The organism is Ruegeria sp. AG7 (assembly GCF_056541545.1).
The window spans coordinates 389,951-446,381 of sequence record NZ_JBQFYP010000001.1 but is presented as its reverse complement, the minus strand read 5'-3'; the positions used below and the strand labels follow the sequence as shown (position 1 = coordinate 446,381).

General features: G+C 56.4%; 52 protein-coding genes, 1 tRNA gene and 3 pseudogenes (2 of these 56 cut by a window edge). 28 read left to right on the top strand and 28 right to left on the bottom strand.

Features of this window, described 5'->3' with window-relative positions:
- Together ACR0BF_RS02330 and ACR0BF_RS02325 are read left to right on the top strand one after the other, a co-directional pair.
- A protein-coding gene (locus tag ACR0BF_RS02330; RefSeq protein ID WP_480624235.1) for a molybdopterin-dependent oxidoreductase crosses the window boundary here: on the top strand, nt 1-273 show its 3' portion. 2,388 nt of this gene lie to the left of the window's left edge; 273 of the gene's 2,661 nt are visible here — the last part of the coding sequence; the start codon falls outside the window, past its left edge; its stop codon occupies nt 271-273.
- A 452-nt stretch (nt 274-725) separates the two neighbouring features.
- Nucleotides 726-1,556 carry a class I SAM-dependent methyltransferase gene (locus ACR0BF_RS02325; RefSeq protein WP_480605777.1) on the top strand — a complete coding sequence of 277 codons (831 nt, stop codon included), beginning with the start codon at nt 726-728 and terminating at the stop codon, nt 1,554-1,556.
- Nucleotides 1,557-1,827: 271 nt separating this feature from the next.
- Here the strand turns inward: ACR0BF_RS02325 and ACR0BF_RS02320 are convergent, their stop codons facing one another.
- The 6 genes and pseudogenes from ACR0BF_RS02320 to ACR0BF_RS02295 form a co-directional block, all read right to left on the bottom strand.
- Entirely contained in the window at nt 1,828-2,436 is a 609-nt protein-coding gene (locus ACR0BF_RS02320) for an adenylate/guanylate cyclase domain-containing protein (protein ID WP_480606008.1), read from the bottom strand.
- A gap of 33 nt (nt 2,437-2,469) precedes the next feature.
- A pseudogene (locus ACR0BF_RS02315) lies at nt 2,470-2,727 on the bottom strand (GAF domain-containing protein); the annotation flags it as partial.
- Nucleotides 2,728-2,850: 123 nt separating this feature from the next.
- Nucleotides 2,851-3,467 (bottom strand): annotated as a pseudogene (locus ACR0BF_RS02310) (IS3 family transposase); the annotation flags it as partial.
- Between the two features lie 241 nt (nt 3,468-3,708).
- On the bottom strand, nt 3,709-5,535 hold the full coding sequence (locus ACR0BF_RS02305) for a caspase family protein (RefSeq protein WP_480624190.1): 1,827 nt from the start codon (nt 5,533-5,535) through the stop codon (nt 3,709-3,711).
- 41 nt (nt 5,536-5,576) lie between these two features.
- Entirely contained in the window at nt 5,577-6,257 is a 681-nt protein-coding gene (locus tag ACR0BF_RS02300; RefSeq protein WP_480624189.1) for a DUF928 domain-containing protein, read from the bottom strand.
- On the bottom strand, nt 6,257-8,164 hold the full coding sequence (locus tag ACR0BF_RS02295) for a CHASE2 domain-containing protein (RefSeq protein ID WP_480624188.1): 1,908 nt from the start codon (nt 8,162-8,164) through the stop codon (nt 6,257-6,259). Before ACR0BF_RS02295 ends, ACR0BF_RS02300 begins: the two co-directional genes overlap by 1 nt.
- Before the next feature lie 441 nt (nt 8,165-8,605).
- On the opposite strand from ACR0BF_RS02295, the gene ACR0BF_RS02290 reads away from it, so the two are divergent.
- Genes ACR0BF_RS02290 through ACR0BF_RS02280 form a run of 3 tightly spaced genes read left to right on the top strand, consistent with a single transcriptional unit; the run spans nt 8,606 to nt 13,407 of the window.
- Complete coding sequence (locus ACR0BF_RS02290; protein ID WP_480519323.1) at nt 8,606-9,601, top strand: HlyD family secretion protein; 996 nt, start codon at nt 8,606-8,608, stop codon at nt 9,599-9,601.
- The gene (gene rbbA / locus ACR0BF_RS02285) at nt 9,598-12,291 is read left to right on the top strand and encodes a ribosome-associated ATPase/putative transporter RbbA (RefSeq protein ID WP_480605785.1); all 2,694 of its coding nucleotides are present in this window, start codon (nt 9,598-9,600) and stop codon (nt 12,289-12,291) included. The genes ACR0BF_RS02290 and rbbA overlap by 4 nt, the downstream gene beginning before the upstream one ends.
- Nucleotides 12,292-13,407, top strand: a complete 1,116-nt coding sequence (locus tag ACR0BF_RS02280) for an ABC transporter permease (RefSeq protein WP_480624187.1) — start codon at nt 12,292-12,294, stop codon at nt 13,405-13,407.
- Between the two features lie 159 nt (nt 13,408-13,566).
- On the opposite strand, the gene ACR0BF_RS02275 is transcribed toward ACR0BF_RS02280, so the two are convergent.
- Nucleotides 13,567-14,481 (bottom strand): GlxA family transcriptional regulator, encoded by a 915-nt coding sequence (locus ACR0BF_RS02275; RefSeq protein WP_480519329.1) that lies wholly within the window; start codon nt 14,479-14,481, stop codon nt 13,567-13,569.
- Nucleotides 14,482-14,502: 21 nt separating this feature from the next.
- On the opposite strand from ACR0BF_RS02275, the pseudogene ACR0BF_RS02270 reads away from it, so the two are divergent.
- The 4 genes and pseudogenes from ACR0BF_RS02270 to ACR0BF_RS02255 form a co-directional block, all read left to right on the top strand.
- A pseudogene (locus ACR0BF_RS02270) lies at nt 14,503-15,687 on the top strand (CoA transferase); the annotation flags it as partial.
- 4 nt (nt 15,688-15,691) lie between these two features.
- Nucleotides 15,692-15,943 (top strand): hypothetical protein, encoded by a 252-nt coding sequence (locus ACR0BF_RS02265; RefSeq protein ID WP_480624186.1) that lies wholly within the window; start codon nt 15,692-15,694, stop codon nt 15,941-15,943.
- Nucleotides 15,944-15,972: 29 nt separating this feature from the next.
- The gene (locus tag ACR0BF_RS02260; RefSeq protein WP_480624185.1) at nt 15,973-17,319 is read left to right on the top strand and encodes a N,N-dimethylformamidase beta subunit family domain-containing protein; all 1,347 of its coding nucleotides are present in this window, start codon (nt 15,973-15,975) and stop codon (nt 17,317-17,319) included.
- A 230-nt stretch (nt 17,320-17,549) separates the two neighbouring features.
- A complete protein-coding gene (locus ACR0BF_RS02255) occupies nt 17,550-18,896 on the top strand; it encodes an adenylate/guanylate cyclase domain-containing protein (protein ID WP_480519333.1) in 1,347 nt (448 codons plus the stop codon).
- Nucleotides 18,897-19,046: 150 nt separating this feature from the next.
- Here the strand turns inward: ACR0BF_RS02255 and ACR0BF_RS02250 are convergent, their stop codons facing one another.
- The 6 genes from ACR0BF_RS02250 to ACR0BF_RS02225 all read right to left on the bottom strand — a co-directional run bounded on the left by ACR0BF_RS02250 (nt 19,047) and on the right by ACR0BF_RS02225 (nt 22,374).
- Complete coding sequence (locus ACR0BF_RS02250) at nt 19,047-19,706, bottom strand: DUF2461 domain-containing protein (protein ID WP_480554799.1); 660 nt, start codon at nt 19,704-19,706, stop codon at nt 19,047-19,049.
- A 12-nt stretch (nt 19,707-19,718) separates the two neighbouring features.
- Nucleotides 19,719-20,057 carry a TfoX/Sxy family protein gene (locus ACR0BF_RS02245; protein ID WP_480624184.1) on the bottom strand — a complete coding sequence of 113 codons (339 nt, stop codon included), beginning with the start codon at nt 20,055-20,057 and terminating at the stop codon, nt 19,719-19,721.
- A gap of 5 nt (nt 20,058-20,062) precedes the next feature.
- Complete coding sequence (locus ACR0BF_RS02240) at nt 20,063-20,284, bottom strand: MAPEG family protein (protein ID WP_480624183.1); 222 nt, start codon at nt 20,282-20,284, stop codon at nt 20,063-20,065.
- Nucleotides 20,285-20,308: 24 nt separating this feature from the next.
- On the bottom strand, nt 20,309-20,695 hold the full coding sequence (locus ACR0BF_RS02235; protein WP_480624182.1) for a VOC family protein: 387 nt from the start codon (nt 20,693-20,695) through the stop codon (nt 20,309-20,311).
- Between the two features lie 68 nt (nt 20,696-20,763).
- On the bottom strand, nt 20,764-21,999 hold the full coding sequence (locus tag ACR0BF_RS02230) for an RNA polymerase sigma factor (protein WP_480554794.1): 1,236 nt from the start codon (nt 21,997-21,999) through the stop codon (nt 20,764-20,766).
- A gap of 3 nt (nt 22,000-22,002) precedes the next feature.
- Complete coding sequence (locus ACR0BF_RS02225) at nt 22,003-22,374, bottom strand: YciI family protein (RefSeq protein ID WP_480519345.1); 372 nt, start codon at nt 22,372-22,374, stop codon at nt 22,003-22,005.
- A 228-nt stretch (nt 22,375-22,602) separates the two neighbouring features.
- Here ACR0BF_RS02225 and ACR0BF_RS02220 point away from each other — a divergent pair, with 228 nt between their 5' ends.
- Nucleotides 22,603-24,825 (top strand): HEAT repeat domain-containing protein, encoded by a 2,223-nt coding sequence (locus ACR0BF_RS02220; RefSeq protein WP_480624181.1) that lies wholly within the window; start codon nt 22,603-22,605, stop codon nt 24,823-24,825.
- A gap of 100 nt (nt 24,826-24,925) precedes the next feature.
- Here the strand turns inward: ACR0BF_RS02220 and ACR0BF_RS02215 are convergent, their stop codons facing one another.
- On the bottom strand, nt 24,926-25,831 hold the full coding sequence (locus tag ACR0BF_RS02215) for a LysR substrate-binding domain-containing protein (protein ID WP_480473983.1): 906 nt from the start codon (nt 25,829-25,831) through the stop codon (nt 24,926-24,928).
- 178 nt (nt 25,832-26,009) lie between these two features.
- On the opposite strand from ACR0BF_RS02215, the gene ugpB reads away from it, so the two are divergent.
- From ugpB to ACR0BF_RS02190, 5 genes are all read left to right on the top strand, one after another.
- Nucleotides 26,010-27,320 carry a sn-glycerol-3-phosphate ABC transporter substrate-binding protein UgpB gene (gene ugpB / locus ACR0BF_RS02210; protein ID WP_480605817.1) on the top strand — a complete coding sequence of 437 codons (1,311 nt, stop codon included), beginning with the start codon at nt 26,010-26,012 and terminating at the stop codon, nt 27,318-27,320.
- Nucleotides 27,321-27,383: 63 nt separating this feature from the next.
- Entirely contained in the window at nt 27,384-28,265 is an 882-nt protein-coding gene (gene ugpA, locus ACR0BF_RS02205) for a sn-glycerol-3-phosphate ABC transporter permease UgpA (protein WP_209505975.1), read from the top strand.
- A 20-nt stretch (nt 28,266-28,285) separates the two neighbouring features.
- Nucleotides 28,286-29,122, top strand: coding sequence for a sn-glycerol-3-phosphate ABC transporter permease UgpE (gene ugpE / locus ACR0BF_RS02200; protein WP_267365578.1), 837 nt, complete (start codon nt 28,286-28,288; stop codon nt 29,120-29,122).
- A 3-nt stretch (nt 29,123-29,125) separates the two neighbouring features.
- Complete coding sequence (gene ugpC, locus ACR0BF_RS02195; RefSeq protein WP_480624180.1) at nt 29,126-30,181, top strand: sn-glycerol-3-phosphate ABC transporter ATP-binding protein UgpC; 1,056 nt, start codon at nt 29,126-29,128, stop codon at nt 30,179-30,181.
- Nucleotides 30,181-31,116, top strand: a complete 936-nt coding sequence (locus ACR0BF_RS02190) for a glycerophosphodiester phosphodiesterase family protein (protein WP_480624179.1) — start codon at nt 30,181-30,183, stop codon at nt 31,114-31,116. Before ugpC ends, ACR0BF_RS02190 begins: the two co-directional genes overlap by 1 nt.
- Nucleotides 31,117-31,189: 73 nt before the next feature.
- On the opposite strand, the gene ACR0BF_RS02185 is transcribed toward ACR0BF_RS02190, so the two are convergent.
- Nucleotides 31,190-32,875: a tryptophan halogenase family protein gene (locus ACR0BF_RS02185; RefSeq protein ID WP_480473978.1), complete on the bottom strand. Its 1,686-nt coding sequence runs from the start codon at nt 32,873-32,875 to the stop codon at nt 31,190-31,192.
- Between the two features lie 65 nt (nt 32,876-32,940).
- The gene (locus tag ACR0BF_RS02180; RefSeq protein WP_480624178.1) at nt 32,941-34,467 is read right to left on the bottom strand and encodes a malonate--CoA ligase; all 1,527 of its coding nucleotides are present in this window, start codon (nt 34,465-34,467) and stop codon (nt 32,941-32,943) included.
- Between the two features lie 281 nt (nt 34,468-34,748).
- Between ACR0BF_RS02180 and ACR0BF_RS02175 the strand changes: the two genes are divergently transcribed.
- The 4 genes from ACR0BF_RS02175 to ACR0BF_RS02160 are packed head-to-tail and all read left to right on the top strand — an operon-like array spanning nt 34,749 to nt 39,091.
- Nucleotides 34,749-36,275 (top strand): DUF4153 domain-containing protein, encoded by a 1,527-nt coding sequence (locus ACR0BF_RS02175; protein ID WP_480624177.1) that lies wholly within the window; start codon nt 34,749-34,751, stop codon nt 36,273-36,275.
- Nucleotides 36,276-36,288: 13 nt separating this feature from the next.
- A complete protein-coding gene (locus ACR0BF_RS02170; RefSeq protein ID WP_480487262.1) occupies nt 36,289-36,981 on the top strand; it encodes a response regulator in 693 nt (230 codons plus the stop codon).
- Nucleotides 36,966-38,498 carry a sensor histidine kinase gene (locus ACR0BF_RS02165; RefSeq protein ID WP_480624176.1) on the top strand — a complete coding sequence of 511 codons (1,533 nt, stop codon included), beginning with the start codon at nt 36,966-36,968 and terminating at the stop codon, nt 38,496-38,498. Before ACR0BF_RS02170 ends, ACR0BF_RS02165 begins: the two co-directional genes overlap by 16 nt.
- 41 nt (nt 38,499-38,539) lie before the next feature.
- Nucleotides 38,540-39,091 carry a VOC family protein gene (locus ACR0BF_RS02160; RefSeq protein WP_480624175.1) on the top strand — a complete coding sequence of 184 codons (552 nt, stop codon included), beginning with the start codon at nt 38,540-38,542 and terminating at the stop codon, nt 39,089-39,091.
- A gap of 113 nt (nt 39,092-39,204) precedes the next feature.
- Here ACR0BF_RS02160 and ACR0BF_RS02155 read toward each other — a convergent pair whose 3' ends face one another.
- The gene (locus tag ACR0BF_RS02155; protein ID WP_480624174.1) at nt 39,205-39,702 is read right to left on the bottom strand and encodes a hypothetical protein; all 498 of its coding nucleotides are present in this window, start codon (nt 39,700-39,702) and stop codon (nt 39,205-39,207) included.
- Between the two features lie 290 nt (nt 39,703-39,992).
- Here ACR0BF_RS02155 and ACR0BF_RS02150 point away from each other — a divergent pair, with 290 nt between their 5' ends.
- Nucleotides 39,993-41,729, top strand: coding sequence for a caspase family protein (locus tag ACR0BF_RS02150; RefSeq protein WP_480624173.1), 1,737 nt, complete (start codon nt 39,993-39,995; stop codon nt 41,727-41,729).
- A 671-nt stretch (nt 41,730-42,400) separates the two neighbouring features.
- On the opposite strand, the gene ACR0BF_RS02145 is transcribed toward ACR0BF_RS02150, so the two are convergent.
- From ACR0BF_RS02145 to ACR0BF_RS02115, 7 genes are all read right to left on the bottom strand, one after another.
- Entirely contained in the window at nt 42,401-42,835 is a 435-nt protein-coding gene (locus ACR0BF_RS02145; RefSeq protein ID WP_480554780.1) for a c-type cytochrome, read from the bottom strand.
- Between the two features lie 11 nt (nt 42,836-42,846).
- The gene (locus ACR0BF_RS02140) at nt 42,847-43,713 is read right to left on the bottom strand and encodes a copper resistance D family protein (RefSeq protein ID WP_480554778.1); all 867 of its coding nucleotides are present in this window, start codon (nt 43,711-43,713) and stop codon (nt 42,847-42,849) included.
- Between the two features lie 2 nt (nt 43,714-43,715).
- Entirely contained in the window at nt 43,716-44,057 is a 342-nt protein-coding gene (locus ACR0BF_RS02135; protein ID WP_480494746.1) for a copper resistance CopC family protein, read from the bottom strand.
- A gap of 10 nt (nt 44,058-44,067) precedes the next feature.
- Nucleotides 44,068-44,499 carry a c-type cytochrome gene (locus ACR0BF_RS02130; protein ID WP_480473968.1) on the bottom strand — a complete coding sequence of 144 codons (432 nt, stop codon included), beginning with the start codon at nt 44,497-44,499 and terminating at the stop codon, nt 44,068-44,070.
- Nucleotides 44,500-44,595: 96 nt separating this feature from the next.
- Complete coding sequence (locus tag ACR0BF_RS02125) at nt 44,596-44,937, bottom strand: hypothetical protein (RefSeq protein ID WP_480473967.1); 342 nt, start codon at nt 44,935-44,937, stop codon at nt 44,596-44,598.
- Between the two features lie 797 nt (nt 44,938-45,734).
- Nucleotides 45,735-45,810: transfer RNA gene (locus ACR0BF_RS02120), tRNA-Ala, on the bottom strand.
- 144 nt (nt 45,811-45,954) lie between these two features.
- Entirely contained in the window at nt 45,955-46,281 is a 327-nt protein-coding gene (locus tag ACR0BF_RS02115; protein ID WP_480473966.1) for a TIGR02300 family protein, read from the bottom strand.
- A gap of 100 nt (nt 46,282-46,381) precedes the next feature.
- Here ACR0BF_RS02115 and ACR0BF_RS02110 point away from each other — a divergent pair, with 100 nt between their 5' ends.
- From ACR0BF_RS02110 to ACR0BF_RS02100, 3 genes are all read left to right on the top strand, one after another.
- Nucleotides 46,382-47,077 (top strand): M48 family metallopeptidase, encoded by a 696-nt coding sequence (locus tag ACR0BF_RS02110; protein ID WP_480624172.1) that lies wholly within the window; start codon nt 46,382-46,384, stop codon nt 47,075-47,077.
- 30 nt (nt 47,078-47,107) lie between these two features.
- On the top strand, nt 47,108-47,755 hold the full coding sequence (locus ACR0BF_RS02105; protein ID WP_480473964.1) for a GntR family transcriptional regulator: 648 nt from the start codon (nt 47,108-47,110) through the stop codon (nt 47,753-47,755).
- 113 nt (nt 47,756-47,868) lie between these two features.
- Complete coding sequence (locus ACR0BF_RS02100; RefSeq protein WP_480473963.1) at nt 47,869-48,999, top strand: lytic murein transglycosylase; 1,131 nt, start codon at nt 47,869-47,871, stop codon at nt 48,997-48,999.
- 3 nt (nt 49,000-49,002) lie between these two features.
- Here the strand turns inward: ACR0BF_RS02100 and ACR0BF_RS02095 are convergent, their stop codons facing one another.
- A complete protein-coding gene (locus tag ACR0BF_RS02095) occupies nt 49,003-49,965 on the bottom strand; it encodes an acetyl-CoA carboxylase carboxyltransferase subunit alpha (RefSeq protein WP_480605856.1) in 963 nt (320 codons plus the stop codon).
- Nucleotides 49,966-50,150: 185 nt separating this feature from the next.
- The gene (locus ACR0BF_RS02090) at nt 50,151-50,747 is read right to left on the bottom strand and encodes a LysE family translocator (RefSeq protein WP_480519374.1); all 597 of its coding nucleotides are present in this window, start codon (nt 50,745-50,747) and stop codon (nt 50,151-50,153) included.
- A gap of 73 nt (nt 50,748-50,820) precedes the next feature.
- On the opposite strand from ACR0BF_RS02090, the gene ACR0BF_RS02085 reads away from it, so the two are divergent.
- Both ACR0BF_RS02085 and ACR0BF_RS02080 read left to right on the top strand, forming a co-directional pair.
- On the top strand, nt 50,821-51,273 hold the full coding sequence (locus ACR0BF_RS02085; protein ID WP_480473960.1) for an Lrp/AsnC family transcriptional regulator: 453 nt from the start codon (nt 50,821-50,823) through the stop codon (nt 51,271-51,273).
- Nucleotides 51,274-51,392: 119 nt separating this feature from the next.
- Nucleotides 51,393-51,971, top strand: coding sequence for a PA14 domain-containing protein (locus ACR0BF_RS02080; RefSeq protein ID WP_480473959.1), 579 nt, complete (start codon nt 51,393-51,395; stop codon nt 51,969-51,971).
- Nucleotides 51,972-52,025: 54 nt separating this feature from the next.
- Here the strand turns inward: ACR0BF_RS02080 and ACR0BF_RS02075 are convergent, their stop codons facing one another.
- Nucleotides 52,026-52,988, bottom strand: coding sequence for an L-malyl-CoA/beta-methylmalyl-CoA lyase (locus ACR0BF_RS02075; protein ID WP_480473958.1), 963 nt, complete (start codon nt 52,986-52,988; stop codon nt 52,026-52,028).
- Between the two features lie 295 nt (nt 52,989-53,283).
- Between ACR0BF_RS02075 and dgcN the strand changes: the two genes are divergently transcribed.
- The 3 genes from dgcN (at nt 53,284) to ACR0BF_RS02060 (ending at nt 56,196) form a co-directional block, all read left to right on the top strand.
- A complete protein-coding gene (gene dgcN, locus ACR0BF_RS02070; protein WP_480473957.1) occupies nt 53,284-54,285 on the top strand; it encodes an N-acetyltransferase DgcN in 1,002 nt (333 codons plus the stop codon).
- A 74-nt stretch (nt 54,286-54,359) separates the two neighbouring features.
- Entirely contained in the window at nt 54,360-55,325 is a 966-nt protein-coding gene (gene dgcA, locus ACR0BF_RS02065; RefSeq protein ID WP_480494738.1) for an N-acetyl-D-Glu racemase DgcA, read from the top strand.
- Between the two features lie 10 nt (nt 55,326-55,335).
- Entirely contained in the window at nt 55,336-56,196 is an 861-nt protein-coding gene (locus ACR0BF_RS02060) for a D-amino-acid transaminase (RefSeq protein WP_480473955.1), read from the top strand.
- Nucleotides 56,197-56,239: 43 nt separating this feature from the next.
- Here the strand turns inward: ACR0BF_RS02060 and ACR0BF_RS02055 are convergent, their stop codons facing one another.
- On the bottom strand, nt 56,240-56,431 hold the 3' portion of the coding sequence (locus tag ACR0BF_RS02055) for a DUF1244 domain-containing protein (RefSeq protein WP_480624171.1). 123 nt of this gene lie beyond the right edge of the window; only the last 192 of its 315 coding nucleotides appear in the window; the start codon falls outside the window, past its right edge — the gene reads right to left on this strand; its stop codon occupies nt 56,240-56,242.

Genomic DNA, 56,431 nt, shown 5'->3' with positions numbered 1-56,431 from the left:
GAGGTTGCGCCCCAGCAAATTCTCTCTGGTCGGTCATCTGCTGATTCCGACGACTGCGGACCAATCGTCTGCTCGTGTTTCGAGGTCGGTCTAAACACCATCATCCGCGCTATACACGACAGGCGATTGACCGATGTTGATAGTGTCGGAGATGCTCTTCAGGCTGGAACGAATTGCGGGTCCTGCCGGCCAGAATTGGCTGATTTGGTCGCAAAACATTCGAAATTGATCCTCCACAAAACGAAGAACTGTCCGCAAGAACAAACAGCTTAGTCTCAGGATCGCATTGAACATGACTGCGGCCCGCGTTAGAGATCTAAACAGGTGTCCAAGTTTTGCGTTTCCCCGAATGTCTCATGTGATGTGTGCCACAACAGCTAGATTGACCGAAGCCGAATGACGGTTATCTGCCGTCCTTTTGCAGGCCAACGGCGGCAATCAGTGCTTCGAAGTCACTCGTGCAAGATGCAGAAAAGGCAGCTGAGGGCTCTCTGCGGACTTCGGATGCGATGCGGCATCCAAACCCTGAGTAACAATTAGCACTGCGAGTTCGGCCCAAAGGAGACATTTAGGGTACCGTTCGGATGCCGCATCGGCAGCCCGCATTGCCGCCATTCGCTGCAGGTGCGCAGTCAAAGGGAAATCGAACTGGTGGTCTGCGGGACAAACCTGACATTCGGAACTACTACGTGTACCCTATCGGCATCGATTAGGGAGGCTTCGAAATGACCAATCCCAATGAAGTCGCGCACCATTACCATTCTGGACACTTGCTCAAGAGGATTTCCGATGGTTGCGCAGCATTGGACTTGACCCCACCAATTTCCCACGACGCTTTGGCTCCGGTTGACGAGTTCCACATTGGCGGGCGCCTCGCGACCGAACCGTTTGTGAAGGCTCTCGGTCTTTCCCCCGACAGCCGGGTTGTCGATTTTGGATGCGGTCTCGGCGGTCCAGCACGATATGTCGCTGCTGCTACCGGGGCGCATGTAACTGGCGTCGATTTGACCGCTGAGTTTGTGGAAACAGGACGCGCGCTTACAGAATGGACAGGTTTGTCTGATCGGGTGCAACTCATCGAAGGCAGCGTACTTGAGCTGCCGCTAGAAGCTCAGTCAATGGACGCTGCATACATGATCCATGTTGGCATGAACATCGCGGACAAGGCCGGCATAGCGCGCGAGGCAAAACGGGTTCTAAAGCCAGGAGGCATCTTTGCAATCTACGATGTGATGCAAGTGGGAGAAGGGCAAATGGACTATCCTGCGCCTTGGGCGTCTTCATCAGATCAAAGCGCGCTTGCTCCACCTGAGACATATGAGGCTGCTCTGAAGTCTGTTGGTTTCGAGATCAGAGCCCAGATTGACCGCACTGCATTCGCTAAGCAGTTTTTTGCAGATCTGGCGGCTGCGCAAAGCCGTTCAGATGGCCCTCCAGCTTTGGGTCTTCATCTGATCATGGGCGACGACACTGCACTTAAGGTTCAATACATGGTTCGGAACATCGAACGTGGTTTGATTGCTCCAATTGAAATTCACGCGCGCTTGCCGGTTTAGAAGACCGTCCATTTGATAGTTGTACGGACTAGTCAAGCATTTCTGAACGGCAACCGTTCAATACTTAGTCGCCTAAATCAGAAATAACGGACTTTAGCCGACGGATGGCTTCCGCGGTTATACGATCCTGGTCCACAGTGAGGGTGTAGCCCTCATCCTCCTCGTGAATGATGCGGCTCTCTCGCGCCGCGGCTTCGTAGATTGCTGTTGCCGCGTAAGTGCGGATCGGATTCTGAAATCCTTTCACCTGAACCGGCTCACGCTCTTCAACCTAGAGCCAATCTTTCACCAAAGAATAGGTTTCCGCTGCCAGTAATATGCCTCCTGGATCGCACTCGGCCTCAAGCCTTGCAGCAAGGTTCACTTCTCGCCCAATCGCCGTGTAATCCATCCGATCATTGGAGCCGAAATTGCCTATTGTGCAGTAGCCCGTGTTAATGCCTATGCGGGCCTGAAATGCTCGATCAATCAAGCCTTTGCGCCGCCATCCAGTTTGCAGGTCGTTCAAGGCGCGTTGCATGTCGATCGCCATCCGAACGCAAGCGGCTGCATCTTCCTTTGCGCCCAGACTTTCGGGTTCGCCAAAATACAGCATCATCGCATCCCCAATGAACTTGTCGAAATAGGCGCCGTGTCTCTGGGCGATCTTGGACATTTCCGACAAATATTCATTCAGTAACGAGGTCAATTCCTCTGCTTCAAGCTGATCTGTAATCTCGGAAAAATCGACGATGTCGGAAAAGAAGATCGTGAGTTTGCGGCGGCGGCTCTCGATTGCCGCTTGCTGGTTACCAGCTATGATTGACCGATAAAGTTGAGGCGGCATGTACTTGGCAAGCTGTTTGGATACGTTCTCCAGGGTCTCATTCGCTTCACGCATTTGGTTCAGCAAATGCAAGTTATCCAGCGCGATGTTTGCCTGTGCTGCAAACGTCTTGAGAATATCGAATTGCTCTGTTTGCAGCTTGCCGATCGAATGCCGCAAGACGGCAAGAGCTCCAACTGTCTGCCCGCCTTGAGAAATTGGGACCATCGTTACGGCCCGAGCTCCAGACGCAAGGAAGTTGCCAGCACCAATTCGAAACTGATCTTGTGCCGCCGCGACGTCTGGCAAATCAATCGCCTTGCCATTCAAAATGACGTGGCCGTGAATAGTTTCTGGATGGAGAGGTGCTGGAAAGCGACGTCGCCAAGCCTCAACACCATTTTGGTAAAATCAGGGCTGATTTGCAGATCAGACGCCGACGGCGTCTGTTCCTGCTGATCTGCCACGTGACGAACGCGGATGGGGCGCGCCTCCCCATTTCCAATTGGGCTCGTATGCTGTGAAGTCCCGGTTCAACAGGTTCGGCGCGATATTGAAGGCGTTATTGCAGTCGGTCGTCACTTTGTATTACTTCGATCTCTCGACTCGTATGCCATTTTCACGCATCAACCGACCAACACGACGACGCCCGACGCTCAGACCAAGTTCCTTCAACTCGCCAGTCATTCGTGGACGGTCGTGGCTGCTCAGGCTGAGACGAGATCGCTCCAGGACATGAGTCAGCACGACCGCGTTGGTCCGCTGCCTTTGGCTGGCTGGGCGGCTGCAATAAGCGCGCAGGATACATGAGCTGACATTCAGAACTTGGCAAAGGCGGTTAACTGGGAATTCGCTTCCATGCTCTTAGATGAAACTAAACCTCATGGCTTCTGGCTCGCGAAGTAGGTTGTGGCCTTTTTTAGAATACCCCTCTCCTCATTGAGAACCCGGTTCTCCCGTCGAAGTCGCTCGTTTTCACGGGCGAGGTCCAGATCCTTGTCCGACACAACGCCGGCGTTACGATGCGCCGGTACCCACTTGTTCAGCGTCGAAAGGCCAATACCTAAGTCTAAAGCAACCCGCCGACGTGTCAGCCCGCTCGTCAGCGGAGTCTACACTGCATCAGCACGGAAATCGTCCGTCAGTTTCAGTCCCAAAGTCCGTCTCCGTTGCTGCAATAAGTGCCATCAAAGGAGCGGCATCAAACCGCGACACGTCCAGATCGGGCTTGAGAGCGATCGGATTTCGATTGCATTGCAAGTATTACTAGCCGGGATAGCCCCTGTCTGAATCTTTTATAGAGCTGAGCAATGCACCTGGGCTGCAATCCATTTGAACTTATCCCGGTTAGGGCAACCTGCCTTCCAGAACGACTGAACGTGCAAAGCGTCCCGACCCGTCGAACCATTGTGTCGGCACGATCTCACTCAGGTCTCGGCGTCCGTTTCGTTCATACTGAAACTGAGCGAAAGCCTTGTTGCCTTTCCCATGGGTCTTGTTCGGTTTCGATGGCAACCAATTTGTGAAATTGACCGGCTCTCCGGTGTACCACCGCCAACCTGTCACGGCATTTTCTTCCTTTGGGTCCTTCCGGAAGCCAAAATAGGGGCCAGCCTTGTAACTGGTGTTGGTTCGACTGTCATAGCCTTGTTCAAACAAGGCTGGATCATGGGCGATCATGCGCACCACGAATGCGTTCTCGTCAGCCGATGTCAGGGATGCAAGATCGATGCCACAGCTCTCGGCGAGGCGGCGTGCGTCGTCGATCGAGCCGGAATAAATCATGGCGATGTAGAAGCTGCCCCGGTACTTGCCATAGATGCTTTTCCGCAGCCCAAGGCACCTGAGCACTGTTATGATCTCTTCGTTTTCACCCAGCATTTCAAGGTCATCCGGCATTTGACGCGCGGCAAATGGATTGCTGACAAAACTATCGTCAGCCCCATCCTGCCATTCCATTCGCAAGCTTGCCAGAACGGCCGCATCGACATGGCCCGTCGGATCAAGCCCTCGGGCCTCCTGCAAAGCCTTTATTCCCGCCCGCGTCTTCAGTCCGAACGCGCCATCCGGCACGCCGACCTCGAAACCGGCGGTATTGAGCGCCTCTTGCAGACGCTGTTTCCGTTCGCGGTCCGGTAAAAGGAAATCCTCCATTGTGGACAGGTGGCCCTGTTTCTTCAGCCAATCCGGCGTAATCTCGGCCATGCGCCCCAGAATCTCGGGCTCGACGATGGTGGCCGCCCGGTACTTGCCGGCGACCAGCGACCAGCCACGCATGGTGTTCACTTTCATCGCGGCGCTGATTGCAGTGTCGCGGGTCGCAAGGGGGCGCACGGCGACGGGCTGGGTCGTCTGGTCTGCAGGTGCCAGCATTGCCACCTGTTCGACCTGTGGCACAAGGTAGATGTCTTCGCCAGGCAGTGAGCCATATGTAAATGGCTCCTGAAATCCATCCGTAAGCTCCACCACCCGATCGCGCACCCGGCGAAACATTTTCCCAAGCTCCAACCCCGGCTGTTCGATATGTTCCAAAAGTGCCGTCGCATAGGGGCTGTTCCGGCCGCCCCCGTCCTGCGCCAGCGTTCCACCACGCGCGGCATAGCCCACGACAACCCCACCAGGTTCCACTGCGGCCAGCCCACGCCCGATCGACCGAGTGGCCGACGCGCGCGACATCTGCGCAACGAAAGGATTGTTGCGGCAGGCATCGACCAGAATCAGCTTCAGCCCCGGCGTATCGGCAATCGAATTCACGATTGCATCCAGACGGATGGCCTCGAAGTCGACGTCGCGGTCGCTTTTCAGGGCCGCACTCACCGGGATCAGGTAGTTGGTGTTCTCGATCTCAATTCCGTGGCCCGCGAAATAGACAAGCGCCACATCGGCCCCTGCGGCGGTTTCGGTAAAGTCCCGAAGTGCGATGCGCATACCGTTGTAATCCAGGTCCAGACCCGTGGTGACCTCGAACCCTATACGTGCCAGCGATATCGAGATGTCCTGAGCATCATTGACCGGGTTCTCCAGACTCGAGACATGCTGATAAGCGGAATTGCCAATAACCAGAGCCACGCGTCTTTCCGTCGCCGCAGAGGCTGCCGCTGTCAGGGTGCAGATCAGCGCAAGGACCAGCAGAACGCAGCGCAGAGCCAGACCTGAAAAAGACCAGTTTATCATCAAGCGTCCCCCGCGTGTCGGCCGAGGGGCTGGAGCGTGTCCTATGGCAGCGAAATGCCAGCAGACCGGACAAGGCTCGCAAACCCCGCATTCCGGTTGACCCTTACTTTACCCGACAACTCGATTTCGACAAAGGGTCGCAGGGCATCGAACCATAATCCCTCGGCAGCCAAGACCGACACATCCTCTGCGGCGGGCTCTGGGGCGGTGACCCGTTCCACGTAAGTCGTTACCGTCGCGATAACGGTCCCCGCCTCAGGTTCCGCCAAAACGACTGTCCAGACATAGATACGCCCCGGCTCCAGCACGAGTTCCGAGCGCGACAGGTCAAGCGCGTAGAACCCTTTTCTGAACCGACCTTTGCCGGAAATACCGACCCCGTTCTGCGGCGCTCCGATCGGGGCCATCTGTGCGGTCATCTGACCTGAAAAGTTTTCAGCCAAGTGCCAGATCAGTGGGGGTTTACCTAATGTAGTCACACCGCCGCCAGCCGGTGCCAGCACGGCCAGCACACCAGCCTCTTGCCCGACATCGCGGGTGGCAGCACCGACGCGGTCCGCCGGGGCACCGATGGTGGGCGGAATGAAGATGACCTCGTCTGGATCAGCCTGCTGACTGCCTTCGCTTTCTTGCGCCGACAGGGCAATGGTCGAGCCCAGAAGCAGCAGCAAACCGGTTATCAAAGCGCCAAGAGTGTTTCCCGAACATGCCGGTGTCATCATTACGATGCCCCCTTCTGTGCAGATCCTGTGAGCAAGAATAACCCAACTTCCCGCGACTTGTCGTCGTGGATAAGGTGCCCGACCAACTGAAACGTGAAATAGCGTCCAACGAGTTCTCGAAGATCAGCGCTGGCACAGATCGTGGTTGCCGACGCGCGCCTAACTTGCAACGCTTTTCCGAATGCCTCGATACGGGCTGCGATGTTCACCGTGTCGCCCATGATGTTGTATTGAAGGCTGCCCGCGCTGCCCAACGTGCCGCCCAAAACCACACCACTATGGAGCCCGATCCGCAGGCCATAAGGTGCCAACAGACCACCTTTTGCATTCAGTCTGTCAATCCGGTCAGAAATTTGCAGTGCCGTCCGGCAGGCCGCGACAGCGTCCTTTTGGATGTCTTCTTCGGTCGTTCGAGGCATCGGCGCACCGAACACCACCAGGATTCCGTCACCGGTGAACTTCTCAATGAACCCGCCGTTTTCGCGTGCGACCTGGCTCATCTCATCCAGAATTCGGCTTGTCCAATCCATGAAGGCTCCCGGCTCGGCCGAGCCGCCGACGGTCGTCGAGCCTTCCAGATCAGCAAGAAGGACACTGACGCGCAAGCGACGGGGGCGCGGTTTACCGCCAGCAAAAAGGATATCACGCGCGTTCCATATCTCGGCTGTGAGCTCCGGGGACAGATGATCCGAGAACAGTTTGGCGATGGCCTGGCGTTGCCGACGCGAGATGATCCCGACGGTGAGGAGCGCTAAGAGAAAGGCGGCAAACCAAGCAACCGATGTCGGAACGACCGGCAACCATAGTCCACGAGACAACAGAGTTGAAAGCGCTGCTCCGATAGCGATGGCAAGGCCTGGTCCAAGTAGTATGACGGTCAGCACAGTGCGCAACAGAACCCCAGCTAGTGCCCCGAACAATGCGCCGGCGAAGATTATCGCCAGGTGCGCACTTTGCCCGGGGCTGCGTATCGGTTGGCTGCGGCCCACGGCATAATCGATTAATTGCTGGGTGGTAGCTGCATGCACCAATACGCCGTAGCTGAATGGTGTCTGTGGCGGGTTGTTCAGCGGTGTGCGAAAATCGTCTTTGATCGACTTGCTGGTAACCCCGATCAGAGCGACCTTTCCTTCGATCATGTCCGCGTCTGCTTGTCCGGCGAGCAAGTCGCGGGCCAGTACGATTGGGGCCATCGGCAATGCATTGGTGTAATCCAGCAGCACCTGATAGCCTGTATCATCCACCCCGCGATAACTGCCGAACCCGTCTTCCAGCCGTCGCACCGGCGTCTGACCAAACAACAGGGTCCGGGGATCGTCCGGCCAGGCTTTCAGGCTGTTTTGACCCGTGGCGCGCAGGGCCAACTGTGTGCTGAACGCCAAAGAAATGCGATCAGTGCCGCTGACCAGCAGAATACCGCGCCGGGCGACACCATCCGCGTCGACGGGGATATCAGCAAACCCCACGCTGCCGTCGTTCTGCGCGAAATCCGGCGCCTCGATGCTCAGCCCGCCGCTGTCGTTCAGTTTCACAACCCAGATCGCATTGGACTTCAGGAACGCCGCTTCGAGTTGCTGCCGCCCCTCGATCACCTCATTGTCGCGATAGATGTCGATACCGATTACAGCGGCGCCCGCCGACGACAGTGCGTCGATAATGTTCGCAACCTGACCATCTGAGAGGGGCCAGCCCCAGCTGCGCAAATCCTCGTCATCGACCGCGACCACGACAACATCCTGTGCCAACGCATCGCTGGCCCTGCGGGCCAAAACCCAATCGTAATGTGCAAGCTCGGGCCGCTGCAGGTAACCTTCAGAACGAAGGCCTGCGAGGATCGTGAAAACTCCAAGCGCGGCAAGACCCGCCACGAAAAGCGCCTGCACCGGACTAAGAAGCCTTCTGTTCATCTTACAAGTTTGCAGTTGTTCGAAGGTAAATAGCAACTTACGTTCGTTGTTTTCTCAAGACCATCGGGGAGTTTGCGGGGCTGAACGCCGCTCAAACCGTGTCTTTGAGGGTGAACTGTACATGGCGGTCTTTTGAGGAACCTGCTAAAGCTATCGGTTCAGGGTCGAGAAATTGACTCCGATATCGGCCACCACTCGTTTTCACTTCAGCTTGGCTGTCAACGCGGTGCGCATTGCCTTAGTGTGCGAAGCCAGGGTTGGTTTGCATGCCATGTTGTTTCTCTTTTGTGGTAAAGTTTCAGGTCACAAAGGCTGAACATGTCCGGGACAGGGTCGCAGAGTCTTTCTTTGCCCTGACGTCGTTGGCTTGATCCAAAGCAAAGCCCACGGTTCAGCAGCAGTATAGAGGAATACCCGCAGCGAGTTTTCAGGCGGTGGATAATGAAGAAAAACTCATTGATTTTTTTTGCTTTGGCTGCGCTCGCGATGGTGGGCGTGGTGCTCTATTCCCTGGTCTCTGAAAATGGAAGCCAGTTGCCTGATGGATTTGCCCGGGGGAATGGTCGGATCGAGGCCGAGCAGATTGAAATTGCGCCGACCTTAGCCGGACGTGTCGAAAGCGTCATGGCGGTTGAAGGCGGTATGGTCGCCACCGGTGACGTGCTGGCCGAAATGGACAGTGATGAGTTGTCCGCCACGCTAGATCGTGCCAAGGCCGAAGTGGCGCTGGCGCATCAGACCAAAGTGGAAGCAGAGGCACTTGTTGTGCAGCGGAAAAGCGAACTGCGCCGGGCCGCGCAGGAGCTTCAGCGCGCAACGGCTCTTCTGACTGGGCAGAATATCTCTGAAACGGTTTTCGAAGAACGCGAAACCATACATCAGGTTGCCGCGGCGGTTCTGGGTGCCGCACAGGCGCGCGTGGCCACTGCAGAAAGCCAGATTGCGGCCGCCGAGGCCGAAGTGCGCCGTATCGAGGCGCTGATCGAAGACAGCTCGCTTTTGGCTCCGACACGCGGGCGTGTGCTTTATCGGCTGGCGGAACCCGGCGAGGTCGTTGCCGCGGGTGAACCAATCCTGACTCTGCTCAGCCTTGAGAATGTATATATGGAGGTGTTCCTGCCTGCGCGCGAAGCCGGATTGCTGCCTATTGGTGCCGAAGCTCGCATCATTCTTGACGCCCTGCCGGACTATTCCATTCCAGCCTTTGTAACCTTTGTCTCTCCTGAAGCGCAATTCACACCCAAGCAGGTCGAGACTTTGGATGAACGCGAACAACTGGTGTTCCGCGTCCGTGTGCGCATCCCCGAGAATCTGGTCCAACGCCGGATTGAGCACGTCAAAACCGGGCTTCGCGGTGTTGCCGTGATCCGGATCGATCCAAACCTTGCGTGGCCAGAGGCGTTGGAACAGGGTATCCCGCCCGAGCTGTTCGAATGACGCCAGAGGCCGACATTGAGATTCGCATCACGGGTGTCACGCACCGGTATCGCAGCGATGTCGCGTTGCAGTCGGTTTCGCTTGATCTTCCCAGGGGCCAGCTGGTCGGCTTCATCGGACCGGATGGGGTGGGAAAGTCGACCCTGCTGGGGTTGATCACCGGTGCAAAAAAACTGCAAACCGGATCAATCAATGTTCTAGGTGGCTTGATCGACGACGCCGCGCACCGACGCCTTATCTGCCCGGCCATTGCCTTCATGCCACAGGGCTTGGGTCGAAACCTTTATTCTGAGTTGTCAGTACGCGAGAACCTTGAGTTCTTTTCGGGGCTTTTTGGCCAAGGGCAAGAAGAATGTGACATCCGGATCAATGCGCTGTTGTCGGCGACAGGGCTGGCGCCGTTTGAAGACCGGCTTATGGGCAAGCTTTCGGGCGGGATGAAGCAAAAGCTCGGCCTGTGCTGTGCTCTGATACATGATCCGAAGTTGCTGGTTTTGGATGAACCGACAACCGGTGTCGATCCACTCTCACGCCGTCAATTCTGGGCATTGATTAATGCCATTCGGGCAGAGCATCCCAGACTGTCCGTCCTTGTGTCCACTGCTTACATGGAGGAGGCGGAAAGCTTTGACCGAATTGTTGCAATGGACGGAGGTCGCGTCATCTTTCAAGGCAAACCTGCTGAACTGAAAGGGCAGGACCGGGATCTCGAAACCGCATACCGGCGCTTGCGGTCACACGATGGTTTTGGATTGGCGTCGGAACAAACACCTGTTCGGCAGGTCAACCCGAACCCTGTGATTTCTGCCCGAGGCCTGACACGTCGGTTCGGGGATTTCACCGCTGTCGACAGTGTCGATTTCTCGATCCATCGCGGAGAGATATTCGGTTTTCTTGGGTCAAACGGTTGTGGCAAATCCACCACGATGAAGATGTTGACCGGCCTGTTGCCAGTCAGTTCCGGAGAGGCATTGTTGTTTGGCAACCCGGTTGATGCACGTGATCGCAAGATGCGTCGCGACATCGGATACATGAGCCAGGCTTTTTCGCTCTATGGCGAGTTGTCAGTTCATCAGAACCTACAGCTTCATGCCCGGATATTTGCAATCCCTGATCGAGAGGAGCGCATATCGGAATTGACCGAACGTTTTGGTCTGACGGCCCATCGCGACACACTAGCTGCCGCGCTGCCTCTTGGAATCAAACAACGTTTGTCATTGGCGGTGGCGGTTATCCATCGTCCCCGAGTTCTCATTCTTGATGAACCAACCTCGGGTGTGGACCCCGAAGCACGCGATGTCTTTTGGGCTTTGCTGGTCGAACTTTCGCGCAAGGACTTGGTGACGATCTTTGTCTCCACCCATTTCATGGCCGAGGCAGAGCGCTGCGACCGCGTATCATTCATGCATGCGGGCCGTGTTCTGGCGGAAGGTACGCCCGCGGACCTGATCGCCGCAGAAGGCACCGGCAGCCTTGAGGAAGCTTTCATTTCAGTTTTGGAGGCCGCAGAAAAACCTGCACCTGTCGTGGCACCCAAAGTTGACTTTGTCACCAAGACCAAGGTCACCGGACAAGGTATCGGTCGTGCCCTGACTTACACACGACGCGAAGCGGTTGAAGTGGTCCGCGATCCAGTTCGTCTGGCATTTGCATTTCTTGGCTCGGCGATTTTGATGCTGGTGTTCTGCTTTGGCATATCACTCGACATAGAAGATCTTGAGTTTGCCGTTCTGGACTTGTCTCAAAGCCCGGAAAGCAGGGCTTACACGGAAGAAATATCGGGATCGCCTTATTTCAAGCAAACGCCGCCTTTGATCAGCGCCACAGAAGGGCGCAGACGGTTGCAGGCAGGGGACGTTTCGATGGTGATCGAGTTGCCACCTGATTTCGGGCGCAAGTTGCGCACAGGTGAACCTACCCAAGTGCTGGCAACCGTTGATGGCGCGATCCCCTTCAAGGGGGAAACAATCGAGGGGTATGTCGCCGGGCTGCACCAGTCGTTTCTTGACGGGCAGTCGAGGACCACAGGCGAACACGCGGTTGAGATCGCCCGTATTGAACCCCGGTTTCGCTATAACCAGAGCTTTGAGAGCATTGCCGCGATGGCCCCGGCCATGCCCGCCATCCTGCTGATCATGCTGCCTGCCGTGTTGGCTGCGGTCAGCGTCGCGCGAGAGCGCGAGCTGGGCTCGGTCGTCAATTTCTACGTAACACCGACAACGCGGCTCGAGTTCCTGATCGGCAAACAGATACCCTATATCATGATTGCCTACGTGAATTTCCTGTTGCTGGCCGCAATGATTATTTTTGTTTTCGATGTGCCGCTTAAGGGCGATCCCCTGCCTTTGGCATTGGGTGCGTTTTTGTATGTTTGGGCGACGACGTCTTATGGATTGCTGATCGCAACCATGACATCCAGCCAGGTGGCAGCGACTTTTGCCACTGCTATCGCTTCGGTCGTGCCTACCATCCAGTTCTCGGGTCTTTTGCAGCCCGTTTCGACGCTAGAGGATGGTGCGCAGCTTATCGGCTCTCTCTGGCCCTCATCCTACTTTCTGCACCTCAATGTCGGGGCCTTCACCAAAGGGCTTGGATGGGAGGCGCTCGCACCGGACATTTTGGCACTGGCCTGCTTTGGACCGGCGTTGACACTGATCGCCGCGCTTTGCCTTCGCGCGCAGGAGAAGTGAATGCAGCGATTGTCCTGCATATTCTGGCTTGGCCTGAAAGAAGTGATGAGCCTGCGTCGGGACTGGGTGATGATGGCGCTGTTGGTCTGGTCTTTCACGCTGGCACCCATGATGGAGGCAACCGGCGTAGCGACCTCGGTCAACAACGCGTCGATTGCATTTTCTGATGAGGACAATTCTCCACTGTCCCGAGCGCTTGCCACGGCATTTTTTCCACCCGAGTTCCAGCCGGTCGTACAAATCGGACCAGGTAGCGGTCCAGCGCAAATGGACGCCGGAGAATTCATCTTCATAGTTGTTGTTCCACCGGGATTCGAGAAAGACCTGAGGGCAAGGCGCAAGCCTGAAATCCAAGTTCTGATCGACGCCACGGCGATGGAGCAGGCCGGGATCGGCGCCAGCTATATCACCAATATTTTGGGTGCCGAAATTCGCCGCTTTGCGATCGGTGTCGATCTTGTAGATCCACCGCTGGTCGATGTCATCCTAAGAAGCGCTTTCAACCCCAACCGTGATACCGTGCGTTTTGCCGGGATCGTTGCCCTGATCGGACAGATCATGTGGCTTACCACCATTCTGACCGGCGCTGCCATGATCCGAGAGAGGGAGCACGGGACGATCGAGCATCTGCTGGCAATGCCGCTGACCCCGTTTGACATTGCAGCAGCCAAAATCTGGGCCAATGCTGCAATTGTCCTGATCGCGGCCAGCCTGTCTCTGACCTTTGTCATGCAGGGTGCGCTGGGAATTGAAATCTCGGGGTCAAAAGGACTGTTCCTGTTTGGCACTGTCCTGTTTCTGTTCACCGCAACCGCACTCGGGGTTTTTCTCGCTACGATTGCGCGTTCGATGGCGCAGTTTGCGCTTTTGGTCATGCTGATCGTCCTTCCCATGCTGATGCTGTCCGGAGGAGAGACGCCGGTTGAAGGGCAGCCAGACTGGTTGCAGGTCGGGACGCTGCTATTGCCGTCTCGTCACTATATGGCCGCCAGTCAGGCAATTGTGTTCAAGGGTGCCGGTCTCGAAACAGTTTGGCCAGAGTTCATCTGGATGGCTTTGCTGGGCGCTGTCCTGCTGGCAACAAGTCTGGCCCTCTTTCGGAGATCTGTTGAGTAATTGAGCCAAACCGGTTTGGGATAATGTTCAAGGGCGATGTCATAATGCCTCTGGGACGATTGATTTATTCATATGTGACCGAATACCCCGGCCGCCGATCAGCTGTTAGAATCCCCTTCTCCCGCTTCGAAAACTTGCACGCGTCGTTTGGCAGAACCTTCAATCATCCACCTCTTTCGGGCCACATCTTTGGATCGTGTGGGAAGTTTTTGCGCAGGCTGCGGATAAGAGTGGCGTACTCGCAAAACCGCAACGCAGAGCGATTTCCCCAGGCGCAAGATCACTGTAGCGAAACATTTCGCGGGCACGTGCCAGACGTAGAAGCAGATAATACCGCCCCGGTGTTGTCTGAAGCTCCGTCCAGAACAGACGGCGCAAGGAGCGTTCGGACATATGAACCTGTTTTGCAAGGGCAGAGACCGGCTGCGGTGTTTCGAGTGCTCCGGACACCAATGCGACAATCCGTTTGAGTTTTGGCGACACCGCTGACGACAGCGCCTGATCTGGATAAGAGGCACCGTGCCGCCTGGAATTGTCATGCAGGAACATCGCCGCGGCGTCAAAGGCAACTGATGGGCCAAACCTGCTCCGGATAAAGTGCAGCATCAGGTCTAGGGCCGCTGCGGCGCTGCCGCATGTCCAGAAACGACCATCCTGAACATAACGGTCAAAGAGGACATGGGTTTCGGGAAACTCCTCTGCAAACTCCTCAAGAAGTTGCCAGTGTAACGTCGCCTTCCGGTGGTTCAGAAACCCGCCCCGCGCCACCACCCATGCTCCTGTATCCGCTGCAATCACTGTTGCGCCCTGCATCAGCCGGCCAAGGCCCCGGCCACGGCGCAGCGCAGCACTGCCGAATGGCTGGCCGACGACCATGCAGTCACTTAGGGGCTGGTGGCCGTACTTGATGACCCCCGCCACGGGCGGATGCGTCAGATGGGCAATGTGGCCTGGCTGGCCGACGATCCGGGTGTGATGACCAAAACCGCTGGCCCTTAAGCGGATGGATATCGCAGCGAGCTTGCCCGTGTTTTCGCGGAACCACCCCGAAATTTCAGCGTTGGAGAAGGGCAAGGCGATTGGCTTGATGGGCTCAAGGTTCTGGATCTGACCAACGTCATTGCCGGGCCGACCATCGGGTCGTCATTGGCCCGTTTTGGGGCGCAGGTCACACTGGTACAGCCGGTACGACCTTCGGTCGATCCGTGGAGCGCGGTGTTTTTTGGCCTGCATGCTCAGCGCGGCAAGAAGAGCATCTTGCTCGATCTGCGTTCGGAGGGCGGGCAGCACGTCTATTGGCAAATGGTCGCTGAAGCAGACGTAATCACAATGAACGGAACAGACCTGCAACGAGAAAGCTTGGGGCTGAGTGAAGCCCGGCTGACAGAGGTTAACCCGCGTCTCATCGTTGTGCAGCTTGACGCCTGGGGCGGACCGCGTCGGGGACCAAAATCGGATCATCTGGGTTATGACGATCTCGCACAGGCCGCGACCGGCGCGATGACCCGCTTTGGCGGCGGGCCGGAAACGCCCGAGGAACACGCCCATTTTGGCACGATTGATGCATTGACGGGGCATTGCGCCTGCGTGGCGCTGGGCGCCGCGCTGGAGCGGCTTAGAATGACATGCAAGGGTGGCATCGCCCGCGCGTCGCTAGCCGCCGCAAGAGAGTTGATTCAAGCGCAGTTCATGTATGATTTCGACACGCGCGCGCCGTTTGACGAACCTTCGGGGCGTAAAACGCTTGGTTGGGGGCCGTTCTATCGCTGCTATGCCGCGTCCGACGGCTGGATGTTCTTCGCCGCACCGACCGAGGGTCACGCCGCCTTGGCGCGCGTGCCTGACCCATCCGATCTTGCCGGCTTGGACGATACTGATCTGGACTCTGCTCTGTCCGAGCGTTTCGCGCAAAAACCAGTGGCCGTATGGGCTCAGGCTTTCGCTGGGAGCTCGGTGGGTGTGACCCGCCTCGGTTCGCTGCACGACACCCGCGACGTGGGCCTTCAGGCTGAAAGCGCAGGCGCTATCGACATTCGCAATGCAACCTTCCGAGCCGTTCGACATGACCAGCACCCGATGGCCCGCTGGGTTGATCTGGTTGCCCCCAATGCGGTGCGACCGCAGAATGCCACGATAACCATCCCCGGCCCGGCACCAAAATACGGACAAGACACGCGCGAAATCCTTGCGCGTCTGGGTTATGGTGACACCGAGATACAACGTATGATCGAAAAAGCCGTGGCAGCTGAGAGCTGGTCGGAAAAATATCTGCCGGAATAGACACATGACCCAAGACAAGTTCGGACCGGAAATCACGCCACGCACCCGTGCAAAGGCGCGCCATATCCTAGATCATTATTACATCGGCCCGTCCCGAAATGCTGCGGTTCTCGAGATCTGGGGATATACCCCAAAGATGAGCTATGCCCCCGGAGATCGCGTGGTACTTCATGTGTCGACCACGGCGCGTGAATGGGATCTTGAGATCGGTCGCGACGGGCTGGTCTATCAACCACTCCTGACCGAGACGGGCTAGCCGGGGGTGTATCACCCCACGCCGGAGGATTGCTCGGTCAAGGGTTGTGGCTGGCCCGAGGCCTATGGTTTTGCATTCCCGAAGACTGGGCGCCTGGCGGCTACCTTGTCACCTTCCGCGCCCGCAGTGGCGACGAGATGGTCGAAGAGCATCACATCATCCTTGTAAGAAGCGCCCCTGATGCCACGCCATCACTCTATGTTCTGGTTTGTGCCACCGGCACATGGCTGGCTTATAACTGCTGGGGCGGCTCGAACCATTACGAAGGCATCACCGGTCCCGAAGGTAACGCCTTTTCCCCGGTTCTTTCGACCCAGCGACCCTGGTCGCGCGGGTTTTGCAGGCTGCCTGAAGGCGCCCCGCGGGCGCTGCGGGAAAAGCTGACCAGACCGGGCGAAATGGTGCGCTACCCCTATATGGAATGGGCTTACGCTTATGGCTATTCCAAGAAATACGCCTCGGCTGGGTGGGCCAGCTATGAACGCTATTTCGCCCGTTGGGCCGAGGGGGAAGGCTATGATTTCGACGTGATCGCGCTGCATGATCTTGAGCACGACCCGAAGCTGCTTGGCCAGTATGCCTGTGCCGTGTTTGTCGGCCATGACGAAAACTGGAGCGCGATTATGCGTGATGCTGTTGACGCCTATGTCGATGGCGGTGGCAACGTTGCACGGTTTGCCGGAAACTTCCTGTGGCAGACCCGGATCGAAGACGAGGGTCACACGCAGATCTGTTACAAGTATATCGCGGATCAGGACCCGCTTATGGGCACCGAACAAGAGCACCTCGTCTCGGGTGCCTTCGAGGTCGCACCAGTTGACCGCCCGGGTGCCTTGACATTCGGAGTTAACGCTCTGCGCGGTGTTTCCGCCGGTCTTGGGAATTGCGTTGGCGGCGGCGCAGGCGGCTTTACGGTCTACCGCCCCGACCATTGGGCATTTGACGGAGTCGGGGTCGGCTATGGCGACATTTTAGGCGCGCACGCCCGGATTTTTGGCTATGAGGTCGATGGTCTGGATTACCGTTTCGAAGACGGTCTGCCATTTCCCACCTGTACCGACGGCGCTGTTCCAGAGATCGAGATACTTGCCATGGGGCTTGCCACCAATATCGAGGCAGATCACGGGGTCTGGGGTGAAACGCTCTACATCGGTGCCGACGATGCGCGGTTCAAGGCGCAGGTGCTGTTCGGCGAAGTCACGCCCGAGACGCTCGACACCTGTAAACGTGGCAATGGGATGATCATCTCGTGGCGTCGCGGCAAGGGTCAGATCTTTACAGCCGCAACCTGCGAATGGGTTGCCGGGCTGATCCGCCGGGACGAGCAGGTAGAACAGATCACCCGCAATGTGCTCGACAGGTTGGGAAAGGGTTAGGTTAAGTGCTAAAATGAAGGTTGGGGCGTATTGCCTTTCCAAAGAATTACTTGTTTCGCGGATACATGACCTTCACGTTTACTACCGGCAAGTGATGCGGTGACTAACAACTCGATCAGACGAGAGACGATCAGCAAATTTAAGCCCAAGCCGAACTGGTTTTTTCAGGTTTCACCACACAACAGGAATGGCTTAGCGAATTAGCAAAGGCCGTTTAAGATATCCGGCAAATGTCCGATACCGTACAAACCAGAATACAATCGCGCAGCAATGTGGCGTTCGCCGAAGAAGAGCGTCAAGGGACATTGCTGGCAGCTAAAGTCCGAACACTTGCATTGGCCGTTGTTCTTCTTTGGCAGGCGATCGACAGCCCGGAAACAGGACCGGCTTATTACTTCAATCTTCTGGAAATTTTTTTCTTTATTTTACTGGGAGGTTTGCAGTTTGTCGCTGCCTACACGCGTCGCGGCGGGCGTGGTCTTCCGTATGTGTTCGTTACGTTAGATTGTGTTTCGCTTGCAGCCGTTTTTACCTTGGGATCACCATATATCGACAGCCCCTTGCCACCCGCCATAGCGATGGACACGGCGCGGTTTTTGTTTTTCTTCCTATTTCTGATGCAGACATCTTTCAGTTTTCGGCCTTCCCTTGTGGTTTGGTGCGGTGTCAGCATCATTGTGTCCCGCCTCGGGATGTGGGCATGGTTTCTGAGTCAGCCTGACGTACGCAGTAACTTGGAGTTGACCGAGCAATCCGTTGAAGCCTGGCTTGCCGGGGCAAGAGACTTGAACTTTCTGTTTCTTGGCTATGCAGCCATAGAATTGATGGTCGTGCTGATCGTGTCTGCCGGGCTTGCAATCGTCGTCGCGCGCTCTCGCAGGCTGGTTCAGAATTTCATTTCGACCGAAAGAAAGCGAGCCAGCCTGGCGAGGTATTTTTCACCCAACGTGCTTGACGAATTGAGCAGTCTGGAAGCCGGAATTGCGGCTGGTAGGCAACAAAACGTTGCCGTGTTATTCGCGGACATAATGGGGTTTGCGAAGCTTTGCGAGAACGCGACTGCCGACGAGGTGATCGAACTTTTACGAGACTACCATGATCGGTTGGGTAAATCGGTATTCGATAACTCTGGCACTTTGGACAAGTATATTGGCGACGGTCTTATGGCCACGTTTGGCACTCCAACGCCCAGTGCACACGACCCTGCCAATGCGTTGAACTGCGCATTCGAGATGATAGAAGCGTTGGACAAATGGAACGCAGAAAGAGAGTTGTCCGGGAAGGAACCGGTGCGTGTGGGAATCGGGCTGCATTGGGGATCGGTTGTAGCTGGCGACATAGGCAACGAGCGGCGACTGGAATACGGCGTGATTGGGGACAATGTGAATGTCGCAAGCAGGATCGAGCACCTGACCAGAGAACTGAACACGCAATTGGTCGTGAGCCACGATTTGGTGCAGGCCATCGGGCACAACGATGCAATCCCAAACTTAAGCCGGTTGACTGACGCCGGAGAACAAAAAATCCGGGGGCGCGCCGCTCTGGTTAAGGTTTGGGTTTATCCGGCAAGCCGATGACATCTCAGCGCGACAGCATCGCGACAGTTGAGCTCGCATTTATTTCCGAGCTCACTTGTAGACGGTGATCCTATCAAGGCATTGGGCGATTGAGACCGGCACGGCAGTGAGGCCTGTCAAACCTCCGCCCCCCCGTAAACCAGGCAGGGGTTACTCGATCCGAGAAAGCAATTGGAAAACCGGCAAGAGTTGCCCAAAAACACCTTTCGTTCGTTCAATGAGGTTTGGTTCGATAGCTAAGGCAGGATTGCTCAAATCTGTCCAGACGGTAAAGCCTTTGCGGCGCAATGCCTCTTCATTTGGATGATCTTTGTCGAAACCGGAGGGAACACGTTTCAATTCAGGATCCCCGACCCGGAAACCACGCTTTCGCATCTCAGCGGCAAGCTGTATCACCTCTGCCCCATTGGGGCCTGCCATCTCTGTTCGGAAGGCATCCAACGCTTCCTTTTCGTACTGAAACACCCCGCAGCCAAGCGCCAGATCATCGGGTGAGAGACCGAAGAACCACATCGGCGGCTGATCCGCACTCCCGTCTGGAATAAACGCAATATGCAGGTGTGCGTTGTAAGGTGTTTTGTCCTTGGAAAATCGGACATCCCGATGAATACGAAAAATCTTGCTGCTATGGGTCTGGCCGGTCAGATCACGCAAGGCATCCGCCATGTCATTCGCGAACTGCGTGCCTGCCTGCTTCAAATGGGTCTCGTAAGTTGATTTGTTGGCTGCAAACCATTCCTTCGTGTTATTGGCCCGCAAATCCCTGAGAAAACCAAGCGCTTCGGGTGAGAAACTTTCAAACTGAGCCATTGCTTTCTCCGTTCAGTCTTTCGCGGGAAGGGCCGCGGCGTGTTCGAGACAAAGGTGTAACCAGCGCCGCAAAGCGGCGTCATCGCAATCACTCTCATCCACGCGGATAAAACCACCCAGCTTGCGTGCACCGTGAATCACTTCTTGAGCCGCAGGGTCCGCCAGCGCAATGCTTTCGTTGTCCTTGCCCACCCGGAACATGAAACGGCCCAGCCCGTCGTTATGCCGCCGCGCCCCGCACAGCATGTTGCCGTTCAAGAAAAAGCAATTGCCACCCATCATACGCTTTTCTGAAATGCCCACATGCGCGGCCAAAGCGTCACGAATGCGTGCGTTGAGGGATTCATCCACCGGCATCAGCTGGATGCCTCAAGCTGCCGGTGGATTGATGGCGTGAACGGAATATAATCGACGAAGTTTCCATGTGACCGCATTACGCGCACGAACCTGTCGCCCCCATCCCATAGCGGATGGGCAACCGTCCTGAATCGACGCAGGCCAACAGCAATCGCCAGTGGAACGGTTACCCAGTCTAATAACGCTGCAACAACCTGCACAATGTGCGAATTTTGTTCCATCTGCGCCCTCCTTTCAGACAGTTCTCAGGGTCTCATGCTTTCATACGTGATCAATGCAAAGCGGGCACCTTGGGGGTCGTTCAGCGTGGCCATGCGCCCGACACCCGGCATATCCATCGCGGGTTGAAGAACTTTGGCGCCTTTGGCTTCGGCCTTTGCAACACTCGCATCCACATCGGCCACTGTGAAGAAGACCGTCCAGCTTCCACGCGCCTCTGGCATTGGTGAAAAGCCTCCGATAGCGGTCTCGCCCACAACTGCAGCTGAATAACTGGACCCATCCTGCATCGGCATATCGCTGATCGTCCAGCCCAGCACATCCTGGTAAAAGGACTTGGCTTTGCTCTGATCCGGCCCGGAATGCCCGATCCATCCTGAATTTCCGACAGCCGTCATCTCAAGTATACTCATGGGTACCTCCGTTGGTTACGCCCGCCACATGCGGGTCTGACCCAAGGACGTATGAGGAGTGTGTGTTCCTACAGGCCCTCCAATTCTTTTTGACTGATTTTGATTTTTTCTTTGATCACGTCACATTCCAACGCGGTGGGGGAAAGCGCCAACACGGTTTCAAAGGCGGAAATGGCGTCGTTATGATCCCCCGCTTCTTGCAAAAGGCCACCTCGCATCGCGTGAAACCAACGATAGTTGGACAACTCCTGTGACAGCGGATTCATTGCTTTCAATGCATAGTGTGGGCCGTATAGCTTGGCCTTTGCGGCAATCTGGTTGAGCCGGATCACCGGTGTCGGTTGTAATGCGTAAAGGGCAGCATAGTGACTTTCGATCAACGCCCAGTTGGTTTCTTTCGATGAGGCGGAACAGGCATGTGCCGCTGCGATTGCAGCCTGGATGATATATACCCCGCGGTGGCCAGTCCGCTGGGCTTTTTGCAACAGCGATGTAGCCTCAGCGATATTCGAGCGATCCCAAAGATCGCGGTTCTGATCGTCGAGTGCGACAAGCTTGCCTTCCACGTCAATCCGGGCCCGGCGCCGGGCGTGTTGAAACAACAATAGCGCCAGCAATGCGGCCTGCTCGCCCATTGCAGGGAACAATGCGACAAGAAGGCGGGCAAGCCGGATGGCTTCTTTACACAGCGTGAGCTTGATTTGCTGTGGCCCGGCCGAGGTCGACCACCCTTCGCTGAACATCAGATAAACCATTGTCGAGACTTCGCCCAACCGGGCTTGCCTCTCTGCCGGGCTTGGCGTTTCAAAGGCGACCGGGTTATTTGCGATCTTCTTTTTGGCGCGGGTAATGCGCTGCTCCATGGTTTTGGATTTGACCAGAAATCCGCTGGCGATCTCATCGACACTCAGCCCCACGACCACCCGCAAAGCAATGGCGATCTGATCCCGCCGATCCAGTTCCGGATGACAGCAGATGAACAGCAAGCGCAGGACATCGTCCCGCATCTCGTCTGGGTCGGGTGTGTCCGCCGGCATCGGTTGAAACTCCTCTGCGTGGCGCGACAAGATTGCCGTGCGCCGCCGGGATTTGCGTAATTCGTCCAGACCCGCATTCCGGGCCGTGGCCAGAAGCCATGCCAATGGATCACGAGGCGCCCCGTCCTGGGGCCAAACTGCCAAGGCTTTCAGGCAGGCGTCGGCAAAGGCCTCCTCTGCGGTGTCCAAATCCCGAAAAACCCGCGTCAGGGCAGCAATGGCGCGCGGGCGCTGTTCAGCAAATGTGGCCTCGAGCCAATCTGACATGATCTATTCCGACGATATGGCACCCCCGGCCCAGGCCACAGGCCGAACTTCCAGCCGAGCGACCGGTGAAGAGATCAGTTTTGCATGTTCCAACGCTTCCTCAAGGTCTTTGAAGTCAGCGGCGTAAAACCCAAGGAAGTTTTCCTTGGTCTCGGAAAACGGGCCATCGGTGATCAGGGGGGCAGCGCGCTCAGACGTGGCCGGTTCGACCATTACCGCTGACGTTGGCGGCATCAGTTTTATCGACACGAACTCTCCGCGTTCCGACAATACTGCTTGCAGGGCGCGATGGCCTGACATCACTTCGTCCTGGCGATCTTTCGGCAATGCCTCGAACACGCCCGGTTCCCCATAAATTGTGATTGCGTAAATCATTCTCGCCTCCTTGCGTTGGTCGCATAGTGCAAGGACGCGCGACGCCATGCAAATCCGACAACGACCAGAACCGACAAAATTGCCCAGGCCGCTTTTGTCTGAAATCCCAGCGGCCCGGGCTTCCATTTCCATCCAGATAACAGGTCGGGGGTTTTTAATAACCGGAGCAAAACCGGTACCTTGAAAACCGGTTCCCAGAAAAATGTCCAAATGGTAGGCTGCGAAACTATGGAAAGCTGGCCAAATCGTCGATTAGCAGCCATCTTAGCCGCCGATATCGCAGGCTATTCAAGATTGGTTGGCTTGGATGAAGAAGGCACCATCGACAAGCTGCGCCGGATCCGCGCTGAAGTCATCGAGCCCTTGATCGCCGGGTATTCAGGGCGCATTGCGAACACAGCGGGTGACAGTTTTCTGATCGAATTCCCCAGCGCGGTCGATGCGGTTCGCGCGGCCGTCGCGATACAGGCTGAACTGACGAAAAGAAACTCAGATGCGGAACCCGACCGCGCAATCGTTCTTCGGATCGGTTTGAATGTCGGCGATGTCATCTCAAACGCAGACGACATCCTGGGTGATGGTGTCAACGTGGCCGCACGGCTTGAGGCGCTGGCAGAACCTGGGGGGATTATCGCATCGCAGGCGATTGTCGGATACGCGCGCAACAAGGTGCCCTTCGCCTTTACGCCAATTGGCCCGCAATCCGTCAAGAATATTGCGGACCCCATTGAGGCGTTCCGCGTCGAAACAGATGCGTTGACCCCGGCGGTAAAGCACAAAACGAAGAAAGCACCGCGTCTAATGAAGCTGGCTGCAATCCTGATCGTGTTGGGTGCGACCGGGTATGTCGGGACAAAGACATGGGAAAAGGGTCGGCTGCGCGCCTCTGAGGCACAGATGGCTTACCCACTTCCAGACCTGCCTTCGATCGCCGTGCTTCCGTTGACGAACTTCACCAGCGACGCGTCCAACAAGATGTTGATAGATGGCGTTTCCGAGGATCTGATAACGGACTTATCCCGCATATCAGGGTTATTTGTCATCGCCGGAAACACATCCTTCGCATTTCAGGACCGCGACATTGATGTGGCAGGCTTTGCCGAGAAACTGGGCGTTCGCTATGTCGTTGATGGAAGCCTTAGACGCAGCGGAGAAGGTTTTCGGGTCAACATCCGCCTGACGGACACTTTGAACGGCAGATTGATCTGGGCGGAGCGTTTCGACGGTGAAATCGATGAGATCTTCGACCTGCAAAACAACATTGTACTGGCGATTGCGCACGAGTTGGATGTTCCGCTCGACATGCAAAGCCGGATTGCCATCGAAAACATAGAAACTGGAAAGATCGAGGCGCGCGAAGCGTTCCAGCGTGGATGGGAGCTATATTCACGCTTCAATGAACAGGACAATCTGGCCGCAATTCCGCATTTTGAGCGCGCGGTCGAGTTGGACCCGAATTATGCGCGCGCCTGGGCGACGTTAGCTCTGGCACACTTGCGACCACACATCTTCCACCACTGGTCAGGCTTTGCGAATGCTGACGAACAGATGCATATCGGGCTGTTCTATAAATACTACCGTGAACTGACGCATCAGGACACCTCGCTTATCCATGTTATCAGGGCAATAGTCGCTCTCAACCTTCCGGATTGGGAAGGCGCCGAGAGCGTAAGTCGGGGAACAGAAGAAGCGAGGCAAGAAGCCGCGAAGGCCATTGCCCTGCAACCAAGCGACCCCGAAGCGCATGTGACAATGGGATGGGCCTTGATCGCGGGCGGCGAGCCAGAGGAAGGGCTGGCATTTGTGCAGGCCGCAATGCGCCTAGATCCGGAATATCCCAGCCACTACGCGTTATTTCAGGGGGCTGCACTGTTTGCAATGAATGATCTGACTGGTGCAGGGGCCGTTATAATGTCTGAGTTGGACCGAAACCCGCAGGCAGTTGAGTTGATGCCATTTGCAGCGTCGGTTCTGGCCTTGAATGGTGACCGAAGCAACGCGCGCGCAATGATCGAACAATGGCAGGATGGAGAAAACGAGAAAGTTCTGAGCGAAGCGGTACGCGATTATTTCTTTATCGTGCGATGGATCGGTGAGCATCAATATTTGAACAACCGTTTGAAAAAAGGCCTTCGATTGGCCGCGCTTCCGCCGAGTACGACAGTTGCAAGTCTCAAAGCTGATCTGATGCGCGGAGATGCCAAGGAACAACGTGACGCGGCTCAGTCTTTGGCGCTCTTTGGTGCCGACGCAGCTCCAGCCGTTCCGGAACTGATCAAGCTGTTGGGTAGCCCTTCGGTTTTTGTCAGAAAAGAAGCGGCCATCGCCTTGGGTGAAATCGGAGGGAAAGCATCCCCCGCTTTACCTGCATTGGAAGCAAACGCAGACGAGTCTTTGTCGGGAAGATTTGCCGCCCGAGCCATTGAACAAATACGCGGAGCCTCACAATAACGACGACTTTGGGCGCTATCGACCTCTTTGCTCCTGCTGTTATTTGGAGACTGTTGGCTGGAAACCCGGGCAGATATCCTTCGCCCCGTTGACCGCAGCCTCAGGCAAGTGTTCTGAACGCATTCAGGCTTTCGCTGAAATGCTCGATGAACTCCAGTGTTATCAAAGACGGCTGCTTCAAAACCGGGCGTACCAGCGAAAGCGTATGCGGTAAAAACGGCTTGAATGGCCTGTAGCTTAGCCCCCGGTCTGTGTAATGGACAGCGTCCAGCTCGCTGACAATTGAAACACCGACGCCTTTTATCGCCAATTCACATGCCGCCGTGAATTGCCGGACTTCGATATGCGAGTTGAGTGTAACATTGGCCTGCTGAAATGCCTTCGAAAGCCGTCCGAAAAAGTCGCTATCGCGCCGCGTATGTATGATGCTCTCATCTGCAAGATCGGAAGGCGTCACCTCCGAGAGGTTCTCAAGTGCGTGATTTTTCGGGAACACGCAAACCGTGCGCACATCGACATTTCTGCTTTCGACTCCAGGATGACCGTTAAAGCCATCGGTGATTCCAAAGTCATATTGTTCGCCGACCATCCATTCCAAAATCCGTTCCGGCCTGTCCGGTTCGATCGTCATAGTAACACCTGGCCGGTCTTTCAGAAAACTTGCCACAACATCCGGCAGATGGCTGGTGGCAAAACCGGGAAGGCAGGCGACGCGGATATGCCCGGCTTTTCGCTGTGTGATATTCTGACTGGCGTCTGATATCTGCTTCATCAATTCCAGAACACGGTCCACGCTGGGTTGCAGATAGCGAACTTCCTGGGTTGGCACCAATCGCCCTTTGCGGCGATCAAAAAGTTGAAATCCAAACGATTTTTCAAGATCCGAAAGCAACCTGCTAACAGCTGGTTGGCTTATCCCCAAATCGGCGGCAGCTGCTGTGACCGAACCATTGGTGGTCACCGCCATGAGCGCTTCCAGTTGCCGAATTCTCAAAGTTTGTCTCATTCCAGACCCGGTGCTGCTTGTACATTCAATGTGTATAACACCGTATTATGATTTTTGCCAAAAAATAGGTCTTGAATTATATTTCTTTAGCGGTAACGTCGTGAAATCGTCATGTGTGTCGAATACGCGTTGAAGTCGGTACTCAACGAAGCATCGAACCTGATGTATGGGAGGAATCATGAAAAAGAATTTGCTTGGCGCTCTTGCCGTTACAACTGCCTTGTCCCCCTTGGCGGCAATGGCACAAACCGAAGTTCAATTCTGGCATGCCTTCACCGGCCGCCTTGGCGAACTTGTCAAAGCGCAGGTTGAAGAGTTCAACGCCAGTCAGGATGAGTTTGTCGTGGTCGAAAGCCACAAGGGCAACTATTCGGAAACCCTGAACGCTGGTATTGCCGCTTTCCGCGCAGGCGAACAGCCACATATCCTGATGGTTTTCGAAGTTGGTACCGCAACGATGATGTCGGCAAAAGGCGCGATCAAGCCGGTCTACAAAGTCATGGCCGAAAGTGGCGCGTCTTTTGATCCCGATGCCTATATCGGTGCGGTGAAAGGTTATTACACCACCACCGACGGAGATATGTTGTCGCTGCCGTTCAACTCTTCCACGCCGGTCTTGTGGGTCAACCGCGATGCCATGCAGGCGGCGGGCGTTGATCCTGACACTGACCTGTCAACTTGGGAAAAAGTTGGCGATGTGCTGGAGCAACTCAAAGCCGGAGGCGAGGACTGCCCGCTGGTGACGGCATGGCAAAGCTGGATCCACCTGGAAAACCTGTCTGCCTATCACAACGTTCCGTTTGCATCGCAGGACAATGGTTTTGCCGGTCTGGATACAGAACTGATGCTGAACGGCCCGGTACAGGTCGCGCACCTGAGCGCCATGGGCGACTGGGCAAAGGATGGGGAATTCATCTATACCGGTCGCAGAAATGAAGGCGGCGCAAACTTCCGGGCCGGTGAGTGTGCCTTGTTCACCGAAAGCTCGGCCGGGTATGCCGGGATAAAAGCCGAGGCCGAGTTCGACTTTGATGTGCGCCCGCTGCCGTATTGGGAAGCGGTCACAAACGAGCCGCAGAATACCATCATCGGCGGTGCTTCCCTTTGGGTGATGGAAGGTCATGATCCGGAAGAATATAAAGGCGTTGGCGAGTTCTTAAGCTTCTTGTCTTCGTCTGACGTTCAGGCGGCATGGCACCAGAATACTGGGTATCTTCCGATTACCGCGGAAGCCGGTGAAGCGACCCGTGCGGCCGGTTTCTATGATGAAAACCCGGGCACCGATATCGCTGTGATCCAGATGACCGCGAAAGAGCCGACAGCAAATTCGAAAGGTCTGCGTCTGGGATCGTTCGATCAAATCCGCGGTATCATCGATGAGGAGCTTGAGGCCATCTGGTCCGGTGAGAAAACCGCCCAGGAAGCCATGGACAGCGCAAAAGAACGCGGTGACGCGCTTCTGCGCAGGTTCGAATCGGCAAATCAATAAACCTCTGAAATCCGGTGCGGGCTCGGCAGAGCCCGCATCCACTTTTCCCGGCGGGTCATCAGGATGGAAAAACGCGTCACATTCCGCGGCTGGCTGTTGCCATTGGCGCTGATCGCCCCGCAGGTCGTCATTTCTGCCGTATTCTTCTTCTATCCCGCTGCGCAAGCTGTATGGCAGTCGCTGTTCATCCCAGATCCGTTCGGGTTGTCGTCCAAGTTCGTCGGTCTGGGCAATTTTGAATTTCTGCTGAGCGACAAGTTTTATCGCGCATCCTTTGTAACCACGGCGGTGTTTTCGACGCTTGTTACTCTCTGCTCCATGATCCCGGCCCTGTTTCTGGCAGTCATTGCAGATCGGCTGATCAAAGGATCCGGAGCTTATCGGACTCTGTTGATTTGGCCTTATGCAGTCGCACCGGCGGTTGCGGGTGTGCTCTGGCTGTTCATGTTCAACACGCGCGTCGGTGTCGTGTCGTGGTATCTTGGACAGCTGGGCTATGACTGGAACCACGTCTTGAATGGTACCGAGGCGATGGGGCTTGTGGTTGTCGCTTCGGCCTGGGGGCGCATCAGTTATAACTTTTTGTTCTTCTTCGCTGCACTCCAGTCGGTTCCGAGGTCGGTCATCGAGGCCGCCGCGATCGATGGCGCACGATTCTGGCGCAGGTTTTTCACGATTGTCCTGCCGTTGCTGTCACCTACAGCGTTCTTCCTGCTTGTTGTGAATGTGGTTTACGCGTTCTTTGAAACTTTTGGCGTAATCCACACAATCACCGGCGGCGGGCCGCAGCAGGCCACGACCATACTGGTCTACAAGGTCTTTTCAGACGGGTTCGTCGGTCAGGATCTGGGCTCGTCTTCGGCGCAATCGGTCATTTTGCTGATTGTCGTCGGCCTGCTGACCGTCATTCAGTTCAAATACGTGGAAAAGAGGGTGCATTACTGATGGCAGCCCAGCAGCACGGAATGGTCGAAAAGCGCGGAGCGGGTATCTGGCTGACGCATGCCCTGATGATCCTTGGCGTTCTGGTCATCTTCTTTCCGATCTGGCTGGCGTTTGTCGCCTCAACCGTTACCCAGCCGGAAGTTGTATCACCACCCATGCCGCTTTTGCCGGGTGATCAGTTCTGGGAGAACTACAAGGCAGCCCTGTTTTCCGGCGTGAATGTCCCCGTCGCAACGATGCTGTTCAACAGCCTTGTGATGGCCATCGGGATTGCAGTGGGCAAGATCGTCATTTCACTGCTGTCGGCATTTGCAATCGTCTATTTTCGTTTTCCCGGTCGAACAACGTTCTTTTGGCTGATCTTTCTGACCCTTATGCTGCCGGTCGAAGTGCGGATCGTACCGACATTTGAGGTCGTGGCCGGGTTCGGAATGCTCAATAGCTACTACGGGCTGATCTTTCCCCTGATCGCCTCGGCCACGGCGACCTTCCTGTTCCGTCAGTTCTTTCTGACAATTCCGGACGAGCTGGCCGAAGCTGCGCGTGTGGATGGTGCCCGGCCAATGCGGTTTTTCATCGACATCGTCGTTCCGATGAGCCGGACAAACATTGCGGCACTGTTCGTCATCCTGTTTATCTATGGGTGGAACCAGTATCTGTGGCCGCTGCTTATCACCACCGACCCTGAAATGAACACCATTGTGATGGGCATCAAGCAGATGTTCCCGTCTGGCGATGATGTGGCAGATTGGCCGGTCATCATGGCGACCTCCATTCTGGCAATGATCCCGCCAGTCATCGTGGTGGTGTCAATGCAAAAGCTTTTTGTCCGCGGCCTTGTCGATAGCGAGAAATAAGAAATGGCAACAGTAACTCTGGAGAATGTCAAAAAGAGCTTTGGCCCGACAGATGTCATACATGGCATCGACATCCAAATCGAAGATGGCGAGTTCATTGTCATCGTCGGCCCTTCGGGTTGTGGGAAATCCACGCTGCTGCGGATGGTGGCAGGGCTTGAGACCGTGACCTCGGGTGAAATCCGGATTGGTGAGGAACGGGCCAACGAAAAAGAGCCGATGGATCGCGACATTGCCATGGTGTTCCAGAACTATGCGCTCTACCCGCATATGTCGGTCCGGCAGAACATGGGCTATGGCCTGAAGATTGCAGGGTTGCCCAAAGCCCAGATCGATCAAAAAGTGACCGAGGCGGCCAGGCTATTGCAGCTTGAACCATTGCTGGACCGCAAACCCAGACAATTGTCAGGCGGCCAACGTCAGAGGGTGGCTATGGGTCGCGCGATTGTCCGTGAACCTGCGGTCTTCCTGTTTGACGAGCCTCTTTCGAACCTGGACGCCAAGCTTCGCGTGCAGATGCGGCTTGAGATTCGTGAGCTCCAGGAGAAACTGGGGATCACGTCGCTTTATGTAACACACGATCAGGTTGAAGCCATGACAATGGCCGACAGGATGATCGTCATGAACGGCGGTATCGCCGAACAGGTTGGCACACCGCTAGAGGTATACGAAACACCAAGAACCCTGTTTGCGGCGCAGTTCATCGGCAGCCCCGCGATGAATGTCTTTGAAGCCCGACGCGAGAACGGAACCGCCATGATTGGTGAGGTCGCGGTTGGTTCGTCGCCGGGCCCTGATACTGCCTTTAAACTGGGGGTACGACCCGAGCATCTATTGCTGGATGACAATGGCCCGATTGAGGCCATGATTCAGATGGCAGAGCCATTGGGGGCAAACACGCTGTTGCACGGTCAACTGTCCGGCTCGGGCGATCCGATCACGATCAGCCTTCCGGGTGTGCATCCGATTGAAGGCCGACATCCGAACATGCGGTTTTCTGTGTCCTCAAACCATTTGCATCTGTTTGACCGATCTACCGGTGAAAGGCTGGAAGGCTGATGGCATTCCCTCAGGTCGAGGCTTTCCGGGGGGGCGACAACCTGATCCGCATCGTAGGCCACCGGGGTGCGCGAGGTGTGTTGCCTGAAAACAGCATGATTGGCTTCGACTTTCCGCTCTCCATTGGCGTGCCGCTTCTGGAGTTTGATGTTGTCCTCACGGCTGACGACATCCCTGTCATAACCCATAATCACCGGCTGCACGCCCCCAGTTTTCGCGATGTTGACGGCCAGTTTCTGACCGGGGAAGAGCCGAAGGTTTCAACCCTGACGTTCGAGCAGATTCAGAAGTTCGATATCGGGCGATTGGATGGGAATACTGCCTATGGTCGGCGTTTTCCTGATCAGGCACAAATGGATGGCGTTCGCGTTCCAAGGCTGCTTGACCTGCTGGATCTGGTGAGTGACCCCCAACATAGCGATGCCTGTCTGATGCTCGAGCTGAAGTCGGACCCCGATTTGGCCCATGACGCGCGCTACAGAGAGAAGTTTGTCCGTCTTGTCCTGCAAGAGGTCCGTTCCAGGGCCCTGTCGTCGCGCGCCGTTCTGCACAGTTTCGACTGGAATCTGTTGGAAGAATGTCAGCGGCAAGCGCCTGATATGCCATCTTCTTATCTGACCCAACTTCCCGAAAACGCCGAGGATGTAGGGGAGGATTCTTCAAAAGCAGTCTGCCCGGATTTTCGAGGCCGCAAAGGCGATATTCCGCTATTGGTCAAGCAAGCGGGCGGCTCACTGTGGTGCCCGTATTATGCAGATGTAACTGCCGAAAACGTCGAACTGGCCAAGGATTTGGGCCTTTGCGTTGCGGTTTGGACGGTCAATGACCCTGTAGACATTGCCAAGATGATCGACCTGCGTGTGGATGCCATTGTTTCTGATTATCCGGGTCGGGTGCAAAGGCACTTGTCTGACCGGGGTATGAGCTGGCGTTAAACCGCCCTGAAGGCCGGGGCTGAATGCCTCGCCCTTCAGTTTATCAAATTTCCTTCGTACGGGCAGAGAACCCCTAGAACAGTTGCAAATCCTTCGCGCCGCTTTGGATTTCAGCAAAGTTCGGCATGTTCTGGATCGTAACAGGTGCGGGTTTCGTGCCCGGCATCGCAACCGTCGGTTTCGCCACGTTCGCCATTCCAAAGACCGGTTTTTCCAGCTCCCCCCGGATATCGCGCAGCAGCGTTTTATGATCCGGCATCACTTTGACGATCTGCGCAAGATCCTCTTTCGCACGCTGCATGCCCTGGAACCAGATCACTTTCTTCAACGGCCGCAAACGATCTCGGATGCCGGTACCGTAACCCGTATCATAGACCTGTTTGCCCAACAGAACCGTCTGGTACACGCGATGATCAAACAGCGTGGCAAATTCCACATCGTGATCCATCGGCAGACGGTGCTGCCACAATTCCAGATTCTCGGCCAGCCGATCCGGTATCTTCATCTCTGTTCGCGCGTCGATCCAATACGGGTCATCCTTTCGGTTACCCAATCGGTAATGCAGGCAGATGAATTCCAGAACCTCGTTATAAAGCTTATCCATCTGCCGGTTGTATCTTGCCCGCAGCGACGGGGCGACGTCGCGCGTCGGCAAGTGTTCTGCAAACCAGCGTACTGCGTGGTCAATCATGTGGATCGCGGTACTTTCCAACGGCTCGATAAACCCGCCGGACAGACCGATTGCCACACAATTCTTGACCCAGGCATTGCGCACGCGCCCGACGCGCATCGGGATGATCCGCGGCGTCAAACCCTTACCGCTGTCACCCAGCCATTCAAGATATTCGTCTGCCGCCTGATCATCCGTTCGATGCGCCGAGGAGAACACATAGCCCGTACCGACGCGATTGTAGAGCGGCACCCGCCACGTCCATCCCGCGCCCAGCGCGGTCGACCGCGTGAGGCTTTCGATCTTGTTGGGATTGCGGTGTTCGACCTGCAACGCCATGGCGCGATCATTGGGCAGGTAGTCCGAATAATCCAAGAACGGCTCGCCCAGCGCCTGATTGATGATCAAACCGCGGAACCCGGTGCAATCGATGACCATTTCGATGTCATGACGGCCCGCGCGCTCCAGCATCAGATGGCTGACGTTGCCCTGTTCATCCAGCTCGACTTTCTGTACCTCGTCCTGGATATGCTCGACGCCGCGCTTGGTGCAGACCGTGGTGAGCATGCCCGCAAACTTCACGGCATCCAGATGATAGGCATAGCCAAAACGCTGTTCAAACTCGGGCTGACCTAGCTGCCGCGCGCCTTTGCACAGACGGCCCAGATGATCGTGGGGCGAGATGGACTGTGTAAAGTCCCGTTCTCCGTTGCCAAAGCGCAGGAAATACTCGGCGGCGTCCAACCCTTCCAGCATCTGGCCATGGGCAAAGGGGTTCACGTAATCGATGCGTTTTCCTTTGGGGTCCTTGTTCCAGTTGCAGAACTTCACGCCCAGCTTGAAGGACGCGTTCGTCTCGCGGAAAAAATCCCGTTCGGAAATGCCCGCCTGACGGAGCGTGACCGGCATGCGTGGCACCGTAGCCTCACCCACACCCACGGTCGAAATATTAGGGCTTTCGATCAGGCAGATATGTGGCCGGTCCGCTGTTGATGAAGTGCGTGAAAACACCATGTCCAGGATCAACGCGGTCATCCAGCCTGCCGTGCCGCCACCTACGATGGTGATCTTGCGCAAACGATTGTTCATATTCTTCTATCCCCATTGGTTTTGAGGACTATATCAAGTTTCCGACGCTTATCTAGGCTCTGCCATTATGTGCCTTGTGACCCGGTTTTGAACATGTCCCTGAACTGGTCGCGCAAGATGTTCTTTTGGACTTTTCCCATTGTATTGCGGGGCAATTCATCCAGTTGAATAAGCGTGCGGGGATGTTTGAACCGCGCCAGGCTGTCGCGCACTGTATCCATCAACGCGTCGAGATCCGGAGATTGCCCGGGTTCGGCAACAATCAGGCCCAGCACGGTTTCGCCGAAGTCGGGATGCGGCACGCCGATCACTGCGCTCTCCAGAACACCGGGCTGGCTGTCCAGAACCAGCTCAATTTCCTTGGGGTAGATATTGTAGCCACCCGAGATGATCAGGTCCTTGTTGCGCCCGACAATATGGACATACCCATCTTCGTCGACCCGTCCCAGATCACCGGTAATGAAGAACCCGTTTTCGCGCAGCTCGGCAGACGTCTTTTCCGGCATCTGCCAATATCCCTTGAACACGTTCGGACCACGCACTTCGATCTCGCCGATTTCACCCTGCGGCAAAGGGCTGCCGTCTGCATCGCATATCTTTAGTTCCACCCCCGGCAAGGGAAACCCGACCGTGCCCGCGCGACGTTCGCCGTCATAAGGGTTCGAGGTGTTCATATTGGTTTCGGTCATGCCATAGCGTTCTAGGATACGATGACCGGTACGCTCTTGGAATTGTGCATGGGTATCCGCCAGCAGAGGGGCTGAGCCCGATACGAACAGGCGCATATGTTCGGTCAGCCCCCAGATAAAACGCGCGTCTGCCAGCAGGCGCGTGTAGAAGGTTGGCACGCCCATCATCGACGTGGCTCCGGGCATCCTGTCAATGATCTGATCAGGGTCGAATTTTGGCAGCCAGATCATGCTTCCGCCAACCGCCAGAATGATATTGGTGGCCACAAACAGACCATGTGTGTGAAAGATAGGCAGCGCGTGCAACAGAACGTCTTCGGACGTAAACCGCCACTCTTTGACCAGTGTCCGCGCATTGGACAACAGGTTGTTCTGGGTCAGCATCGCGCCCTTTGAACGTCCGGTGGTGCCCGACGTATAAAGAAACGCCGCCAGATCCTCACCGTCCCGATCCACGGTCGCAAAGCTGTCTGGCATTGCAACCGCCAGATCCATCAGCGAGCCCGAGCCATCCGCATTCAGCGTTTCCACCCTGCCCCCAAAACGCGCGGCAATCGGGGTCAGTTGGTCTTTGCTTCGGCCATCGCAGACAACAAGTGACGCGCCGCTGTTTTCGATGAAATACGTCAGTTCGTCCACGGTATAGGCGGTGTTCAGCGGCAGGAAAACCAAACCGGCCTGCGCGCATGCCGCGTAAAGCGCCAGCGCCTCAGGCGATTTATCGACCTGAGCCGCAACGCGGTCCCCGGGTTTTAGACCCAGTTGCGTGGCCACATGGGCGATCCGGGCAGCTGTGCTCAGAAAGTTTCGATAGGTGATGGTCGTCCCGTCTGTCAGGTGCAGGAAAGCCGTATCTTTGCCGGCGTGAATGCCAAACAGATCATCATAGAGAGGGTTGGCCATGTTCGATCCTCCGTTTCCTCAGCCATAACGGCGAACTGCTTCTCAGGGGAAGGTTCAACTGTATCACACTGCGCTTTTGCTTGCAGTTCAATGTCTGGACGTGTCGCTTTTACTGCGCAGCGCGAGTTGCAGCTCGAAAATCGTGGTTGGTAAAGCGCTTTCAGCGCCTCTGCACATTTTCTGCACGAAAGCCCCATGAAGGCTGCGGATACGTCGCGCCAAAGATGCAAGCGCCACAGGCAATCTGCCGGGAACACAAACCTGCAAGCAGGAGACAGGACATGAGGCAGGAACTGACAATTCGCGGCGTACCGGACAGCATCGTGCTGGACGCGTGGTGGCTGGGAAAGATGGACAAAGCCCCCCGATGGGGAGGCAACAGACGACAGCAGGGTGGTTCTCTGATGTCCACGCTGAAAATGCGCCATGCAATCCCGCTTCTTGCATCGCTGGTTGCGCTTGCTGATTGGTTGTTTTGGGAACAGCCGCTAGGCATTTCTGTCTCAGTCTTCGCGCTGGTCTTGTCCGCCGCGATCATGGCGATGAAACCCCGGCGTGCGACTGCAAAGGAGTGGCGCATAGCCGCCGCATTTGCCTTGATCACCAACCTACCGGTGGCCATCGATTTACAGCTTCTATCTATGCTGTTCAGCCTCGCTGGTTTGGTCAGTCTGGCGACCTGGGCGCTATTCGGTCAGACCGTAAACGAACGTCTGCTGCTGCGAACCGCCCTGCGACTGCCTTCCATCGGCGCGACGCTTTTGCTGCGCGACACATGCCGCACCGCTGTGGCCGCCGATCTTGGGTCCGACAGCCGCCGCCACGCAGCCTCGCTGGCCTTGCCGTTGCTATTGGGCGCGGTCTTCCTTGCTTTGCTGGCCGCCGCCAATCCAGTGCTGGAAGACCTTCTGGCCGAGCTGGACCCAAGTCTTCTGTTCGAGGGGTACTTCTGGCTGCGGCTTCTGTTCTGGAGTGTATTGGCCTCGCTGCTGTGGCCGTTCCTTAACCTCAGCGATCCGTCGCTGGGTGGCATTGCCCGCCCCGCCGCCATGCCGAAGACGGGCCCAAGCCGGGCCGCATTTCTGATCAATCCAATCTCGGTGCGCAATTCGCTGTTGCTGTTCAACCTGATGTTCCTTGTGCAAACCGTGATGGACCTCGGTATCCTGACCGGCGGTGTATCCCTGCCTCAGGGGATGAGCTATGCCGCTTATGCCCACCGGGGCGCTTATCCGCTGGTGGTGACGGCCCTTTTGGCGGGCGTATTCACTCTGGTCACTCACAGCATGATCGGTGCGGACCGGACGTTGCGCATTCTGATCTACATGTGGTTGGCGCAGAACATGTTCCTGGTGCTGACAGCTGCTATCCGGCTGCATCATTACGTCGACGCCTATGCGCTTACCTATTTGCGGGTGGCCGCCTTTATCTGGATGGCGCTGGTTCTCTCCGGTTTGCTGCTGACCGTGGTGCAAATCCATCGCGGCTTTGGTACAATCTGGCTTCTGCGGCGTTGTTTTGCAGCGCTTCTGGTGGTCTTGTATACCTGCAACTTTGTGAATTTCGCATCAGTCATTGCCAGCTACAATCTGAGCCACGGCAGCGCTCTGATGCAACAGGACACTGGTTACATATGCAGCCTTGGCGCTGATGCTTACCCAGCCATCCGCGATCATGAAACCAGAACCGGACAGCAGGTCTGTGACGCGTGGATGCGATATGATCTGAAAAAGGATGCAATCACCAACTGGCGCGAATGGGGCTTTCGGAGATGGCGAATCCAAGCCTATTATCGGCAGCAGAGTTGAAGGACCCCATTTGATGCCTGCACGCATTCTTGTTGTCGACGATGATCCGGATATCCTTGAGGTGACAAGGTTCGCGATTGAAAAGGCAGGATATGCGCCACTTCTGGCCAGTGACGGCCTGACCGCGCTTGACACAAACCGTCAGGAAAGCCCCGATTTGATCGTGTTGGATATCGGGCTGCCCGAAAAGGATGGTCTGGAAGTATGCAGGGACATCCGCAAATCCTCGGACGTGCCGATCCTGTTCCTGACCGCCCGCGATGACGAGGTCGACCGTATCGTCGGGCTGGAGCTGGGCGCCGATGATTATCTGACGAAACCCTTTTCCCCACGCGAATTGGTGGCCCGGATCAAGGCCATCCTGAAACGCAGCGCGCCGACACCTGCCCAGCCCGACCCGGTGTTGTCGCAAGGCAGCCTGCACCTGGATGCAGAGCGGCACCTGTGCAGGTTCGCTTCAACCCCTGTGACGCTGACCGGATCGGAATTTCGGCTGCTGGCAACTCTGATGGCCCGTCCCGACCGCGTTCTGTCCAGGGCGCAGCTGATCGATGCGCTTTACGGCTATAACATCCACGTCTCGGACCGCACCATTGACAGCCATATACGCAATGTCCGTGCCAAACTTGCCCAGGCGGGCTGTGCCGAGGGGATCGTGACCATTCACGGTGTCGGCCTCAGGATGGGTGCATGCACGCCCGGCTGAACCGCAAATGGCGCCCCAGATTGTGGACCATCGTTCTGCTGGTGCTTGGCATTGTCCTGTGCTTGCCCTTTGCCGGGCTGGTCCTATTCCGCTTTTATGATAGTCAACTGGTGCAACAGACCGAAGAAAGCCTGCTGACACAGGCTGCGGTTATGTCAGCGGCGTATGCCGAGCTTTATGCAGATGCAGCCGGGATCAAGCCGCCCCGCCCGAGTGCAATCTCAACCGAGCACGCGGTGTTCCCATCACTGTCGGTCAATCGCGAAACGGTTCTGCCACCGCGCCCGGACGCGCGGCCCGCAACCGTCCGACCCGGTTCGGTTTATCAGGTCATCGCCGCCCCGCTAAGCCGCATCGCCAACGCCGCCCAGGCGCAAACCCTTGCGGGTTACCGGATGCTGGACATCGATGGGAACGTGTTTGCCGGAACCGCGGAAATCGGGCAGAAGCTTGGCTATGTTGACGAAGTTCGCGAGGCCCTTTCGGGTAATACTGTCTCGGTCGCGCGCACCCGCGTGCGCGAGGATGCAACGCCTGCGCTTTATACCCTCAGCCGCGGTGCCCGCGTGCGCGTTTTCGTGGCGATGCCGGTATACGTGGATCAGACCTTGATCGGGGCGGTTTACCTGAGCCGCACCCCGAACCATATTTTCCGCTTTCTGTACGGCGAACGTTTCAACCTTGCCAAGGCCGCGGCATTTGTCGCTTTGTCCACGGCGCTTATCGGGTACGTATTCTGGCGGTTCATCACCCGGCCGATCCACCTGTTGATCCAGCGCAGCCAGATGGCGGGCCACGGTGGTCAGGCATGGGAACCACCAGACCAGCTTGGCACGCGGGAAATCGCGGATCTGAGCCACAGTTTTCAATCGCTGACGGAACGCTTGCAGGACAAGCAGGACGGATTGAAAACGTACACCGCCCATGTCACCCACGAGCTGAAGTCACCCCTCACCGCCCTGAAAGGCGCGGCAGAGCTGCTGCGCGACGACGATTTGCCACCTGCGCAGAAACACCGCCTGCTGGACACTGTAGAAAAGGGCGGAAAGCGGATGGAGGATCTGCTGGCCAACATGCGCGCCTTCAGCCTGGCCGATCAGAGTGCCATCAACGGTACATGCTGTCTGAACGACATCACTGATCAGGTCGTTCAGACGTTCCCGGCGCTTGCCATCAAGGCTGAAAACGATAACTTGCCCTTGCCCGTCGCGGCACCCACCCTGCACATCATACTGACACATATGCTCGAGAACGCTCAGCAACACGGCGCGCAGAATGCCGTGCTGACAGCCTATCAGAACGACGGTGTCATCAGTCTAAAAATTGCGGATAATGGCGCCGGTATCAGTGAAGGGAACAAGGACAAGATTTTGCAGCCCTTCTTTACGACAAAAAGAGAGGCCGGTGGCACAGGTATGGGCCTGAATATTGTCAAAGCGACCATGGAAGCAATTGGTGGGCAACTCAGTGTTGTACCAAGCAATCAAGGCGCTTGTTTTCTTCTCACCTTCAACTAGCCGGGCGAGGTGAGAACTCATCAAACGGGAGGAAACTCAACATGCGCAAATTGCAGGCACAGGGCATTCACCACATCACCCTGACTGGTGCAGACCGGCAAACGTCAATAGACTTCTGGGAGGGTCTTCTCGGGTTTTCGCTTATCTTCGATCAACCAAACCTGGACGATCATTCACAGGGTCACTTGTACTTTGCCGCTGGTAACGGCCAGACGATCACGGTGTTCACCAATGAAGATCGAAAACTGTCCGGCAGTTTGCTCAGGGATCAGGTTGGCGCGGTTCATCATCTGGCCTTCGCGGTGTCACGCTCGGTTCTCATGCAGGTCGAGGAACGGCTTGACGAGAGGGGTATCAAGCACACGCCAATCAAAGACCGGGGCTTCATGAACTCGATCTATTTCCACGATCCGTTGGGTTTGAGGATCGAGCTTGCGAGTTACCGCTTTGAGCCGCCTGAAGGTGCAACTCATGGTGACGTTCTGGCCGAAGCGCACAGGCTGCGCGTTGAACGTGGTGATCTTGCGATTGCCGACGTCCACCTTGCCGATGCGATCGAGAATATCGTCTCGGAGCGTACTCCAAGAATGTAGCCCACATGTCGTTTAACCTGAGCGGTGGGCATCGCGATCCCCAACAAAATCGAAACCGGCAAAGTCGATTGATCGATCCAATGCCCCTTTACGGGTCTTCTTTTTGCAAAAACCTAATCGGGAAGCGTGGCCACCGTGAGTGACCGCAGGAATTCGCCAATATCAGACACCTCTTGTCGGCTCACTGCGCGATTGATGAGCATGTCCGTGTTCCGCCCTGGAACTGTGTCTTCAGCGCTCGCGGCCACAATGTGGATGTCTGCCAAAGGATCATCGGTCAGGGTGCGTCCCAACTGAGAAACGGCCATAACTCTGATCGCCTCTTCCAGATCGCTTACCGAGCCATTGTGGAAATAGGGCGCGGTCAACGCGACATTGCGCAGGCAGGGCACGCGAAACCGGACGGGACGCTCCTCAAGAAGCAGATCGTATTTTTCCAGATTGGGATTGCCGTCCCAAAACACCGGGAATATTCGGTAAGTCCCAAGTGGCTTTTCAGTGCCCGCTGTGGAGAGCGCGGCATCGATATGGCAGTTTCGGCAGCCGATCTTGTCGAAAAGCACGAGGCCGCGCAAATCTGCTTGTAACAGCGCCGCATCCTCGCCATTCACAAAGCGATCATAGGGCGTATCGGGCGTGACAAGCGTGCGTTAGTAAGCCGCGATCGCGCGGGTGATATTGCGGAGAACCAGAAATCCTCCGTTGCTCAAACCCCTAAATCTGTCCGGTGGGTGCTGACGTCACACAAGGCCCAAGTGAAGCAGTTGGTTTGACAACAACGTCGCCCATAAACTCCATTTATGCTATATTAGGTCCGGTTTCAGTGGACGATTTTGCCATGTTAACGCGCCAATTGCACCAATGCTTCTTTGGATCGTGGATATATCTGAGCTTCGTTTTGATGTTCGGACTGAACGCAGCACTTGCGGAAACGCCTCATGCAAAACGTGTGGCTTTGGTAATTGGAAATGCACGATATGAGCATGTGTCAAACATCCCAAACTCAGCCAATGACGCCCAGGATATTTCTGCCGCCCTCAAGAGGATCGGCTTTCATGTCACAGCAAAACAAAACCTCGACTACCGCGAAATGCGCCTGACCTTAAGAGACTTCTCTGAGGATGTAGTCGATGCGGATATGGTATTAGTCTATTTTGCAGGTCACGGGATCGAAATCGACAACACAAACTACCTGATACCGACCAATGCCGAACTCAGGAGTGACAAGGACGTAGAATTCGAGGCAATCCGTCTGGATACGGTGCTCAACGCCGTTTCGACCGCGAAAGGCTTGAAGCTGGTCATAGTGGATGCGTGTCGGAACAACCCGTTCGTGAGCGATATGGTTCGAACCACTGCAACCCGATCAATCGGTCAAGGGTTAGGCCGCATCGATCCCAGTGGGGTTCTTGTCGGGTATTCAGCGCGAGGCGGGACTTTGGCGCTGGATGGTGACGGTCGCAACAGCCCGTATGCAGAGGCCTTTCTTGAACATATCGAGGTACCCGGGTTGGAGCTTGGGAAAATGTTCCGGAAGGTGCGGGATACGGTTTACGAACTTACAGATGGGTATCAGGAGCCATTCACCTATGGGTCACTGCCCGGTCATGACATTTTCCTTGTCCCAGCAGCACTCAAAGAACCAATCAATAGTGACGATGCCAATGTAGATGCTGCCAATGCCGTTCGCCCTGTCGATGAGCGCGAGCGGTCGGCGCAACGTGTTCTGGGCGAGGCCATGCAGCTGGAAGACGAAAGCGCGAAGCAGGGCGCTTTGAAGCTGATCGCGCAGCTGTATCCAGACACCCGCGCGGGGCAATATTCTCAACAAGTTACGGATGTGGTCGGACGCACAAATCGGAAGATTGCCACACTCGTCACGCCGAAAACGACGATTTCACCCCCTGGAACCGAAAGCCGCCTAGACGCGCCTGCACCGTTGCCACGCTCGAATTCGGACATCGAGGCCAGTCTGAATCTGAACCGAAACGATTACCGGAGCATTCAAAGCGGCCTGAACGCGCTTGGGTTTTCAGTTGGATCAGTGGATGGGATCTTCGGGCCTCGGTCCCGTGAAGCTCTGAAAGAGTTTCAGAGGCAAAATGGTGTAGAAAGAACCGGATACCTCACAGCACAAAGCTACGCCGTTCTGAAAAATGTAGCAAAACCAGAACCATCCGCGCAAAGCGACCAACAAGCAGACCCTCAGATACTGGTGGCCGTACCCAAGTCGCCCCCAAACGAGAACGCCCAAAACGCCTTCTATGGTGACTATGTCATCGAATTCAAAAGACGACCGGACCCACGTTACAATGGCGGCGAACTTGCCAACGAAAAGCCTAAAACAATGCTGCGAGTGGTGTACCGCAAATCGGCCGCCGGGTTTCAACTTTTTAGTGCTCAAGACAATACTGGAACCGGTGCGTCGCGTCCGCAAAGGTTTCGCGCATCGCTGTCTGACAACGGAAAACTGCGGATCTCAGGAAACGTGGGATACCTGTTTGGAAAAACCCGAGTTGTACCATTCTCGGTCACTCAGAGTTTTTCGAAGGAATTTACCAGTGGCAAAACCGTGCATTCCAATCATGGTCGGTTTGATGCTGCATTTTTCTTTGATATGACAATTACACGGCGCTGAGTGAAGTCGGAATGGGTGTAGCGCGGCCCAGCAGACAGGCTCGCTTGCCCAAGCGCATCCGCGTTCGCCACGTGGCGGATCAGCAGGAACAGGCGCTTTCGGCAACTGATCTGCGTATCTGCGCTGATTGTTCCAAAAAGAAGTCAGGGTCATTCCAACGGGTTTGGATGCCAATGTAGGAAGTGAAGTGCTCATGCACCTTTGTGCGGAGTTCGCCGTGGTTCGTGCCCGATGCTTCTATGTGCCTTGCTATTGTGTCACCGCACACTGCAAGACGCCGTGCCAGAGTACCAGTCTCATTAGGGCATCTAGTACGCAATGAAACACGAAGGTTCTACGCGGGGTGTTTAGTCTGGTGCGGTGTTTTGGTGCCGCGTCGGGTAGGGGCCAACGAAAGTAGTAGATGCCGTGTCGGGACAGTGAGAGATACGCATGCAGCTTCATTTTGCGTCACACTTGTGTGTCACGCCGCTCTATTGCTTGCTAACTGGTTGTATTGTTAGGTTTTGGCGGAGCCTGGGGGAAACGCTGCCGAACGCCTAATGTCCTGATAGTAAACACTATTGTAGTGTGCTGGTTTACAGAGTGTCTCACCTTAGTGTCACACTTAGAAGCACTCAACCTGCTACGTTGAACTGTGTATACCCAAACCGACACCAGACTACTGCCCTTTACTGATGAGGAAGGTTGCGACTAGCCTGCATTTGCTGAACATCGTCAGGCCAAGTGGAGCGTATGTAAGCCAGCACGTCCCATATGTCGTCGTTAGTCAGGGTGCCCTCAAAGCCCGGCATGCCACTGCTGAAGTCTTTAATACCGCGTGCTGCCAATGCGTCTGCCCCACCTAGTTTGGTATACTCGAACAGTAGCTGGTTATCATGGTGCCATGTGTGCCCTGTCACGTCATGTGGTGGGGCGGGTAACACTCCGTCATCGCCGGGTGTCTGCCAGTCGGGTTGGCCTTCCAGATTAACTCCATGGCACGAGGCACAGTACTCTGCGTAGAGTTTCTGCCCATTCGCGAGGTCCCGGTCTAACAACTCATGATCTGCAGCGACGCTAGTACCAATACTGCATATAGCGAGTGCATACAGGTGTTTGTTCATCTCTACCTACCTTAACTCGGAAGCGTCAGTACGCTGGTGAGTGTCGCCGTTGTCGCCAGAACCGCAAATACGACTATTGCCTCAACCTCGATAGATCGGGCGAGGCGTTGCGCTGCTTTAGCCTCTCCGCTTTGTAAGGCCGGAACAAATCGGAGCTTGTTGGCAGCGGCGAGGATCAACAACAGCGCCACAAGGAACACTTTGAGCAACAGAGCCTGACCGTAGCTAGTGAACAAGAGCCCTTGGAGATTGCCAACAAACAACCAAGCCATCCAGAGACCCGCCGCGACCAGCGTTGGCACAATCAGTGCAGCAGCTTGTCCGAACCTGTGCCCTAGTTCAGCAGCATCTGTCAGGTGTTCAGGCATGAGAGCCATACCCCGCAGCGGGCTAAAGATACCCACCCAAAAGGCTACACATAGAAGATGCAACAGGAGCAAGAGTTGGACACCAAAACTCTCCAGTTCCGGCACATGTCCGATCTGTGCAAAGGACCACATGGCCAATGCGCCACCCAACAGCGCGATCCATAGGCCAAAGCGAGGAACAGACAGTCCCACAAGGATCAACACTGCGCCTGCAAGGCGATAAACAAGTACGTCGCTTACGGATGTTTGCCAAAGCAAGCCAAGCATCTCTGGATCGACCATGCCGTCAACTCCGCCTGTTAAGGCGGCTCCTCGGAGCATGAAGCCAAATACCGTTGCTGCGAGGGAAAGCCACGCCAAGACCATGGCTTGGCGCTTCATCGCAAGGCTTATCGGCGAGACTAGTTCGGAATAGAGGCACTTCACGACGACAAGCCCGGTGGACCCAGCAAAGCCGATGTAGAGCACCAGCTTTGCGAGGATTGCGACAACTCCCCAAATGTCTGGCATGCTCATTCCACGGAAAAGGAAAATTCGCCCTGCATCGCATGGCCGTCTTTACCTAAACCACGCCACTCGATGACATAGGTGCCGGTTCCATTGCCCGGCAATGGGATCGTGAACACCTGACGGAAACTTGTTTGGTCCCCCAAATCCAAGCGTATCGCCGCTTGCTCTTCATGGGCCATCTCAATCCGTGTCAACCGGATGTCCTTGGTGAAGCTGAGGCCAATTTCGGCGGGCACAGAGGTTACAGTAGCCCCGTTGGCAGGTGTCGTTTCTTCGGCCTTGGAATGCGCCAGTACCCCGCTGGGAATAGCAGCCATGATTGCGAGCGTTATGATCTTCTTCATGGTTCTGTCCTCAATTTATTCCATTAGCACGCTGGATTTCACGAATGTACGCGATCACCATGGCAACGTCGCCTCGCGTCAATCCTTCGACCGGCGGCATGTCACCAAACTGCCAATGATGGCTTCTTACACCTTGTGAAACCGCCCTCTGAAAGGCTTCGTCAGCGTGGTGGCTGGGCTCGTATATCTTGTGGATCAGAGGCGGTCCTGCGCCTTCTACTCCGACCGCGTTGACGCCGTGGCAAGTAGCGCAGGAGACATCAAAGACACGCTGACCGATTACAGCATTGCCCTCAATTGACGGCATCTGAATTGCGACCATAGCATCGCCTTCAAGTGCCTCCTGCGGCGTAGTCTCTTCGATTGAACCGGGCCGAAGGGTTATGAAAGCGGCGACGGCAGCGACGGTGCATACACCGACTAGTAAGTAACTTTTTTTCATGGATTGGTCCTGACATTTTGGAAGCTTATAGTGCTGCGGTTCATTGCGAACAGCGGCACGCGCAGGTCGCAGATGTTCGCAAGGATTTACGCTGCTTCAAAGGTCAGGGGGCTTGTATGGGTTATCCGGTTCAATCGGCTTGGCTTGAGTTCCAATCTGAAACTCTGGATCAATTTCACGTTGATCCTGCGCGGCTTCTCCGTTCTGGGCGAGCAAAACAATGGCTTGGCAGATAGAGGGATTGCACTCGCCGGTTCCTGAACTGTCCGGGTCATGGTGGCTGTTTGGGGACGACTTATCGATGCTATTTTTAGCCACGGAAGCGTGTTCTGTTGATTGCATGTGGCTTTCACAGTGAAGGCCGATGCAGCCATCTGATAGCGCATGAACAACGGTGCCAAAACCGGTCAGGGTGACCAGAACGCTGACTAGTAGCACAATTGAGTATCGTCGGATGACCATGGTTCAGGACGCTACTGCAGCAGACCAAGCATGACAACGCCATCACGTTTATAATTATGGATTGTGACCAACTTAATTTCGAGCTTTTTGGGCCCGCCTCCTCGTAGCTAGCAACATGAGAAGGTCCTTCGTACTAAACCCCTAACTGCAGTGATGTGGACGACGTCGCAGTTGAGTGTTGACTTGTGTCAAAGCGTAGGTTGCCAAATTGTTGGTAAGGTGCTTCGCAAATGGGTCAGAGCAACAGCATAAAAGCAACCCGGAGAACGGTGGTGTTTTTGGCTATACTCATAGCTATGGCCGCATGCACGGACAGGCATCACCACGGTGACTGGCACGGCCATGGTGCAGAGGGATGCTATGGACCTCACCATGACGCTATCGGCGAAGCTCGTTGTGGGGCGTTTGAGTAAGCTACTTTGCAAGGACGCACTCGCAAACAACCAGTCTAGCCAGTTTATGTTTGTTGATCACGAGGCCGCCGTTGATAGTGAACAGCCTCATTTGACTAGTCCAGTTTGATTGTTAGTGCATCGTCGGCCTCTGATCCATTGGAATGATGGTTTCCGGGGCTGGTGGGCGATAGCCCAATGCACTGTCCGATGTGTGGTGCTTGGTCCAGTGTGGGGTTTTGGTCTTGTGTCGGGCAGGGGCCAACGGAAGTAATATATGCCGTGTCTAGACAGTGAGAGGTACGCATGCAGCTTCATTTTGTGTCACACCTGTGTGTCACACCGCTCTAATGCTTGCTATCTAGTTGTTCTGTTAGGTTTTGGTGGAGCCTAGGGGAGTCGAACCCCTGACCTCTTGCATGCCATGCAAGCGCTCTCCCAACTGAGCTAAGGCCCCATCATTGTACCATCGGTATGGTGGACGGACGTTTAGGAGACAGCGGCTGCGAGTGCAAGTCCAAAATTGGAATTGGACGCGAATTTCCGTCCGGGCTGTCCCTCTCAAGTAAAAGGCGATCCCAGGGGATCGCCTTTTACTTGATCAGTTGTCGTCGTCTGACGTCATGTCGGTGATGTCGTCCAGTGAAACGTCATCACTGTCGTCATCATCGTCGTCCAGCAGATCGTCATCCAAATCCACGTCGACGCTGTCATCATCGTCCAGAACCAGATCGTCATCCGCCGTGTTTTCACGTGCTTTGACCGAAGCCGCGTCTTCCGCATCCGCCGCGATCATGCGGCTTTTGACTGTTTCAAGCTCCACAATCTCGCCAGTGTAGGGGCTGATGATGGGGTCTTTGTTCAGGTCGTAAAACCGCTTACCAGTTGTCGGGCAAACACGCTTTACGCCCCATTCTTCCTTGGGCATGTCAAATCCCCTTGATATCAGGTGAGTCGTCTAAATGATTCAGCTCACCTGCCACAGGCAGAGGGCACTGTCAAAGTCTTTGCGCAAGAGAGGTCGCGATATGGGAGAGCACGCATTGCCAGGGACACCGCCGGTGCCACTGAGATTGCGCAAATCGGCTCGGGCGCGGCGTATCAGCCTGCGAATCTCCCAGCTGGATGGGCGCGTCACGTTGACTTACCCGAATGGCGTGCCGGAATCCGAGGCCTTGAGCTTTGCGCGCACCAAGGAAGGGTGGATCCGGCAGCATCTTCAGGGTCGGCCCGATATGGCCTCAGTGCAGTTTGGGCAAGTGATCCCGATCGAGGGGAAAGCACGCCGAATCGTCCCTGCCACCGGGCGACGGGTTATGCTGAATGCAGATGAGGTTGCCGTGCCGACAGGGGCCGAGGCCCGCAGGTTGGGCCGGTTCCTGAAGGAACTGGCGCGAGACCGGTTGACCGGCGCCTGTGATGATTATGCAGCTATGCTGGGGCGTTCGTACACGACACTCAGCCTGCGTGACACGCGGTCGCGTTGGGGGTCGTGCAGCTCGGATGGCGGGTTGATGTTTTCGTGGCGCCTTATTCTGGCACCTCCTGACGTGTTGCACTATGTCGCGGCGCATGAGGTGGCACATCTTGCCGAGATGAACCACTCGCCTGCCTTCTGGGCGCAGGTTGAAAAGATCTTTGGCCCGTATCAGCCGCCCCGCCGTTGGTTGCGCGACAACGGGGCCGAGTTGCATCGCTACAGATTTGACACAGAGCCGAGTTGACGTGGCGCCTTTTTGTGATCACATGAGCATATGTTGACCGCGCGCCCTTCCGAAACCCAGACCGCAACACATGACCGGGTGTACCGGGCGCTGCGATCCCGGATAATGCATGGTGAGATGGCACCGGGGCAGGCCCTGACGCTGCGGGGCATCGGCAAGGAATTTGGTGTTTCAATGACTCCGGCGCGAGAGGCGGTCCGCCGCCTGGCCGCAGAAGGGGCATTGTTCCTGTCCACATCGGGCCGGGTTTCGACCCCGGAGCTGACGAATGACCGGATTGAGGAACTGGCTGCCTTGCGCGCCTTGCTTGAGGTCGAACTGGCAAGCCGGGCCTTGCCCAGGGCACACATGGCCCTGATCGATAGGTTGCAGAGCATCAACATGACAGTTGCCGAGATGGTGACCAAACGGGATGCGGTTGGCTATATCCGCTCGAATCTGGAATTTCACAGAACCCTGTATCTGCGCGCTCAGGCCCCTGCGATGCTGGCCATTGCTGAAACCGTCTGGCTGCAACTTGGCCCAACGATGCGGGCGCTTTACGGACGTCTCAGGCGCGCAGAGCCGCCACATTATCACAAGCTGATCATTGCGGCGCTCAAGGCCGGGGACGAGCCGGGATTGCGGCTGGCAGTGCGCTCGGATGTGACGCAGGGGCTGCGTTTGCTGGTCAGCTGAGCGGCTTCCTGCCGACATCGTCAAAGCGCCCGTCCAAGGTGTCACTGTTCTGGCCTGTGCAACCCGGCTGGGTTACTCTTGCGGCAAATCACAAACAAGAGCAGACCCAAACCATGATCACTCGCCGGACTTTTTCCATTTGCCTCGGATCAACGCTTTTGGCCGCCTGTACAGGCGGTGCCGCTCCGTCCGGCACGCCTGCAACCCGGATGCGGGCTGTTCCTAATGCCGGGTGGGATGCCTGGGTTGCCGGTTTCAAGGGCAGGGCAGCGTCGCAGGGGATCTCCCGGACAACCGTTGACCGCGCCTTTCAGGGGGCCGGGTATTTGCCCGACGTAATCGAACGCGACCGAAATCAGGTCGAATTCAAGCGCAGCCTCGAAGACTACCTAGCCATCGCGGCCTCGGACGAACGGATCAGCACCGGCCAGCAGATGCTGCGGCAACATAACGGCACCCTGTCGCGGATCGAGGCGCAATATGGCGTGGATAAGGAAATCGTCGTGGCCGTCTGGGGGCTGGAGAGCCGTTACGGCGCGCGCCGCGGTGATGTGCCCGTTGTATCGGCGCTGTCGACGCTTGCTTATGATGGCCGGCGTGGGCAGTTCTTTGAAAGTCAGTTGATCGCGGCGATGAAGATCCTTCAGAACGGCGATACCACGCCTGCCAACATGACCGGCAGTTGGGCCGGTGCGATGGGGCACACGCAGTTCATTCCGACCTCGTATCTAGCCTATGCCGTGGATTTCACCGGCGACGGGCGGCGCGACATCTGGTCGGATGATCCGACGGATTCGCTGGCTTCCACCGCTGCTTACCTGTCGCGTGCAGGTTGGGTGCGGGGGCAGCCCTGGGGGGGCGAGGCGGGGCGTGTTTCCGGTACTCCGGTGGCCGTGTTGCAGCCGCAAATACCGGGCCCCCGCATCGCCGTGTTCCGCAATTTCCAGGTAATCAAACGCTATAACAACTCGGACAGCTACGCGATCGGCGTCGGTCATCTGGCGGACAGGATCGCGGGCGGGGCGCCGTTTCAGGCCTCGTTCGGGCCGGATGCAAGTGGGCTTACGCTGGACGACCGCAAGGAATTGCAGCGCCGCCTGACATCTGCGGGGTATGACACGCAAGGCGCAGATGGCGTGATCGGAAACAACACCACCACAGCCATCAGCGCTTATCAAAGCGCCAACGGTCTGCCCGTGACAGGTGAGCCTTCGGTTGCTTTGCTGCGCAGGTTGGGTGGCTGACGGTTACGCCGCCAGCCCCTTCGACCCGATATCAAGGAATTTCTGACGGCGGTCCTTTATCAGGGCCGCCCCATCCTTGCCGTCCAGTTCAGTCAACATGGCGGTGATGGCCGCGCGCACCGACTCAACCGTTGCCGGTCGATCGCGATGTGCGCCACCCTTGGGTTCCGGGATGATCCGGTCACATACGCCCAGCTTGTGCAAATCCTGAGCGGTCAAACGCAGCGCCTCGGCCGCTTCACGCATCTTTTCGGCATCTTTCCACAGGATCGATGCGCAGCCTTCCGGCGAGATCACCGAATAGACCGAATGCTCCAACATCGCCACGCGGTTTGCGGTCGCAAACGCCACAGCGCCGCCCGAGCCGCCTTCGCCGATGATGACCGAAACCAGCGGCACGCCGATTTTCAGACACATTTCGGTCGACCGGGCAATCGCCTCGGATTGGCCGCGTTCCTCTGCTCCTTTGCCCGGATAGGCGCCAGCAGTGTCGATCAAGGTAATGACAGGTAGTCCAAAACGCCCGGCCATCTCCATCAGACGAACTGCCTTGCGATACCCTTCAGGTCGGGCCATCCCGAAATTGCGTTCGATCCGCGACTTGGTATCGCTGCCCTTTTCGTGACCGATCACCATCACCGGCTTATCGTCAAAGCGTGCAAGACCACCGATAACGGCCAGATCGTCGGCAAAGTTCCGGTCACCGGCCAGCGGGGTGAACTCGGTGAACAATGCGTCCACGTAATCCTTGCAATGCGGGCGCTCCGGGTGGCGCGCCACCTGGCACTTCCGCCAGGGTGTCAGGTCGCGATAGAGTTCATCCAGCAGCTTGGAGGCTTTGGCATCCAGCGCGGCGGCTTCTTCTGCCACATCCATTTCTTCGTTGGCACGGGCCAGCGCGCGCAGCTCTTCAGCTTTGCCTTCAATTTCGGCCAGCGGTTTTTCGAAATCCAGATACTGGGTCATGACGCCTCATCTGCGTGAAATTTCCTAGCTATATGCCGCTGGCTGGCCTCAGATGCAACTAGATGACACTGAAGCGGCATCGTTCATGTCAAAAGCCGTTGATCAGATTAAGAGATTCTTTCTCTTGCCAGCACATTCCCGACATGCCCAGCAAAACAATCGCTGAAATCGACTAATGGGGAAACTCACTCCGGCCAAAGCACCGGATAGAGCGAAACCACAAGCAGCACAGCCATTGTCCAGTTGAAAACAACCAGTCGGCGTGGGTTGGTCAGCAACCGTGCCATCTGCTGTCCCAGTACGGTCCATGTGCTGACCGACGGTAAGTTGACGGCCCCGAAGACAAGCGCCACGACGGCAATCGCATACATCGTCCGATCCGGTGTATAGGCCGTGGTGGCGGTCAGGGCCATGGCCCAGGCTTTTGGGTTTACCCATTGAAACGCAGCGGCTTGCAGGAATGTCATCGGCACTCCGGTCACCTCGGCGCTGCTTGCCGGCGCGGCATGTGCAATCTTCCAGGCCAGATAGAGCAGATAAATCACCGACAGGATTTTCAGCACCGAATAGCTGACGGGATACCGATCAAAGACCTGCACCAGACCAGATCCGACGAGCAGCACCATGAAGGTAAAGCCAAGCCCAATGCCCAGCATATGCGGAATCGAACGTCGAAAGCCGAAATTTGCCCCCGAAGCCATCAGCATCAGGTTGTTCGGCCCCGGTGTGATCGAGGTTACGAAGGCAAAGGCGATCAGGGCCATCAGGATGTCATAAGTCATGGCGCGAAGTATTGTCCGCTCTGCGGCAAATGAAATTGCTTTTTTGTGCGTGTTTCCTGTAGTTGTGCAATCAATGATGAAAAATGACAGAATAAACCGCCAGATATTGCAGGAGCTGACCCGTGACGGACGGATCAGCAATCTGGATCTGGCTGAGCGTGTGGGCCTTTCCCCTTCGGCCTGCCTGCGCCGCGTGCAAGAGCTTGAAAGGGCCGGGGTGATCACAGGCTATCGCGCGGTTCTGGACCCGGCGGCGATGGGTATCGGCTTTGTCGCTTACATCGGTGTAGGGCTGGGCGAGCATACAAAGGCCGCGCAGGAGGGGTTTGAACGCGCGCTCCAACTAGCGCCGGAAGTTGTCGAATGCCACAACATCACGGGAACAATCGAATACCTGCTGCGGGTCGAATGTGCAGACCTGCCGTCTTACAAGACCTTCCATACCGAGGTGTTGGGGACCTTGCCGCATGTCACATCGATCACATCCTATGTGGTTATGGATTCACCCAAGAATTTGCGGGCGTGACGCCTTGAATTGTGAAGGCACACTCTCTTGCAGGTCGAAAACTCACAGCCTAAAGTCATGGAAATGACGTTGCCTTGGGATACGCCCAGCCAGAACGGCACGCAAACAGGGAGATTACGATGAAACGCGTTCGAACAGTGGCGGCCGCAGTTGCCTTGTCAGTGGTTGCCGGGGCCGCCTTGTCTGCCCCGCTGAAACTGCAACCTGCCAACCCGCAGCCTTCTCCGAAGGCGGGGCTGAATGTGAAGTACATTGGCACAGGCAATCAACACAAGAAGATCCGCGATCTGAGTCAGGCAAAAAGCATGCTGTCCAAAGCGCAGCCTGGGCAACCGCTGCAGGGACTGGATTACAGGGACACCAGTCAGGGTGACAATGTCATGACATTCGACGGCGCTTACAATGTTGCTGCCGAGATTACGGGATATATGCGGTTCGACTCGCCTGGGGTTTACGAGTTGGAAACCTGGTCGAATGACGGGATAGAAGCATTCGTCGGAGGCCAAAATATAGGCTATGTCACGGGTATTCAGGGTTGTGAGGCCAACCAGCGGACCGAAGTCGAAGTGCCCAAGGCAGGGTGGTACCCGCTCAAGATCATCTATTTCCAAAAGCTTGGAACATCCTGCCTGATGATGAAGTCGGGTAAAAAGGGCGAAAGGTTCACCTGGACGCCGAATGCTGTTTTTGGGCGGTGATACCAGAACGAAGTTGGAAAAAGGCGCCGGGTCGGGCGCCTTTTTTATTGTGCATCAGCCGTTGGCCGCAATCAACTCGGCCTGTGCCACGATCACCTCGGCCTGCTTGATCGAAGCGATGTCGACCAGACGTCCTTTGTAAACCGTCGCACCTTCGCCATTGGCTTTGGCTTGCTCCATCGCGGCGAGGATTTCGCGGGCCTCTGACACGGCTTCTTCCGAGGGGGTGAACACCTGATTGGCCAGCGCGATCTGCTTGGGATGGATGGCCCATTTGCCCACCATGCCCAGCGTGGCCGAACGTTTGGCCTGCGCAATGTACCCCTCGTCATCGCTGAAGTCACCGAAGGGCCCGTCGACTGGCAGCACGCCATGGGTGCGGCATGCGGCAACGATGGCGGCCTGTGCCCAGTGCCATGGATCGGACCAGTGTTTCGCACCCTCGTGCAGCATGTAATAGTTTTCCTGCGTGCCGCCGATGCCGGTGGTTTGCATCCCCATCGAAGCGGCAAAATCAGCCGCGCCAAGGCTCATAGCCTGCAAACGGGGCGAGGAGGCTGCGATTTCTTCGACATGGGCGATGCCGGCGGAAGATTCGATGATAACCTCAAAGCTGATTGGTTTGGGGCGACCTTTGGCGCGTTCGATGGCGGTGACCAATGCGTCCACCGCATAGACATCTGCCGCGCAGCCGACTTTGGGGATCATGATCTGATCCAGACGGTCGCCCGCCTGTTCCAATACATCGACAACGTCGCGATACCAGTACGGGGTATCCAATCCGTTGATGCGAACGGACATGTATTTGTTGCCCCAGTCCACGGTGTTCAGTGCTTCGATGACATTGGCGCGGGCCGTATCCTTGTCCGAAGGCGCAACCGAGTCTTCAAGATCGAGGTTGATCACATCTGCGGCGGATGCTGCCATCTTCGGGAACAGTTTGGTGTTCGACCCCGGGCCAAACAGCTGACAGCGATTGGGACGCGCCGGTGCGGCAGGTTGGATGCGAAAGCTCATCTGGACCTCGTCTGAGTAATGAAATTACGATTTTCCTGCTCAATGAGGTATTAAATTGCGCGGTGCGGCGCAAGAGCGATTGTGCACATGCGGCAATGCGGTTGCAGAAAGCAGCTTCAAAACTGCCCGAGTGGGGTGATTAAAGTTTAATCACTTTGAAAACTTCGAAGATTTTTGCGCACATCGAGAACACTGCGCAAGAAACTCGCGCATAGGCCGTGGTTGACGGGCCAAAACGCGAAGCGCTCGTTTTATCGCTTCTCTAGCCTGCCCCGGAATCAAAGGAGTGACCGCAATGATCGAGACACCGTACCTGCTGTTCCTGGGCGATGCGCCCGACCAATTGGCGGCCAAAGTGGCTGTTGGGATCAAGGACTGGCGTCCGGAAAACGCCGTGGGCCAGTATCGAATGGACGGCTGCAAGGCCGATCTGGGCTTGGCTGACATGACCCTGACCGAAGCGAAGGAAGCCGGTGCCAAGACACTGGTGATCGGTGTGGCAAACCGCGGCGGTGTGATCAGCCAGGACTGGAAAAAGGTTCTGGTCATGGCGCTTGAGGAAGGGTTCGACCTGGCCTCGGGGTTGCATAACCTGCTGCGGGATGAGCCGGACCTGGTAGCGGTTGCCGAAGCAACAGGACGGAAACTGCACGACGTGCGGGTGCCTGAAATCAATTATCCGATTGCCAACGGGATCAAGCGCAAGGGCAAGCGGTGTCTGGCCGTCGGAACAGACTGTTCGGTTGGCAAGATGTACACCGCGCTGGCGATGGACGCCGAGATGCGTGAGCGCGGGATGAAATCGACCTTCCGCGCGACCGGCCAAACCGGCATCCTGATCACCGGTGACGGTGTGCCGCTGGATGCAGTCATTGCTGACTTCATGGCGGGTTCGGTCGAATGGCTGACACCGGACAATGACGATGATCACTGGGACCTGATCGAAGGGCAGGGGTCATTGTTCCACGTATCCTATTCCGGCGTGACCATGGCACTGATCCATGGCGGCCAGCCGGACGCCCTGATCCTGAGCCATGAACCGACCCGTGCGCATATGCGCGGCTTGCCAACCTATCAACTGCCAACATTGGAAGCCCTGCGCGACACCGCGCTGGCGCTGGCCAAGGTGGCAAACCCGGATTGTCAGGTTGTTGGCGTTTCGGTCAACACCCAACACATGTCCGAGGCAGACGCGACCGCCTATCTGGCCAAGATCGAAGAGGATATGGGCTTGCCTGCGACCGACCCGTTCCGTTTTGGTTCGGGCAAGCTGGTGGACGCGCTGGCCGCAATATGATCTGAACAACGCGCCGGTGGCGGACTGTTCCGCCTCCGGCGTGAGTATTTGGGAAAAGATGAAGGAGCGGGTGCGTGCAGATTGAGGTTTCTCGCGATGTGTTCCGGCTGGCGCAGGTCTTCACCATCTCGCGCGGGTCGCGGACCGAAGCAAAGGTGCTGACGGTTCGGGTTTCGGACGGAAGCCATCACGGCTGGGGCGAATGCGTTCCTTACGCGCGTTATGACGAAACGCTCGAGTCTGTTGAGGCTGAGATTGCCGGTCTGCCCGCGGATGTCACCCGCCAGACGCTGACGGATCTGCTGCCCGCAGGCGCCGCGCGGAACGCCGTGGATTGTGCCCTGTGGGATCTGGAGTGCAAACGTGTTGGCAAGCGCGCCTGGGACCTGGCGGGTCTGCCCAAGCCCGGCCCCGAGATCACCGCTTATACATTGTCGCTGGACACCCCCGAGGCAATGCAGGCGCAGGCCGCCGGGAACGCGCATCGCCCGCTTCTGAAGATCAAGCTGGGCACGCCCGATGATATGCCCCGGCTTGAGGCGGTGCGCGCCGGTGCTCCGAATTCCAAGATCATTGTGGATGCAAACGAAGGCTGGTCGGCCGAGGTTTACGCCGACCTCGCCCCGCATCTGGTGCGGCTGGGCGTGGCATTGGTGGAACAGCCTTTGCCCGCAGGAGATGACGATGCATTGATCGGGATGAAGCGCCCGGTGCCAGTCTGCGCTGACGAATCCTGCCATGACCGTGCCAGCCTGCCCAAGTTGAAGGGTAAATATGATGTCATCAACATCAAGCTCGACAAGACCGGGGGCCTGACCGAGGCGCTGGAGTTGCGCAAGGCAGCGATTGCCGAAGGTTATGACATTATGGTGGGATGCATGGTCGGCAGCTCGCTTGCCATGGCACCTGCGACATTGCTGGCACAGGGTGCGATGGTAACGGACCTTGACGGTCCGCTTCTGTTGGCCGAAGACCGCGACACCCCGCTGGATTTTGACGACGCCGGAGTGCACCCGCCTGCGGCCGCACTTTGGGGTTGAGGAGACGAATATGACCCGTACCGTTTACGTAAATGGCGAATACCTGCCGGAGACCGAGGCCAAGGTTTCCATATTTGACCGTGGCTTCCTGTTTGCGGACGCGGTTTACGAAGTCACCAGTGTGCTGGACGGCAAGCTGATCGACTTCGAAGGTCACTCTGTCCGTCTGAAGCGCTCGCTGGACGAGCTGGAGATGGCGGAGCCCTGCACCAAGGACGAACTGCTGGAGATCCACCGCAAGCTGATTGAGCTGAACGGCATCGAGGAAGGTCTGGTCTATTTGCAGGTCTCGCGCGGCAGCGATGGCGACCGGGATTTCGTGTTTCCGTCGGCAGATACCAAGCCCAGCCTCGTTTTGTTCACGCAGAACAAGCCCGGGCTGGCTGACAGCCCGGCGGCCAGGAAAGGCGCCAAGATCATCTCGATCGAAGACATCCGTTGGGGCCGGCGCGACATCAAAACGGTGCAATTGCTCTACCCGTCGATGGGCAAGATGATGGCCAAGAAGGCAGGTTGCGACGACGCATGGCTGGTCGAGGACGGCTTTGTGACCGAGGGCACCAGCAACAACGCCTATTTCGTCAAAAACGGCAAGATTGTCACTCGCCCGCTATCCAACGACATTCTGCACGGCATCACCCGAAAGGCCGTGTTGCGCATGGCGGCTGAGGCGCAGATGGAAATCGAAGAACGTCTGTTCACCATCGACGAAGCCAAAGAGGCTGATGAAGCATTCACCACCTCGGCCAGCGCCTTTGTGATGCCTGTGGTTGAAATCGACGGAGTTGCGCTGGGTGACGGTACGCCGGGACCGATTGCAAAACGCCTGCGCGAGATTTATCTGGACGAAAGCCGCAAGGCGGCGATCTAAAGAAAAAGGCCCGCCAATCTGGCGGGCCTTTTTCGTATTGGGCCTAGCCCTTTTTTGTTACATTCTCTTCAAACGCGACCTTGAAGGCGGCCTGTTTTTCAGTGCTGGCCTCGGTTTGATAATTGGCTTTCCATTCATCCATGGTCATGCCGTAGAAAAGTTCACGGGCCTCTTCCTTGCCCATCTCGATCCCCTTTTCATTGGCCGCTTCCTGATACCAGCGCGACAGGCAGTT

What these genes read in the sequence shown, in the direction of transcription:
- ACR0BF_RS02325 (WP_480605777.1), top strand. Translation starts at nt 726, where the DNA reads ATGACCAATCCCAATGAAGTCGCGCACCATTACCATTCTGGACACTTG.
- ACR0BF_RS02320 (WP_480606008.1), bottom strand. Translation starts at nt 2,436, where the DNA reads ATGCGTGAAGCGAATGAGACCCTGGAGAACGTATCCAAACAGCTTGCC.
- ACR0BF_RS02305 (WP_480624190.1), bottom strand. Translation starts at nt 5,535, where the DNA reads ATGATAAACTGGTCTTTTTCAGGTCTGGCTCTGCGCTGCGTTCTGCTG.
- ACR0BF_RS02300 (WP_480624189.1), bottom strand. Translation starts at nt 6,257, where the DNA reads ATGATGACACCGGCATGTTCGGGAAACACTCTTGGCGCTTTGATAACC.
- ACR0BF_RS02295 (WP_480624188.1), bottom strand. Translation starts at nt 8,164, where the DNA reads ATGAACAGAAGGCTTCTTAGTCCGGTGCAGGCGCTTTTCGTGGCGGGT.
- ACR0BF_RS02290 (WP_480519323.1), top strand. Translation starts at nt 8,606, where the DNA reads ATGAAGAAAAACTCATTGATTTTTTTTGCTTTGGCTGCGCTCGCGATG.
- rbbA (WP_480605785.1), top strand. Translation starts at nt 9,598, where the DNA reads ATGACGCCAGAGGCCGACATTGAGATTCGCATCACGGGTGTCACGCAC.
- ACR0BF_RS02280 (WP_480624187.1), top strand. Translation starts at nt 12,292, where the DNA reads ATGCAGCGATTGTCCTGCATATTCTGGCTTGGCCTGAAAGAAGTGATG.
- ACR0BF_RS02265 (WP_480624186.1), top strand. Translation starts at nt 15,692, where the DNA reads ATGACCCAAGACAAGTTCGGACCGGAAATCACGCCACGCACCCGTGCA.
- ACR0BF_RS02255 (WP_480519333.1), top strand. Translation starts at nt 17,550, where the DNA reads ATGTCCGATACCGTACAAACCAGAATACAATCGCGCAGCAATGTGGCG.
- ACR0BF_RS02250 (WP_480554799.1), bottom strand. Translation starts at nt 19,706, where the DNA reads ATGGCTCAGTTTGAAAGTTTCTCACCCGAAGCGCTTGGTTTTCTCAGG.
- ACR0BF_RS02240 (WP_480624183.1), bottom strand. Translation starts at nt 20,284, where the DNA reads ATGGAACAAAATTCGCACATTGTGCAGGTTGTTGCAGCGTTATTAGAC.
- ACR0BF_RS02235 (WP_480624182.1), bottom strand. Translation starts at nt 20,695, where the DNA reads ATGAGTATACTTGAGATGACGGCTGTCGGAAATTCAGGATGGATCGGG.
- ACR0BF_RS02230 (WP_480554794.1), bottom strand. Translation starts at nt 21,999, where the DNA reads ATGTCAGATTGGCTCGAGGCCACATTTGCTGAACAGCGCCCGCGCGCC.
- ACR0BF_RS02225 (WP_480519345.1), bottom strand. Translation starts at nt 22,374, where the DNA reads ATGATTTACGCAATCACAATTTATGGGGAACCGGGCGTGTTCGAGGCA.
- ACR0BF_RS02220 (WP_480624181.1), top strand. Translation starts at nt 22,603, where the DNA reads ATGGAAAGCTGGCCAAATCGTCGATTAGCAGCCATCTTAGCCGCCGAT.
- ACR0BF_RS02215 (WP_480473983.1), bottom strand. Translation starts at nt 25,831, where the DNA reads ATGAGACAAACTTTGAGAATTCGGCAACTGGAAGCGCTCATGGCGGTG.
- ugpB (WP_480605817.1), top strand. Translation starts at nt 26,010, where the DNA reads ATGAAAAAGAATTTGCTTGGCGCTCTTGCCGTTACAACTGCCTTGTCC.
- ugpA (WP_209505975.1), top strand. Translation starts at nt 27,384, where the DNA reads ATGGAAAAACGCGTCACATTCCGCGGCTGGCTGTTGCCATTGGCGCTG.
- ugpE (WP_267365578.1), top strand. Translation starts at nt 28,286, where the DNA reads ATGGTCGAAAAGCGCGGAGCGGGTATCTGGCTGACGCATGCCCTGATG.
- ugpC (WP_480624180.1), top strand. Translation starts at nt 29,126, where the DNA reads ATGGCAACAGTAACTCTGGAGAATGTCAAAAAGAGCTTTGGCCCGACA.
- ACR0BF_RS02190 (WP_480624179.1), top strand. Translation starts at nt 30,181, where the DNA reads ATGGCATTCCCTCAGGTCGAGGCTTTCCGGGGGGGCGACAACCTGATC.
- ACR0BF_RS02185 (WP_480473978.1), bottom strand. Translation starts at nt 32,875, where the DNA reads ATGAACAATCGTTTGCGCAAGATCACCATCGTAGGTGGCGGCACGGCA.
- ACR0BF_RS02180 (WP_480624178.1), bottom strand. Translation starts at nt 34,467, where the DNA reads ATGGCCAACCCTCTCTATGATGATCTGTTTGGCATTCACGCCGGCAAA.
- ACR0BF_RS02175 (WP_480624177.1), top strand. Translation starts at nt 34,749, where the DNA reads ATGAGGCAGGAACTGACAATTCGCGGCGTACCGGACAGCATCGTGCTG.
- ACR0BF_RS02170 (WP_480487262.1), top strand. Translation starts at nt 36,289, where the DNA reads ATGCCTGCACGCATTCTTGTTGTCGACGATGATCCGGATATCCTTGAG.
- ACR0BF_RS02165 (WP_480624176.1), top strand. Translation starts at nt 36,966, where the DNA reads ATGCACGCCCGGCTGAACCGCAAATGGCGCCCCAGATTGTGGACCATC.
- ACR0BF_RS02160 (WP_480624175.1), top strand. Translation starts at nt 38,540, where the DNA reads ATGCGCAAATTGCAGGCACAGGGCATTCACCACATCACCCTGACTGGT.
- ACR0BF_RS02150 (WP_480624173.1), top strand. Translation starts at nt 39,993, where the DNA reads ATGTTCGGACTGAACGCAGCACTTGCGGAAACGCCTCATGCAAAACGT.
- ACR0BF_RS02145 (WP_480554780.1), bottom strand. Translation starts at nt 42,835, where the DNA reads ATGAACAAACACCTGTATGCACTCGCTATATGCAGTATTGGTACTAGC.
- ACR0BF_RS02140 (WP_480554778.1), bottom strand. Translation starts at nt 43,713, where the DNA reads ATGCCAGACATTTGGGGAGTTGTCGCAATCCTCGCAAAGCTGGTGCTC.
- ACR0BF_RS02135 (WP_480494746.1), bottom strand. Translation starts at nt 44,057, where the DNA reads ATGAAGAAGATCATAACGCTCGCAATCATGGCTGCTATTCCCAGCGGG.
- ACR0BF_RS02130 (WP_480473968.1), bottom strand. Translation starts at nt 44,499, where the DNA reads ATGAAAAAAAGTTACTTACTAGTCGGTGTATGCACCGTCGCTGCCGTC.
- ACR0BF_RS02115 (WP_480473966.1), bottom strand. Translation starts at nt 46,281, where the DNA reads ATGCCCAAGGAAGAATGGGGCGTAAAGCGTGTTTGCCCGACAACTGGT.
- ACR0BF_RS02110 (WP_480624172.1), top strand. Translation starts at nt 46,382, where the DNA reads ATGGGAGAGCACGCATTGCCAGGGACACCGCCGGTGCCACTGAGATTG.
- ACR0BF_RS02105 (WP_480473964.1), top strand. Translation starts at nt 47,108, where the DNA reads ATGTTGACCGCGCGCCCTTCCGAAACCCAGACCGCAACACATGACCGG.
- ACR0BF_RS02100 (WP_480473963.1), top strand. Translation starts at nt 47,869, where the DNA reads ATGATCACTCGCCGGACTTTTTCCATTTGCCTCGGATCAACGCTTTTG.
- ACR0BF_RS02095 (WP_480605856.1), bottom strand. Translation starts at nt 49,965, where the DNA reads ATGACCCAGTATCTGGATTTCGAAAAACCGCTGGCCGAAATTGAAGGC.
- ACR0BF_RS02090 (WP_480519374.1), bottom strand. Translation starts at nt 50,747, where the DNA reads ATGACTTATGACATCCTGATGGCCCTGATCGCCTTTGCCTTCGTAACC.
- ACR0BF_RS02085 (WP_480473960.1), top strand. Translation starts at nt 50,821, where the DNA reads ATGATGAAAAATGACAGAATAAACCGCCAGATATTGCAGGAGCTGACC.
- ACR0BF_RS02080 (WP_480473959.1), top strand. Translation starts at nt 51,393, where the DNA reads ATGAAACGCGTTCGAACAGTGGCGGCCGCAGTTGCCTTGTCAGTGGTT.
- ACR0BF_RS02075 (WP_480473958.1), bottom strand. Translation starts at nt 52,988, where the DNA reads ATGAGCTTTCGCATCCAACCTGCCGCACCGGCGCGTCCCAATCGCTGT.
- dgcN (WP_480473957.1), top strand. Translation starts at nt 53,284, where the DNA reads ATGATCGAGACACCGTACCTGCTGTTCCTGGGCGATGCGCCCGACCAA.
- ACR0BF_RS02060 (WP_480473955.1), top strand. Translation starts at nt 55,336, where the DNA reads ATGACCCGTACCGTTTACGTAAATGGCGAATACCTGCCGGAGACCGAG.